The organism is Streptomyces sp. NPDC028635, from assembly GCF_040637635.1.
GTDB lineage: Bacteria > Actinomycetota > Actinomycetes > Streptomycetales > Streptomycetaceae > Streptomyces.
This window is the reverse complement of the sequence record NZ_JBEZWX010000022.1, coordinates 55,201-110,360: the sequence shown is the minus strand read 5'-3', so window position 1 is coordinate 110,360 and position 55,160 is coordinate 55,201. Positions and strand designations below refer to the sequence as shown.

Sequence of the window (55,160 nt, the reverse complement as noted above, 5' to 3'; positions counted from 1 at the left end):
AGCTCGCCTCGGTGAGCAGCCCGGACAGCACCAGGCCCATGGAGAAGCCGGTGGCCGCGCAGGTGGTGTAGATGGACAGGGCGCGGTTGCGCAGCGGCCCCTCGGGGAACGTCGTCGTGATGATCGACAGGCCGGCCGGTGCGGTGAAGGCGGCGCTCAGGCCCTTGATGAAACGGCTGGCGATCAGCAGCGGACCGGAGTCGACCAGACCGCCCAGCAGTGAGGCGAGCGCGAACACGCCGAGCGCGACGAGGAACACCTGGCGCCGGCCCAGCAGGTCGGCGGTGCGTCCGCCGAGCAGGAGCAGACCGCCGTAGCCGAGGATGTATCCGCTGACGATCCATTGCAGGGTCGAGGTGGACAGGTGCAGGTCGGCGCCGATGGACGGCAGGGCGACGCCGACCATCGACACGTCGAGCGCGTCGAGGAACATCGCGGCGCAGAGCACCAGCAGGGTGCCCCACAACCGGGGGGTCCAGCGCACCGTCGGGGACGGGGACGCCGAGGGGATGAGCGGAGAGGTCATGGCCGGGACTCTTCCATGCGCATGCATTCAATGCAAGCGCATTTAATTACGGTGCAATGAAATTGCTTCTCTGCTACGGTGCGGTCCATGGCGGCGAAGAAGGCCGAACAGGCACTCGTGGACCAGTGGCGGGAGATCCTCGCGCTGCACGCCCGCACCCAGTGCGCACTGGACCGGGCGCTCGTCGGGCACGGCCTGTGCGCCAGCGACTTCGAGGTGCTCGACGTCCTCGCGGAGGGCAGGGCCGCGGACGGCTCCTGCGCCTGGCGCGTCCAGGAGATCGCCGACCGCGTCCACCTCAGCCAGAGCGCACTGTCCCGGCTCGTCGCGCGGCTGGAGAAGGACGGTCTGGTGGACCGGGCGCTCTGCCCGGAGGACCGGCGGGGCGTACGTGTCGCCCTCACCGACAAGGGCCGCGCGCTGCACGGCGAGGTACGGCCGGTGCAGCGCGCGGTACTCACGAGGTTGCTGGCGGGCGGCTGACGCTCACCGGCCGACGGCTCGGCAGCCGCCGTCCGGCGGCCGGCTTCGGGCGCGGACCCTGCCGCGCGGGGCGATGGTGCGGAACGGCGGTCCGGGCGACCCGGCGACCGCCGGTCCCGGGATCAGACGATCGCCGACTTCTCCTGCCACAGGAGCGCCGTCGCACGGTCACCCGTCACGGACGGCACCGGGCCACGGTTCCACAACGCCAGGTACAACTGCTCGGCCGGACCGGCCAGTTCGGTCTCCGCCTCGCTGGACTCACCCCGCACGGTGACGGGCGGCTCCGCCGACAGTCGTACCGTCCACACCGCGTCGTCGGTGTCGGTCGCGCGCACGCGCAGGACCCGCGGCTCCTCGGTGCGCACCCTGCTCTTCGGACGGGCGTGGAAGCCGCGCAGCAACTCGTCGATGCCGTCCACCGCGAAGCGGGTGCCGATCGGAGTGGGCGTGCCGCCACGGGCGCACTCGGCGTCGTAGCGGTGGATCGCCGTCTCGTGCGCCTGCCGGCGGGCCCAGAAGGCCAGCGGCGAGGGGCCCGGCGCGGGGAGGAACGTCCAGGCCGGCGCGTCCGCCGGGGCCGCGGCCAGGGTGTCGACGAGGTGGCGGTGGCTGTCCCGGTACCAGTGCAGCAACTCCGCGCCGTCCAGCTCCGGTTCGGCGTCGATGGGCCGCGGCTCGGTGATGCCCTCGGCGACGAAGCGGGCCGCCCAGCGGTGCACGGCTCCCGTGTGCCGCAGCAGGTCCCGCACCTGCCAGTCGGGGCAGGGCGGCACCTTCGCGTCGGGCCCGGCCGCCTCGGCGGCAGCCGCGAGCAGGGCGCCCTCGCGGCGCAGGATGTCGACGAACTCGGCTGTGTCCATGGGAGGAGTGTGCCGGACGGAACGGGCTCGAGGGCAGGCCCGCCCGGACGGCGGCCGGTACGCCGGGTACGGCCGCACGCGCTGCGGGCCGTGGCGGAGGTCCGCATCAGCGCGGCTCGCCGGGATAGGTGCCGAAGTTCCACAGGTTGCCCTCGGGGTCGCGGGCGGCGAAGTCGCGGGAGCCGTAGTCGGTGACGTGCGGCTCGGAGACGATCTCGGCGCCGGCCGCCTTGGCGCGCGCGTACACCGTGTCGGGCTCGGCCGTGACGACGTACGCGCCGAAGGAGCCCGGCTGGAAACGCCACGCGTCCTGCTTCGCGTCCGGGCGCAGCGAGCCCAGCATGACGCCGCCGCCCTCCGGCCAGGCCAGCTCGGCGTGCTGCACCAGGTCCGCGTCCACGTCGCTGTCGTAGACCACGGTCTCCTCGAAGCCGAAGGCATCCACCAGGAAGCGGATGAGGGCGCGCGCGTCCCGGGCGCGCAGCGTCGGCCAGACCTGCGGCGCGGGCGGGCGCGGGCCGGTGCTGGACGGTGCGGTCGTGGTCTGCGGATTCGTGCTCATGGCGGCGGGGTCCCTTCGGTGAAGGTCGGGTGGCGACACCGTCAGGGTCCGCCGGGCGGGCCGTAGCCGGCTTGGATGTTTCGGAACTCCCGCGCGAGCCACACGCTCGGGGCGCAGGACGCCAGGGCGGTGAACTCGCGGTCCAGGTGCGACTGGTCCGCGAAGCCCAGGTCGGCGGCCAGCCCCGCGAGATCGGGCCGGTGCGGGCGGGCGGCGAGCCGGCGCCGGGCCCGGTCGAAGCGGGCGACGCGGGCCGCGGCCTTCGGCGTCAGGCCGATCTCCTGGCGGAAACGCGCGCGCAGATGCCGGTCGCTCCAGCCGACCTCGGCGGCCAGCGCGTCGATCCGTACCCGGCCGCCGTCCGCCAGCAGCCGCCGCCACGCCTGGACGACCTCGGGCGCCACCGCGGCCGCCGCGTCCGTGTGCCGGGCCAGGCGGCGCAGCAGCCAGTGGTCGACGACGGCGAAGCGGGCCGGCCAGTCGGCGGCCGTACGCAGCCGTTCGTGCACGTCGGCCACCTCGGCGCCCAGGACGTCGGCGGCGGGTACGTCCGTACCGGCCAGCTCGCCCGCCGGCAGGCCCAGCAGGAGGCGGGCCCCGAGGGGACTGAGGGCCACCTGGACGCCGGACTGGCGGCCGGGCACGGCGATGTGCGCGGGCGCCAGGTGCAGTCCGCCCAGCAGGGTGGGGTAGTCACCGCCGGGTGTCCGCGGGTCGGGGTGCGCGGTGATGCTGAGCGGCTCGTCGAGGGTGAGGATCAGGGTCAGCCACGGCGACGGCAGCCCGAGGTGCCGGCCGTGCGGGACGCCGCGCTGACGGTAGCCCGAGTACCAGCCGACCAGGCCGCGCAGCGGGGCCGCGGGGGCCGTGTGCAGGGCCTCGTCGACGGCGTCGTCCACGCCGTCGTCCACGGGGTCGTCCCCGGGGCGGGTCGTCTCGGGCGCCATGGGGCCATTGTCCCGCGGTCCGTGGTCCTCGGCCCGTGGTCCCCGGACCACGAGCCCCGATTGGACCACGAGCACCGCTTGGACCACGGGCCCCAGGTCACGGTCAGTGCGACGTCGGGGAGATGGTGAAGACGTTGGAGCAGACGCGGAGTGAGGCGGGGACCAGGAAGGCCTGGTGCGAGCCGGGCGGGTAGACCCGCAGATACGTGCCGGCGGGCCGGCACGGTCCGCCGATCGGACCGTTGGTCGTGTGGATCACGGCGCTGGCCGTCTGCGCCGGGCGCAGCGTCACCGTCGCGAACGACTGCCCGGTGCGCGTCGCGGCCGGACCGATCTGCCGGTGGTCGACGCTCAGGACACTGACCCCGGGGTAGCCGCGCAGCGCGCAGGAGCCGGTGCCGGTGTTGGTGAACCGTATGGGCCAGTACAGCTGACCCGCGCCGTGGTCCTGGCGCCCCAGGGAGAGATACAGGTTGCTCGCGGAGCACGTGGGCACCGCCGCGCTCGCCGGCTGCGCGGCCAGTGCGGCGGCTGCCGCCCCGCCGGCGACGACTGCCGCCGCGATGCCGGCGGCGGCCAGCTTGCGGGGGAGGGGGAGGGAGAGTGGCATGGCACGACACCTCCGTGGGATGTGTGTCGACGGCCTGGTGAAGTGAGTGGGTCGACGGCCCTGAAGGCCGCACATGGTGTCTCTACTCCTTGAGACACGCACGCCCCGGTGAGGGTTGCATCCGACGCTCACGAACTTCGAGTCCCCCGTCGAAGTGCTCTCGCTGCCTGCTGCCTGCTGCCTGCTGCCTGCTGCCTGCTGCCTGCTCCCGCTGCCCGCTGCGCCTGCTCAGTCGGCCGGACGGTTCGCGGTGACCAGCCAGCAGGTGCTGCGCATCCGGACCGTGCCGTCCGCCGTCTCGTGCCGGCGCAGATGGGCGGTCAGGGTGCTCCGGGCGCGGGTCCGGGAGGTCGTGTCGACCTGCTCCAGTAGATGGCGGCCGGGGCCGGTGCCCAGGAGGAAGGCCGCCGCGTCCTCGGCGTCGGCTCCCCACACTCCGCGGGCCTGCACCTGCCGGACCTCGACGTCGGTGAAGCCGGCCGTGGTCAGGAGGGCGCGGATGCGGTCCGGGGCGGCCAGCGAGAACATGCCCGGCAGCCCCGGCGCACCGAAATCCCCGACGGGCAGGAGGTCGCGCAGCGACGCCATCGCCGTCACCCAGTCGTTGAGGGAGGCGTCGGCCGGGCAGACGAACGCGAGCCGCCCGCCGGGGCGCAGTGCACGGCCGATGTTGCCGAAGGCGGCCGCGGGGTCGGCGAAGAACATGACCCCGTAGCGGCTGATCGCCGCGTCGAACGTGCCCGCTTCGAAGGGGTGCACCTGAGCGTCGCCCTGGACGAAGGAGACATTGCCGACGCCCTCCTTCTCCGCCCGGGCGCGCGCCGCGGCCAGCATCGGTCCGGACAGGTCGAGGCCCGTCGCGTGGCCGCGCGGCGCGCGCACGGCGGCGAGCCGCGTGGTCTGGCCGGAGCCGCAGCCCAGGTCGAGGACCCGGTGAGCGCGGCCGATCGCGGCGGCGTCTAGGAGCGGCTCGTCGAAGCCCTCGTTCACGGCGTTCCAGCGGTCCTGGTGGCGGGCCCAGTGGTCGCCTTCCGGGCCGTTCCACGCCTGCGCCTGCTCGGTGTTGACGACGTTCGGCATGGTGCCTCCTGTGATCGCGAACGGAGAATGGGCGTACGCCCAAACACTATGGGCAATCGCCCAAACTGGCAACGCCGGTTACGATCCGAGGGGTTGCCGCCGCCGGGAGGGGGGCGGCGGCGTGAGAGAAGAGGGGTTCATGTCACCGCGTGGAGTGGCGACGCCGGACGTGCGCGAGCGGCTGTTCGCGGCGGCCGAGCGGGTAGTGGAGCGGGAGGGGCCGGGCGCGCTCACCAGCCGGGCCGTCACCACGGAGGCGGGCTGTGCCAAGGGCCTGCTGCACGCGCACTTCGCGGGGCTGGACGAGTTTGTCGCCGAGCTGTGCCTCGACCGGTTCGCGCGTACGGCGGCGCGGGCCGAGGCGTTGTCCGGACGCGTCGGACAGGGCACGGTGGCGGAGAACCTCAGCGCCGTCGCGCTCGCCCTCTTCGACTCCGGCGGCCCCGCCATTTCCGGCCTCGCCATGACCCGCCCCGCCGCCGCGCTGCGCATCCGGCAGGCCCTGGAGGACGGGGCGCCCGGCTTCACGGCGATCGAGCAGGCCATCACCGGCTACCTGGCGGCGGAGCGACGGCTGGGCCGGGTGCCGGCCGCCGTCGACCCGGACACGGCGGCCCTCGCCGTCGTGGGCACGGCCCACCACCTGCTGATGACCAGCTGGCCGGGCGCCCCGGACCCACGGCCACGGATGCAACACCTGGTCACGGCGCTGCTGACCGACTAGCCAAGCGTGCACTGCAAATTCGTGAACCAGGGCTGGGAACCAGCCGCAGCGGCGGCAGCAGCGCCAACGGAAGCAGCACGATCGAGTTCCCTGCGGGCCCCAGCGGCGAACACCGCAAGCGGCTCGCTGATTCGGTTGACCGCCTCTTCAAACATCTTGAGATTGCTGAGATCAACGTGCGGGATCGGCGCGCCACCCGGCTTCAGACGATCGGCACGACCCTCGGGGCTGTTGTCACTGGGCTGTTCCGGCGCCTCGTCGTTCGGCTCGGGGCGGTTCTCGTCTGTCATGGCCGCACCGTAAAGCTCGCCTCTGACAACGTCACTTGGATATGAGGGTTCATCGTCATGCCAGTGCCAGAGCCAGAGCATCCGCTGGTCAGGCGCCGCCCAGGCACCCTGGAGCGTGAGCATCGCACGCATTGGTCGCCCCCCTCGGCATGACGCCAAAGCAGTTCCACGGCTCGACCCGCTGGCCACGTCGGGCGGACGTACGCCGCCCACGTCGGGGCGGGCTGTGCGAACCCGTGCGCCAGCAGGGGAAAGCCCCGGCGCGCCCCTCAGGGCACAGATCACATCTGAGCCACGATGTGTTCATCGCGCATTCAAGTAACTCTCAGTGCCGCCACAATGACAGCAGTCGTACTGTCCTTGGGGGGACCATACACGCTCGAACCATCTTGCTCGCCGCCGTCGCTACGCTGGCCGCTACGCTCACCGCATGCGGTCCGGACGGGCCGTCACAGGGTAAAGCCGAACGCAATCGCTCGACCGCCAGCGCCCAGGTCTCCGCCCCGCCGGACTGCGGACCCAACTCCAACCTGTCCCAGTCGGAATGGATGGAGCAGTGCAGCGGCAGCGCGACCGCCTCCGACACGGCCGACAAGCAGCCGGACACCGAGCTCGCCATCGGCGACACCTTCGCCTACACCGATGGTCTGAAGGTGACGGTCGACAGCATCAAGCTGGTTACCCGCTACGGCGAGTTCGATGAACGGCCCGATGCCGACCACACTCCCTTCCGGGTCACCTTCACCATCACCAACGGCACCAGTAAGCCGTACACCCTGGACGGCCTCGGATACCAGGCGCAGGGCGCCACCACCGGCGGGGACACCGAACCGGCGTTCGTCGAGGCCGGCTCCAAGCAGATGGCCGGCCGTCTGGCTCCCGGGCGCAGCGGCACCTTCACCGCCGAGTACACGATCGCCAAGAACGACGGCAAGGACATCGTGTTCACCGTGACCCGCACTGACGATGCCTGGATCAAGAACGGCAGCTTCCTCGCCGAAGACCCCCATTGGACTGGCACCATTCGGTAGCAGCCGCGACCTGGGCGGCCCGGCACACTGGACGCGTGAGCATCGCACGCACCAGCCGTGACGCCCGCCCTCTCGTAACTACCCCGCAAGGTGCGTACAGCCTTGCCATGACGCCCAAGCAATTCCGCGACTGGGCGCGCCGTCTGCACATCACCCCGGGCCGGCTTCCAGCCCAACTCGGTACGCGGGGAGGCTTTGGCACTGTGGGACCTCGCCGACATCACCGACAAAGCTTGTGCCACACCTGAGCCAAGGCTGTATACGGCCTTGCAAATCGAGAGGAGCCAAGACATGGACGAGACAACGGGAGCCGTTCCCGAGGTTCCACCGATGCCCCCCGTCTCCCCGACGCCGCCCAGAACAGCGCGCAGGCGCAACGTTGCTGCGGCGATCGTGGGAGCTTTGGCGATCGCAGGAGTCTCCTCCGGAACGACTGCATGGCTTCTCTCTGGCTCCGACAAGGACGCTGCGGATTCGAAGCCCGTGGCGGCCACGTCGGCGCCAGCCAGGCCCGCAGACGCCCCAGCTGAGGCGGCCGAAGCGACCACGGGGACCTACAACGACGCCCCGACGCCTGCGGACTTCGCACTGACGCTCAGGACCACGGACCAGCAGTGCTTCGGCAGTGCTGGGTGCAACATCACCGTGGAACCGAAGCTGTCGTACACCAGCCTGACATCGCTCGATCCGGAGAAGACCTACTCCATCACTTACGAGATTCACGGCGACGAAAGCGGCCCCATTATCGAGACGATGGACTTGACCGACCAGGATCAGCTCAGCTATCAGCCGATCTCCCTCTCTACCTCAAGCCGTTCGACGAAGGTGACCGCCGAGATCACCGACGTGACGGTGTCCATTTAGAAGGTGAGATCGGACGCATCTTGTCGGAGTCTCAGCTGCCCGCCTCAACCAGGCTTGGCAGAGGTCAATGCGACGCTCATTCCGTGAGACGGTGGCACCGCTGTCGATGAGGTCTCACCCCCATCCGCCGCCGCTGAAAGCTTCCGAGGCCTGGCCCTTGCGCCGGGCTTTCGCATGTCTGCCCCGATCCGAGAGGAGGGGCGCACATGCGCATCCGCGGCATCATGGCCGCCCTGCTGCTCGCCATCACCGCGCTGCTCACCACCGGCACCGGCGCGGCCTGCACCGAGCCACAGCAGATGCCGACCCCGGTACAGGGCGCTCTGTGCCCGTGTCACGGTGTGCCGCCCAGCTGCTCAGTTCGAGAGTGTGCGCCGCTGGCGAGCGCGCCGTAGGCTCCTGGCGTGATTGAAACGTTCGTGTTTGACGTCGGCGAGACCATCACCAGGGACGACCGCTACTGGACGTCGTGGGCCGACTGGCTGGACGTCCCTCGCCACACGCTGTCTGCCCTCGTTGGCGCGGTGGTCGCCAAGGGACTCGACAACGCCGAGGCGCTGCGCCTGGCCCGGCCGGGCATCGACGTCGCTGCCGAGTACCAGGCCCGGGAGGCTGCCGGCCGAGGCGAGCACCTCGATGAGGGCGACCTCTACGAGGACGTCCGGCCGGCGCTGGCCGCGCTTCGGCGGGCTGGCGTGCGCGTGATCATCGCGGGGAACCAGACACCGCGCGCGGGGGAGCTCCTGCGCAGCCTGGATCTACCAGCCGACCTCATCGTGACATCGGGGGAGTGGGGGGTCGCGAAGCCAGAGCCAGAGTTCTTCCGGCGAGTCATCGAGGTGTCGCAGGCGGCGCCTGAGGCGACGGTGTACGTCGGGGACCACCCAGCGAACGATGTCTTCCCCGCGAAGGCGGCCGGGCTTCGTACGGCGCATCTCCGCCGTGGCCCCTGGGGGCATCTGTGGGCGGATGACCCGGAGGTCAGCGCAGCAGCTGACTGGCGGATCGATGGCCTCTCCCAACTCGTGGACCTCACGAAGGGCTGAAGGCCACGCGATCGGGGGAGGAGCTGACCCCCTACCGCGCAAGTCGTACAAAGAGCGTCTCGAAGTCGGTACGGTTCGGAGTGAGCGAACTGAACTGGAGCCGCAATGCCTGCACTTGCGTACGGTGGAGTAGGGCGCCGGGTCGCCTACTACCGGCGGCTGAAGCGTATGACGCAGGATCAGCTAGCGCAGTCGGCCTGCGTCGCGCTCGGAACGATCCGCAAGATCGAGCGCGGAGAGCGAGGCGTCGGTGACGCCACCCTTGAAGCCATCGCCGCGGCTCTGTCCGTCGATCCGATGCAACTGCGCACCGACCGCAGCCCGGCCCAGACACCCGTTCACGACGCGCTGCCTGCCCTTTCGGCGGCGATCGCCACGTACGACCTGCCAGAAGACGGCCCCATCCGCCCTCTCGCAGACCTGCGCGCTGCTGTCAGCGATGCGGCCGACTGGCGCCTGTCCGCCCAGTACATCCGCATCTCCCACCAGATCCCCGAGCTGCTCGCAGAGGTCACCCGGGCCTACCACGCAGCCGCCCCTGGACGACGAGCCATAGAGGCCGGGCTCCTGGTCAGGGCTTACCGCTCGGCGGACGCGGTGGCCTACAAGTTCGGCGCTCGTGATCTCTCCGCACGGCTCATCGAACTCATGAGGTGGGCCGCCCCCGAGGCGGACGACCCGCTGCTGACCGCCTCGGTGGCCTACGTGCGCACGGAGACCTTCTTCGCAGCCCACGCTCACGCGGCGGGGCTGCGCGCGCTCGAGCAGGCCTTGGACGCCGCCCCGGCGCCGTCCAGTCGGCCGGAGGCCGCGGCCCGCGGCGCGCTCCACATGAGGGCAGCGGTCATCGCCGGCCGGGCCCGGGACGCCTCTGCTGCCGTCACACACCTCGCCGAGGCCCAAGCGCTCGCCGAGCAGGTGCCGGAGGACGTGTACCGCGGGACTGCCTTCGGACCCGACTCCGTTCGCATTCACGAGGTATCCGTCGCCGTGAGCCTTGGTGACGATCACGTCGGGCGTGCCCTGGACGTGGCCAGCGAGTGGAAGCCGCCCGCAGACCTGCCTGCCGAGCGCCGCTCGGGGTTCTACATCGAACTCGCCCGCGCCCAGCTCTGGTCGGGAATGGCCGATGATGCTTTCGAGTCGCTGAAGGTGGCGCGGCGTATCGCGCCTCAGCACACCCGTGAGCACCCGTGGGTGCGTGAAGACGCCTCCACGCTCCGCCGCTTGAAGCGGGCGGACTCCGAAACGCTCTCCAACTTCGCCGAGTGGTGCTCGGCAACCTGATCAGACCCAGCTACCCCTAGGCGGGGTACTTGGGGTACCTGGCAACCCCCACTATCTGTTGCACGCACAGGAGCCAGCAGCAGATGGGGGACGCGATGCCGGACGCACAGCAACTTGCGCCCACCGTCATCGACGGGCGAGTGAGCATCGTCCGGCTGCACGGCGAAGCCTGCTTTGACTGCGGAGCAGTCAACAGACGCCTGCGCGCGGCCGGCCATGTGGTGCTTCGAGGCAGTGGCCGCGTGTGGCAGATAGTCACATGCGGCTGCCGCACCAAGGACGCACCGGCATGACCGGCAACACCAGCAGACCCCGGCGACCGCGCGAACGGCCCCGGGGCGTGGCCAACGCTCAAACCAGCCAGGGAGCGTCGACATGACGAACGGTACCTGCCCGACCCAGAACCGCCCACCCGGACACAAGATGACGATCCGGGTCTACCAGGTGGACCGCAGCGGCACGGTCACCCAGGACCGCGGCGAGGTCAGCGTCATCCCGTACGGAGAGGAGCCGCTGCCGGTCTCCTCCGCCTTCCCGCCGTGCCAGTGCCTGCGGTGTCGGGCCGGACAGGCGGCGACGCGGTGAACGCCATCATCGAGAGCAGCAACGCGACCGCACCCCTGGACATCACCACGATGCGCGAAACCGCGGCGCAGCTGCTGGGCCAGGGCGACGCCCCCGAGTTGCTCCCGCCCGCGCCTGGCAACCTGGAGACGCTCACGGCCCTGCTGCGGGGCCACCTGGAGCTGATGATCCCCGAGGTCGAGAAGAAGGCGGCGCGGCTGCCGAAGAACAGCGTCCCCCGATACTGCGCCCTCGCGTGCGTGGGAGAAGCCCGCCGCAAGCTCAGCGAACAGGCGACCCCCCGCTACGGTGGCGAACCCGGCCACGCCCGGCGCCTGGCCCGCGTGCTGCGCGCCCTCTGCGAGCACTACGAGAACACGACCGGGGCGACCGCATGACCGCCAGCAGCACCTGCCCGGCCTGCCACGAGCACGTAGACGGTGACACCGAGCCGGACGAAGACTACGTGCGGCCCGTGAAGACCATCACCGGCCTCTTGCTTTACGTCGCGGCCGTGACCGCCCCCGTCCTCGCCCTGGTGCTGGCGCAGACCCCCAGCTGACGCGCCCCCACGGCGACCGCAGGGACAGGGTCGCACCCCCAAGACGCCCCTCCCGTCGGCGGTCCGGAAGCCCCGGCGGGAGGGGTCCCAATCGGCCTGCGCCTCCAGGGCCAAGCCGTTGGGACACCCGGACGAAGGAGTCCCCGTGTTGACATCCGCACCGCCTCGGCGGACCGTGCGGCCGGCCTCGCCGAGTGCCGAGTCGTGCCCGGACTGCGCGGGCACCGGCGCCAACCCCAGCACCGGCAAGAGGTGCGACACCTGCAACGGCATGGGCCAGATCTACTGCGCCGCTCCCAGGGTCGCCCGTCTTGTTGCCCCCTCGGACCGTGCTGTGCGAAGGAGAGGAGAAAGCGTCATGCCGCACAAGCTGATCGCCAGCCCGTTCCTTGACGGGCATCTGCTGCTGCGCCCCGGCGCCCGGTCCGGGAGCCGCATCCCGGCCGACCACTACGAGCAGCTCCGGACCGCCGCCACCGCCGGGCAGACCGTGCCCCGTTGGGCGGCCGACACCGCCGCCAGCATGTGGGGTCTCGACGTCGCCGGGCTTCCCATGCAGGACACGGTCCTGGTCCGTGAGCCGTCCTCCTACGGCTACTGCCGGGCTTCCTGGGAGATCAACCTCGGCTGCAACTACGGCTGTCCGCACTGCTACCTCGGTGAGCGACCGGTCGCCGGTCTGAGCTGGGACGACAAGGTCCGACTGCTCGACATCATGCGCGAAGCCGGGGTCCTGTGGCTCCAGATCACGGGCGGCGAGCCGACGATGGACCGCGACTTCGAGGGCGCCTACCGGTACGCCTGGCTCGCCGGGATGATGCTCACGATCTCCACCAACGGCTCCCTCCTGTGGCGCCCCGACCTGCTGCGCCTGTTCCGGGACTGCCCGCCCTACCGGCTCGTGATCAGCCTCTATGGTGCGAGCGAGGAGAGCTACGAGAAGGTCACCCAGCGCCGTGGCTCCTGGAAGGCGTTCCGGCGCGGTATGGCCGCCGCCCGAGGAGCCGGTCTTCCGCTCCGCCTCAACCTCGTCGTCACCGAAGCCAACGCCGACGAAGCTGACGCGATGAGCGCCCTCGCTGAGGAGTGGGGCATCGAACACCACGCGTACACGAACATGACCCCGACGATCAGTGGCGGCGGCGAACCGCTGCTCGCCCAGTCCGCCGCCCACCTGCGCCAGCGCAAGCCCTTCGCCGGGTGCAACGCCGGCCACACCTTCTTCCACGCCGACCCCCATGGCCTGGTCTCGATCTGCAAGGTCGGCCGCGACGACCAGATCGGCCTCATGGCCGAGGGCGTCGACGGACTGCTGCGGCTCGGCGCGATCGCCGACCGCCTCATGCTTCGCACCGGAGGGTGCGAGGGCTGCGCCCTGTCCGGCTCCTGCCGGGTCTGCCGCCCCCTGGCCAAGCACTACCAGGAGGCCAAGGCGCCGCTGCACAGCTACTGCCAGCACGGAGACAAGAAGGAGACGGTCCTGTCATGACCCCTCGCCCCGTACCCGTACAGGTCCTGCCGAGCAAGCCCACCAGCGCCCGCCGGGCGGCTCCGCCGGTGGCCGCCGCATCCATCACCGCCGTCGCCGACCTCGACGACATCGTCGAGAGCGCCGAGTGCTCCTGCGACGCCGGTGACGACAACCCCCACTAGTCATCCGCGATAGACCGGCTGAACCGCTCTGGCCCTGACGGGGCACCGTCAGGGCCAGAGCCATGCCCCTGGAACGACTAAGGTGCCACCATGTTCTTCCGCTGGGACTGGCTACGCCCGGTGCTCACCGCACCGATCGTGCCCACCCTCGGTCCTGTCCACCCCCACGCCCTCACGGTCGACCTCTTCGAGGACATCCGCACCGCGGCCGCTATGGACCGGTACTTCCTGCACTACGACAAGGACCGCCGCTGGAGCAGCGAGAAGGACGAGACCGTGATCGCCGACGGCATCGTCCACCAGCCCGACGTCACCCTGATTCCCACCCTGTCGACGCGCGGCCGCGGCACCACCAAGGTCTTCGCCTACGGCCACCGAGGCGACATCCTCAGCGAGGCCGCCGATCTTGCCGCAAAGATCGCTGCCGAGTACGGCGTGGCTGGCGCCCGAGTGGTGCGGCCGCTCGGCCCAGAGGCCGTGCCCGTGAGTGGAGTCAGGATCCAGCTCCAGGACTTCGCTGCCCGACCCTGCGAAGACCGGGGCGGCCCGGTACGGCCGTTCACCGCCTGGCCGGCCGCGGTGCGGGACACGTTCGAACCGTACGCCCAGGCGATGGCCGCAGACGGCTTGCTTTTCCTGCACTCCCAGATGCAGGCAGGTCTGTGCGGACCGGTCCTCACCGCGGCCCTCGAGGGGCGTGTAGTCGGAGCGATCGGCCCCATGGAAATCCGCCCCGACGCTGTCGGATACCGCCAGCTGATGCCGCAGTATTTCGCTGTCCTGCCTGATGCCCGCGGGAACGGCCTGGGACGCCTGCTGTGGCGTGCTGCGATGCACTGGGGTCAGTCTCACGGCGCTGACTACCAGCTCCTCCAGACCGAGGTGGGCGGCGCCTCCGACCAGCTGTGCCGTGCGGAGAGGCTGGCGTCCCTCGGCTTCGTGACCACACACAAGGTGTGACAGTCGACCGGAGTCCGAGGGACACGGGGCGGGGGGAGGGGCGCTCACGCGACGGCCGCCGGTTTCGGGCGCCCGTACGGCGACACCGGCCCGCCCCCTCCGTACGCCGCCCGCGCCGGGTCTGACCAGCGCGGAGGGGCGCGGCCCGGCGCGGCGTGGGGCGCACGCCGTGTCGTATCGTCGGAGCGACAACCGCGAGCTCGGGGAAGGTGACGGCGTGCCGGGTGAGCGACCGCAGGCCTGCGAGATCGTCGAGACCACCGGCGCGGCCGGCGTCTTCCGCACGCCCGCCGGCCACCCCAACGGCTACACCTCGGACAGCGGTACCTCGGCATTGCCGGGTACCCGTCCCTGAAGACCCCGCAGTCCCGTACCGAAGGAGCAACCGTGACCGACCCGGCGTCCATGGCCGTGCAGCAGGAGATCGCCCGTGAGCTGGAGGTGAGCGCCGACTTCGACGCGCAGCGGGAGATCGAGCGCCGGGTGGCGTTCCTCGCCGACCGGCTGACCTCCACCGGCCTGCGCGCGCTGGTGCTGGGCATCAGCGGCGGCGTCGACTCCTCGACCGCAGGCCGGCTGTGCCAGCTCGCCGTGGAGCGGGCCCGGGCGGCCGGGCACGACGCGACGTTCTTCGCGATGCGGCTGCCCTACGGCGTGCAGGCCGACGAGCACGATGCGCAGCGGGCGCTGGAGTTCATCCGGCCCGACCGCGTGCTGACCGTCGACATCCGGCCCGCGAGCGACGCGGCCCTGCAGGCACTGCTCGCCGGGGACACCGTCTTCCGTGACGACCACCACCAGGACTTCGTGCACGGCAACGTCAAGGCCCGGCAGCGCATGATCGCCCAGTACGCGGTGGCCGGCGCGCACGACGGCCTGGTCGTCGGCACCGACCACGCCGCCGAGGCGGTCTCCGGCTTCTTCACCAAGTACGGCGACGGCGCGGCCGACGTGGTCCCGCTCACCGGCCTCACCAAGCGGCGCGTGCGGGCGCTCGCGGATGCCCTCGGGGCTCCCGCCGAGCTGGTGTGGAAGACGCCGACCGCGGACCTGGAGACGCTGAACCCGGGCCGCCCCGACGAGGAGGCCCTCGGCGTCACCTACGACGACATCGACGACTTCCTCGAGGGCAAGCCCGTGAGTGAGGAAGCCTTCGCGGCCATCGTCCACCGCTACCGGGTCACGGAGCACAAGCGCCGCCTGCCGATCGCCCCGTGAGCCGTCCGGGTCCCGCGGCCCGCTGACCGTCGTACCGGGGCCCGGGCAGGACAGCCGACCGCTTCCTGCCCGGGCCCCGCTCCTTGTATCGAGCGTCAGCCGACCACTCCGTGCCCGGCTCCCGCATCCCTGTCCGGCGTCAGCCGATCACCCACTGCTGGAGTGCCGAGCCGCTGTCGGCCTGCTGTGTCACCGGCGCGGCGTCGGCCGTCGACGCCGTCGTCAGCAGCAGCCCGCTCTTCACCGACGCCACCGTGTACGCGCCGGACGCCAGGCGCCGTACGGTCCAGTGCTGGTTGGCGCCCCCGGTGCACGGCCACTGGATCACCTTGGCGCCCGCGGCGACCGAGCCGCCCTCCACATCGGCGCACAGCCCGGACTCGGCGTTGACCAGCGTGTAGGAGCCGTCCGTCTGCCGGGTGAACGTCCAGCTCTGGTTGGCGCCCCCGTTCGCGGCATAGGTGATGAGCTGCGTGCCGGCGGTGGTGCTGTGCCCGGGGTCGTCGAGCGCCTTGCCGCCCGTGGCGAGGGTGTGCGTACCGTCGAGCGACGGAGCCGTCCCGACCGGCGTCAGCGTCAGGGTCTGCTCGGCCGCGCCGCGCGCCCCGCCGACGGCACCCCCCGCGGTGTCCGTCCAGGAGCGGACCGGAGTGGTCTCGGCGAGTCGGCCCGAGACGCCGGACAGCCCGATCACCAGCCCGCTGTAGCGGTTGACGAGCCGGTAGGTCCCCGTGGGCGCACCGGCGGCCGTGCGTCCCGGGACGACGAACCACTGCTGCCCGACGGTCGGGCCGCCCGAACCGGCCGCGGTGACCGTCGGACGCGTCCCCCAGGCCCGCTGGGCCGTGGCGGAGGAGTCGACGCCCAGCAGCCGGCCCGTGGCCGCGTTGGCGATCCGGTACGACCCGTCGCCGTTCGCTGTGAAGGTCCACGCCTCCAGGTCGGAGCCGGTCGCTGCGGCCAGCGACGTGGTGGCGGAGCTGCCGGACATCTGGGCGAGGACCCGCCCGCCCCCGCCGGAGATCCGGTAGACCGTGCCCGGATCGACCGGCGCGGCCGGCGCCGAGGTGCCGATGGTGACGTCGACGTACTCGCCGTAGGAGCCGTTCGAGCAGCCGAAGGAGCAGTAGGAGCGGAAGGACTTGCCGATGATCTGGCTGCTGGTGCGGTTGGCGGGGTCGAGGAACCAGCGGTACCAGGAGGCGTTGGTGTGGCTGCCGGTGTCGCCGATCAGCCGCCATTTCTGGGAGGCGAGGTCGTCGGTGGCGTAGAACTGCTGCGGCGCGTTGCCGCTCTGGTCGACGGCCTGCGGTTCACCGATGTAGAGGCCGAGGTAGGCGTTGTAGGTGATGTCCATGACGAACAGGGGGGAGGTGGGTGGCATCGTGCCCGCGGCGATCTGCTGGGCGGCGGTGCCGGGGGTGGCCGGGTCGTATTCCTGGCCGGCCGGTGTGTAGCCGGTGGGGTGGGCGGGGTCGACGGGGATCATGTTGCTCTCGCGGCCGCCGGTGCCCGGTTCGCTCCAGGTGCCGTCGTACCACTTGCGCCAGCTGCCGGGCGCCATCTTGCCGGCGATCGGTGCGCGGGCGACGTGTGCGTGGAACGCCTTCCAGCTGCCGCCCTTGTCGACGATGCGGGAGCCGTAGAAGACGTAGAAGTAGCCGGAGGCGGTGTCGGCGTACAGGCGCGGGTCGCCGTCGCCGTAGTGGTACGTCTGCTGGGGGAAGGCGCCGGTGTCGCCGCGTTTCGTGCTGTACGGCGATGTGATCACGTGGTCTTTGATCGTCCAGGTGCGGCCCTGGTCGTGGGAGACGGCGTAGTCGATGGCGTCGTAGTGCAGTCCGTCGGCGAAGGGCTGGGGGGTGAACTCGTTGTGGACCAGGCCGTACCAGTCGCCGGTGTCCGGGTCGACCCACACGCCGGCGAGGTCGCAGTAGTTGCGCTGGGCGTAGCCCGACCCGGTGGGGGCGTAGGTGGCTTCCTTGCCGGTGGGGCTGTTGTTGCAGCGTGCGGTGGTGTCGTTGTTGCGGTCGGCCGGGTCGGCCGGGTTCACCGCGTCGCTGAGGGCGCTGGAGCGGGTGGCGGTGTCGAAGTCCTTGCCGGTGTAGAAGGTCCATTGCCGGCTGTCGCCGGCGCCGTAGAGGGCGTGCGCCTGCTGGTAGTAGAACGTGCCGTCCCTGTCGAGGTACGGCGCGGCGGGGGTGTCGTCGGGGTGGGTCCAGGCGCCCTTCGCGCCGACGGTCACCGTGTAGGCGGGGTCCGACGCCTGGGCGGTGCCGGTGGTCAGGGCGCAGGTCAGGCCGAGGGCCGCGGCGACGGCCGTGCCGATGCCTCTTCGTCGAGGAGTTGACACAGGTGCTCCTTACTCGGTGGGGGAGGGAGTTGAGCGTCGAGAGCGGTGAGGCTGCGGGCGACGGTGGCCGCCATCGCGCGTCGGCCGTCGGCGAGGTACACCCGCGGGTCCGCGTGCGCGTCCCGGACGAGCCGGTCGTGCAGGGCCCGGGTGAGGGCGGCGTCGAGGTCGGGGCCGAGCACCAGCTTCGCCACGCCGGCAGGCACCGGCGGCCGGTGGGAGGCACGCAGCACCAACGGGATGTCCAGGGCCGTGGTGAGCAGCACGGGGTCGGTGACGACGAGCGCATCGACCCCGGTGGCGTACGCGTAGGCCCGGACCGTCTCCGGATCGGCCGGCCCGGCCCACTCGCCCTCCGCCCACAGCCCCTGTTCGTGGGCCCAGCGGACGACTTCACGGGTGGTGGCCACGTTCCGCGCCCAGGGCAGCAGCCCCGCGTCGTACAACACCGAGCTGAACCGGCCGTGCGCGACCTGGGCGAGCAGCGCGGTACTGCGCACCCGGTCCAGGTGGAGCGCCACCGGTACGGTGGCGAGTTCGGCGAGTTCGGCCACCGCCCGGGCCAGTGGCAGCAGCCGGCCCGCGTGGTGCCGTACGGCGTCCGGGCCGAACTGCACGATCACCGGTGAGCGGACGGCCTCGGCGCCCTCCACGACGGCCTGCGCATGGTCGAGGGTGAGCACGGGGAACGCGGCGACGACACGGTGCCGGGCGGCGGCTTCGGTGAGCAGCGCACCGGCGGCTGCCAGGGGCATGGGGTCCTCCGGGGGACGCGGAACCAGGGGGTGGTCAGTCGAAGGTCTCGATGTACTCCTCGGCCGGACCGAGGTCCGGCCTGTCCTCCAGCGCGATGTGCGCACCGAGGTGTTCGAGTTCCAGGACCGTCAGGGTGTTGTCACCGGGCCGCAGCATCGGCCCCGGGACGTAGTAGGTGGTCTGCGGACCGATGTCCCAGTACCGCCCGAGCAGCGTGTCGTTGACCCACAGGAACCCCTTGCCGAAGCCGGGCAGACGCACGAAGGTGTCGGCGGGCTCGCCGACGTCGAGGGTCGCGGTGGCGAATCCCGCCCGGCCGTCGGCCGGCGCCGCAGCCGTGGCGGCCGCGAGGTCCCGTGCCGTCCACCGGTCCAGCGGCAGCCGGTACATGGTCCAGCCGTGCACCAGCCGGCGCTCCACCCGCACCCCGCCCAGGATCCCCTTGCCCTGGCCGAGCAGCGGCCCGTAGTTGACGCGCCCCTGGTTCTCCACGAGCAGCCCGAGCCGGACCCGCTTCCCGGCCCCGTCGACCATGAACGAGGCGGTCTCCGTCTCGAGTACGGCCACGGGTGCGCCGTCGACGAAGACCTGGGCCCGGTCGTGCAGTCCGGTCACCGTCACCTCGTGGCGGCCCTCGGGCAGCAGCGGCTCGGCCTCGTACAGCACCAGACCGGCGGACTGACCGAGCTGCTCGAAGCTCAGGGGTGCCGGGGCGCGCACCGGCTCACCCGTGGCGCGCAACGCGTCCAGCAGCGCGGCGCCGTGCGTCACGGCGAGCGAGCGGGGGCCGAGCACCGGCGGATCGGAGGGCACCGGCGGCAGGTCGGTGCCGCGCACGGCGGACAGCAGTTCCCGCAGCGCGAAGAACTTCTCGGTCAGCGCCCCGTGTTCGGCGATCGGCGCGTCCGAGTCGTAGCTGGTGACGGTCGGCTGCAATCGCTCGCCGTCGTGGTTGGCGCCCGCCCACAGGCCGAAGTTGGTGCCGCCGTGCGCCATGTACAGGCTGACCGAGCCACCCGCGTCGAGGATGCCGCCGACGTCCTCGGCGGCGCTGTGGGCCGAGCGCACATGGTGCTTCTCGCCCCAGTGGTCGAACCAGCCGTTCCAGAACTCCGCGCACAGGAACGGCTCGCCGGGCCGGCGTGCCCGCAGCAGCGCCGCCGCCTCCTCGGGCCGCGAACCGAACGTCGCCGCCGCCAGCTCCCCGGGCACACTGCCCCCGTCCTGCATCAGCGCCGTCGGGCCGTCGGCGGTGTAGAGCAGCTCGGTGATCCCCCGCTCGACCAGGGCGTCGCGAACCCAGCGCACATAGGCCGCGTCGTCGCCGTAACTGCCGTACTCGTTCTCGATCTGCACCGCGACGACGGGCCCGCCGCGGCCGGCCTGCGCCTCCGCGATGCGCGGCACGACATGATCGAACCAGCGGCCCACCGCCTTGAGGAACGACGCCTCGGAGGTCCGCGGCTGCACCCCGGGCGTGCCGGTCAGCCAGGCGGGCAGCCCACCGTTGTCCCACTCGGCGCAGATGTACGGCCCGGGGCGCACGATCGCGTCCAGCCCGCGCTCCTGCGCCAGCCGCAGAAAGCGGCCCAGGTCCCGCCATCCGTCGAAGCGGACGTCACCCGGCGTGCGCTCGTGGAAGTTCCAGGGCACATACGTGTCCACGGTGTTCAGCCCGAGGGCCGCGAGCCGGTCGAGCCGGTCGGCCCACTGCCCGGGGTGGACCCGGAAGTAGTGCAACGAGCCCGCGAGCACACGATGCGGCCGTCCGGCGCGCAGCAGCGTGCCGCCGGCATACGTCAGGCAGGGACGCGAAGGTGTTGTTATCGATATCTCTCCCCGTCCCGAAACCTCTTCACCCGCAACGGACCGCTGCATAACGCCACCCCTATCGTGCCGACGGCCGTCACTATGGCAGAGAATGTTATCGATGCCAACAGTCCGGGCTGCCACCCGCGCGCACCCCGGCCGACCCCGCCATGTGGGCGATATCATCGAGCCCACCGACCTGGGGAAGGGGCACATGGCGATTCGGACTGCCGGCGCGGAACGGCCGCCCGCGATGGCGGACGTGGCCCGGCTCGCGGGGGTCTCCGCGCAGACCGTCTCCCGCGTGCTCTCCGGGCACCCGAACGTCCAGGAGAAGACCCGCACCAAGGTCCTGGCCGCCGTGGAACAGCTCGGTTACCGCCGCAACAACGCCGCCCGTGCCCTGTCCTCCGGCCGCAGCCGCACGATCGGCGTGGTGACCCTCCAGACCACCTTCTACTCCCGCGCCGCGGTCACCTCCGGCATCGAGAACGCGGCCCGCGAGGCCGGCTACGCGGTCAGCACGGCGACGACGGCCTCCCTGGACACCGCCGCCATCGAGGACGCCCTGTCCCGCCTGGCCGACCAGGACGTCGAGGGCGTGATCCTGTCCGTGCCGCTCACCCACACCAGCCCACGGATCGAACAGCTCACCCGCTCCGTCCCCACCATCACCATCGACGGCTCCCGCACCGCCGCCACCGAGGTGGTCGCCGTCGACCAGACCCTGGCCGCCCGCCTCGCCACCCGCCACCTCCTCGACCTCGGCCACGAGACCGTCTGGCACATCGCGGGCCCCGAGGAGTGGCTGGAAGCGGCGGCCCGCCGGGACGGCTGGCGGGCCACCCTGGAGGAAGCGGGCCGGCCGGTACCGCCCCCGCTGGAGGGCGACTGGTCACCCGCGTCCGGTTACCGCAACGGACTGATCCTCGGCCGCATCCCCGACGCCACGGCGGTCTTCGTCGCCAGCGACGAGATGGCGTTCGGCGTGATCCGGGCCCTGCACGAGCTGGGCCGCCGGGTGCCCGAGGACATCTCCGTGGTGGGCGTCGACGACATCGAACTCGCCGAGTACTGCTCGCCCTCCCTGACCACGGTCGCGCAGCCGTTCACCCAGATGGGCGCCCTGGCGGTGGCCCACCTGCTGCGCCACATCGAGGACCCCGACGCACACACGGAACCGGCGCTGGTGGAACCCCGTCTGCTGGTCCGGTCGAGCACGAGCACCCCCTGATCGAACGGGGCCCTGATCGAACGGGGCCCTGATCGGACGGGGCCGTCGCGGGCTTGACGGGGCGCGGGAGCGACGCGAGGATCCACGACGCACCGCACCCGCACCCGCAGGACGGCCCCGGCGGAGTGTTACGGCACCAGACCCACGGTCCGCTCGAAGGCCCGGAACGCCGCTTCCTGCCGCCACTCGACGGCGGCCTTCGGGCTGGAGGCCAGCAGCCGCCCGCACGCGCCGTCCGGAGTACCCCGCCCGGGCTCGGCACCGCGGCAGGCCGCGACCGGCGCATACCCCTCCCGCGCCGGATCGCCCCGCCACACACTCTCCCCGGGCAGGAACGCGTACTCCAGGGACGCCCGGGCGAGATCCTTCAGCTCGGGATAGGACAGCCCGTACGTCTCCGCGGCGTACTGGTACTCGTGCGTGATGTCGATCCGGCTCACCCCGGGATCGTCCGTCGCCAGCACCACCGGCACGCCGAAGGCCCGGTACGTGGCGAAGGGGTGATCGTTCCCGCGCACCCCGAGGATCTGCGCGTTGCTGCTGAACGGCACCTCCACGGCGATCTCCCGGTCCGCCATGGTCCGTGCCGTGTGCTGCCAGTCGTCCTCGTGGACGAGGTCCACGCCGTGTCCGATCCGCTCGGCTCCGGCGACGTTCACCGCCTCGGCGATGTGGAACCTCAGGTCGGCCGGCTTGACGGGCCCGGGCCACAACTCACCGGCGTGCAGCGTGACATGGGCCTTCGGGTAGACGCCCCGCAGGTACCGCACCATCCGCATCTGCAGGCTGTAGTCGCGCAGTGAGCTGTCCCAGTCCTCCGGCTGCACGAGATTGACCGCGACGAACCGCGGATCCCGCTCCGCCAGCCGCATCCCGAGGGCCAGCTGCGTGAACACCCGCTCCGGCGCGCTGCCCCGGGACACCTGCGAGATCCACCGCACCTGAAGCCCGCACCCCGGCCGGGCCCGCCGTGTGCCGCAGTGCGACGTGGCACGGAACTCGGCGTCGGCGTCGTCGGCCTCCTTGCGGGCCTCGGCCACCAGCGCGTCGAGCTTCCCGCCGGCCGTCAGCCTGCCGTGCAGCCGGGCCGGATCGGCGTCCCACCCGACCTCGTTCGCCAGCTTCTTCGCGCTGTCGGAGGCGGGCGAGACCATGGTCTCCAGATAGAACTGGTTGTCGCGTACGACGGTGTCGGCGACCTCGGACAGCAGCTTGCCGCGATGCCGCCAGGTCACCTCGCCGAACTTGCCGAAGGTGTCGAAGAAGTGGTCGTGGCCGTTGCCGTCCGGCGGGAAGTCCTGCATGGACCACTCCCGCACCAGCGTGTCGTGGAAGGCGCGGTCGGTGCGCGCGTCGGCGGCCGGCCGGGTGCCGGGGCCGCACGGCGGGGGCACCGCGGTCGTCGTCGCCGTGTCGACGCACAGTCCGTCCTCGGCGGCCAGCTCGATCAGATACTCGGTCGTCACCGCACCCGAGAGGTGGTTGTGCAGATCGCCGCCCTTGGGCATGGCCGCGAAGAAGCGGCGCAGCAGGCGTGGGTCGTCGCGCACGGCGTGCAGATAGGCGTCGGTGGTGCGCTCCGAGGGCGTGGTCGGCCGGGGCGCGCTCGCGGCGGAGTGCGCGGGCGGCACGGGCAGCAGACTCAGCACGCCGAGCGCGGCGGCGACCAGCAGGCCGCGGCGGCGGGGGAGTGGGGAGGTGTACGTCACCGCACCATGATCATCGCGCGGGGACGCGTCGCCCCGGCAGCGCACCGGGCGATCACTCGCGGAGGTGACCCAGGTCAACCGTCGCTGACGCGAGGATCAGGCGGTCGTGCGAAACGCGCCGCGGGAGACGTGCCGGACCAGCCTCACCAGCCCGTCCACAGCAGATGGTTGAGCAGCAGGGCGAGCAGCGCCTGGGCGGCGAGCCAGGCCCGTGGCCGGGTCAGGAGCGCCCCCACCGGCAGCAGCCACACCGCGAACGGCAGCCAGATGCGCTCCGTCTCCGCCTTGCTCATACCGGACAGGTCGGCGACGAGAAGGGCGAGCAGGGCCGCGCACACGAGCACCGTCAGGCGCAGCCGCGGCGACGGCTCGGCGCGGGCCGACGTGCGACGCAGCGCCCCGCGCTCGCCGACCGCCACAGCGCCCGCCCGCCGCAGCCCCGCCACGGTCGCCGCGCCGACCACCAGCACGGTGCAGGCCAGGTTCGCCCACACCCAGTAGCCGTACGGGCGCACACCCCCGGCGCCCTGGTAGTAGCGCTGGACCAGCAGCCGGTACGCCTCCCCCCAGTCGAAGCCGGCGAGAGTGAACAGCGCCGGCACCACCGCGAAACCGGCGAGCAGGAAGGGGGCGCCGCGCAGCAGTACATGGACCGGCGGCCGCGCGAGCAGCACCACCGCCGCCCCGACCAGCGCCATCAGTGTGAGGCCGTACGACAGATAGCAGGTCAGCCCGAACAGCAGCCCCGAACCCGACGCCGCCGCCGCGGACCGCCGGGTCACCGCCACCGCGAGCAGCGCCACCGACCAGGCGGCGACGGCGGCGAAGTACGCGTCGGGGGACGTGCCCATCCACACGGCCGCCGGGGCGAGCACCAGGAACGGCGCCGCACGCCGGGCCGGCTCCTCCCCGGCCAGCAGGCGCACCGCCACCAGCACGGCCACGCAGGCGGTGGAACCGAGCGTGATGCACCAGGCCCCGGCCCAGCCGCCGCCGCGCAGGCCGGCCCGGTCCAGCAGCACGAAGGTGAGCGTCGCGGCCGGCGGATGCCCGGCCACATGAGCGGGCCAGTTGCCGGGGGAGTGCAGCAGGATGTGGTGGGTGAAGTCGCGCAGGGCCGCCGGGATGTCGTGGAAACGGTCGACGGCCCGGAGGTACTCGTAGCGGGTGGTGAGCCGGCCGACGACACCCCGGTGCCAGCCGTCGACCAGGGCCAGCGACCAGATCCAGGCCAGCGCCGAGCCCCAGACCGAGGCGAGCAGCGCCCGCCAGGGCAGCTGGGCCGCGGCGACCGGGCCGTACCCCACGACCAGGGCCGCCACCGCCACGGCGGCCGGCGTGCCCGGGCCGGTGTGCGGACCCCAGAACCCCACGAGCGGCGGCCAGTCGACGAACAGCTTGTGCGGGTAATCCCGGATGTGGCGGCCGACGAGCACCGCCGCCGACACCAGCAGGGCGGCGGCGACGACGGCGTACAGGTCGCGCAGGAGGGCTCGGTTCACACGGGCACGCTAGGGCGAACGGCACTCCCTTCGGCGCCCCGGCGGCACGACGTCAGCGTTTCGTCATGGGTCGCAGCCCCGCCACCGCACCGATCGCGGCCTACGGTCGGCACATGCGCGACCAACGGCTTCCCACCTCGCCCGGTTTCTGGCGCAGCCCGCTGCGCGGGCCGTGGTTCACCTCGGTGCTCGGACTGGTGCTGCTCGTCGGCGTCACCGTGCTGTTCGTGACCGGACTCGTGTCCTACGCCGCCTACAACCCGGGGCTGTCCCCGGTGAACGACAAGACGCCCGGCAAGGGCCTGCTCGGCTTCTATCTCTTCGCCTGGCCGACGAACCCGGTCTGGCTGTACCGGCTCACCCAGGGCGTGCACGTCACGCTCGGCATCACGCTGATCCCCGTACTGCTGGCCAAGCTGTGGTCGGTGGTGCCCAAGCTGTTCGCCCTGCCGCCGGCCCGGTCCCTCACGCACGCCTTGGAACGTGTCTCCTTGCTGCTGCTGGTCGGGGGAGCGCTGTTCGAGTTCACCACGGGCGTGCTCAACGTCCAGCTCGACTATCTCTTCCCCGGCTCGTTCTACCCGCTGCACTTCTACGGTGCCTGGGTCTTCTTCGCCGCGTTCGTCGTGCACGCGGCGCTGCGGGTGCCCGCGGCCGTGCGCAACGTACGGCGGCGGGGACACACCCAGCCGGCACAGGCGAGCGGCGCGGACCTCGTCTCCCCGCGGCCGGACGTGCCGAGCGTGTCCCGCCGCGGCGCGCTGTGGCTGGTCGGAGGCGGTTCGCTGCTGCTGTTCGCCACCAGCGCCGGCCGCAGCTTCGACGGGCCGCTGCGGCGCACGGCCCTGCTCGCCCCGCACGGCTGGGCGGATCCGGGGGGCGGACCCGGCGGCTTCCAGATCAACAAGACCGCCGCGTACGCCGGCATCCGGGCCGCGGAGACCGGCGCGGAGGCGTGGCGGCTGGTCGTCACCGGCCGCACCGGAACCGTCCGCCTCACCCGTGACCGGCTGCTGAGCATGCCGCAGCACAGCGCCGCGCTGCCGATCGCGTGCGTGGAGGGCTGGTCGACCTCCGACCAGTGGTGGCGCGGGGTGCGGCTGCGTGACCTCGCCGCGCTCGTCGGTCACGACGACTCCACCGACGTACTCGTCGAGTCGCTCCAGCGGCACGGCGCCTTCCGCCGGGCCGCGCTGAGCGCCGACCAGGTCGCCGACGGCCGCAGTCTGCTCGCCCTGTCCGTCAACGGCGAGCCCCTCACCCTGGACCACGGTTATCCGGCCCGGGTGATCGTCCCCGCGGCGCCCGGTGTGCTGAACACCAAGTGGGTGGCCCGGCTGACCTTCGGAGCCCTGTGATGCGCCACCGGCTCACCCTCGAAAGCCCGCTCCGACTGCTGCTGCTCGCCTGCTCGTTCGCGCTCGCCGGGTACGCCGGGGTGCGGCTGCTGGCCGGCGACTGGCTCGGCGTCGCGCTGTGGTTCGTCGGCGCGGCGCTGCTGCACGACCTGGTGCTGCTGCCGCTGTACGCCGCCGCGGACCGCGCCCTGCTGAGGGCGTGCGGCGCGGTCGGCGGCCGCGCGTGGGCGCCGTACGTACGGGTGCCCGCCGCGCTCTCCGGCCTGCTGCTCCTCGTGTGGTTTCCCCTGATCAGCGGCCAGGTGGCCGACCGCTACGAGCGGGTCGCCGGGCTGTCGGCGGCCGGCTTCGCGGCCCGCTGGCTGCTGATCAGCGCCGCCCTCTTCGGCGGCTCCGCGGTGCTGCTGGTGTGGCGGCTGCGCAGGGCGACGAAGCACCGGCCGCCCGCCGTCCACTGACCGGCGGCACGCCAGCCCGCGCGCCGGGCGCGACGCAGCAGGGCGGGCGTGCCGATGCGGGCCCACGCGAACGGGCTGCCGACCGTACCGCCGGGGCCGGCGAGACGGACCGTGACCCGTTCGTCGACGTCGACCGGCGCGGTCTCGACGAGTGCCAGGCCACCCGGGGCGAGCACCCGGGCCAGCCGGCCGAGCAGGGCCGCGGGATCACCGCCGATGCCGATGTTGCCGTCCAGCAGCAGCGCGGTGCCCCACCGCCCCTCGCCGGGCAGCGACGCGAACACGGACCGGCACAGAACGGAAGCCCCCGCGTGCGACGGCGCCCAGGCGTCACCGACCGGCTGCGAGCAGGCTCCGCCGCACGGCGATGCGCAGGCTCCGCCGCGCGGGGACGCGGAGGTTGAGCCGGGCCGCGAGGTGGAGGCTCCGGTGGACCGTGGCTCGCACGCTCGGCAGGGCGGCTGCCCGCAGGCCGCGCCGGGCGGCGGCGCGCAGGCCCCGCCAGGCGGCAGCGCGCAGGCTGTGCCGGGCGGCGGCGCGGAGGTTGCGCCGGGCGGCGACGGCCAGGCTCCGGTGGGCGGCGGCACGCAGGCTCCGCCGGATCGTGGCTCGCACGCTCGGCAGGGCGGCTGCCCGCAGGCCCCGCCGTGCGGCAGCGCGCAGGCCGCGACGGGCGGCGGCGCGGAGGTTGCGCCGGGGGGCGAGGCGCAGGCTCCGCCGGACGGCGGCGCGCAGGCCCCACCGGTCGGCCTTGCGCAGGACCCGGGCCGGGGCGTGCGGGGTTCGCTCTCCGGCGGCCGGACCGACTCGCCCGGCGGCGGTGCGCAGGGTGTCGTGTGCGGGGAGGCGTCGGCTGCCGTGTGCGGGCAGGCGGGGTCTCCCGTGTGCGCGGACGTGCAGGCCGCACCCGTGTCCGGGCATGCGCGGAGTTCCGCGCGCGCCGCGGACGTGGCGGCGGCCGTGCTTCGTGGCGGGCGCAGCCGTCGCCGGGTGTGGGCGACGGCGGCCTCGCTGACGTCGAGGCCCAGCACCGGCCGTCCCCGTTCCGCGAGCGCGGCGACCAGCCGGCCCGGCCCGCACCCGACGTCGAGGACGGAACCCTCGCAGCGGTCCAGCACCGCCAGGTCCACCGCGTCGGCGTCGGCACACCACCGCTCCACCTCCAGCGGCAGCAGCCACCCGTCGGCCCGCCGCAGGAACAGCGGCCCACGCCCGGCACGCAGCGCACCGGCGTAGGGCTCGTCCCCGGCCCACGCGGGCACCCCGCCCGCAGGCCGGCGCCGGGCTGCCGCCGGTGGCGCGGCCTCATGCGTGGCGCTCACCGGTCCGAGCCCGCGGTGAGCCGGGACAGTCGCGCGGCGAAACCGCCGTCGGGGGCCTCGGCGGCGACCGCCGCCGCGTCGTCGGCCGTGTCCACGTCGCGCAGCCGGGGCAAGTCACGCACGCGCAGCCCCGCCGCGAGCAGCCGCTGCCGCTGCACGGCTCCCGTCGCCTGCGTCGACATGGGCACGCCCCGTACCAAGCGGGGATCGGGCTCGGCCATGCCGAGGGCCCAGAAGCCGCCGTCCTCGGCCGGCCCGAACCACGCGTCGCACTCGTCGAAGTCCACATCGAGCAGGCGCGGCGTCACCTGCGGGGTGTCCATGCCGATGAGCAGCGCCGGGCCGTCGCAGCCGGCGAAGGCGTCCGCGAGCCGCTCGTCCAGGCCGCCGCCGCACTGCCGTACGACGTCGAATCCGGGCGGCAGCCACGGCCCCGGGCGGCCCTCCAGGACGAGGACGCGCCGGGCCGCGGGCGTCGCCGCCACCGCGGTCAGGGTGTCGGCGAGCGCCGCCTCGGCGAGCGCGGCCGCCTGCCGCGGCGTGAACGGTGGTGTGAGCCGCGTCTTGACGCGGCCCGGCCGGGGTTCCTTGGCGATGACGACCAGCGTGGTCACCGGGACACCCCGTCCGCGGCCGGCTCGGCCAGGGCGCGGCTCATGTCCCGTACCGCCTGCCAGGTGCCACGCCAGGTACCGGTCACCTTGGAGGCCCCGGTGCGCGGCACGTACGGCACGTCGTGCTCGGTGATGCGCCAGCCGGCGTCGGCGGCCCGCACGACCATCTGCAGGGGGTAGCCGCTGCGCCGGTCCGTCAGACCGAGGGCGAGCAGCGGCTCGCGGCGGGCGGCCCGCAGCGGGCCGAGGTCGTGCAACCGCAGTCCGGTGCGGCGGCGCACCAGCCGGGCCAGGGCGATGTTCCCGGCGCGGGCGTGCGCGGGCCAAGCGCCGCGGCCCCGAGGCCGGCGCCGGCCGAGGACCAGATCGGCCGCGCCGGAGCGGATCTCGTCGACGAACGGCACCAACAGGGCCGGGTCGAGCGAGCCGTCGCAGTCGCAGAAGCAGACGATCTCGGCGCTCGCCGCGGTCAGCCCCGCGTGGCAGGCGGCCCCGAACCCGCGGCGCGGCTCGTCCACGACCGTCGCGCCGAGGGCGCGGGCCAGCTCCGGGGAGCCGTCGCTGGAGCCGTTGTCCACGACAAGCGCCCGCCAGCCGGGCGGGATGCGGCCCAGCACCCAGGGGAGCGCCTCGGCCTCGTCGAGGCAGGGCAGGATCACGTCGACGCCGCAGCGGGCGGGAGAGGTCGTCACGGCACTCACCCTACGGACGCAAAACCGGCATTCCGGGCCATGGCTCCTTACGAAACACGGACATCGGACGGGCGGAACCCTCCGTGCGCACCACCGGGCCGGGCGCGGTGCGAGGCTGGACCCATGCAGCAGCCGCACCCCTTCGCGCAGCCCGTGGCCGACGGCCCGGCGGCGCCCCGCGCCCGGGTCCTGGTCGTCGACGACGACCCCACCGTCGCCGAGGTCGTCGCCGGCTACCTGACCCGCGCCGGCTGTGCCGTCGACCGCGCGGCGGACGGTCCCGGCGCGCTGGAGCGGGCCGCCCGCAACCGCCCCGACCTGGTCGTCCTCGACCTGATGCTGCCCGGCATGGACGGCCTGGAGGTGTGCCGCCGGATACGGGAACGCGGCCCCGTCCCGGTGATCATGCTCACCGCCCGCGGTGACGAGGACGACCGCGTGCTCGGTCTGGAGGTCGGCGCCGACGACTACGTCACCAAACCCTTCAGCCCCCGCGAACTGGTGCTGCGGGTCCAGTCGGTGCTGCGCCGCACCCGCCCCGGGCCGGCGGCGGCCCCGCTCGCCGCCGCCGGACTCACCGTCGACCCGGCCGCCCGCCGCGCCACCCGTGAAGGAGTCGAACTCGCCCTGACCCTGCGCGAGTTCGACCTGCTCGCCTTCTTCCTGCAGCACCCCGGCCGCGCCTGCAGCCGTGAGGACCTCATGCGCGAGGTGTGGGGGTGGGACTTCGGCGACCTGTCCACCGTCACCGTCCATGTGCGGCGGCTGCGCGCCAAGGTCGAGGACGATCCGGCCCGGCCGCGCCTGATCCAGACCGTGTGGGGGGTCGGCTACCGCTTCGACCCCGCCGGCAGCGACGGGAGCGAGGAGGGCTGACGTGTCCGACACCCTGCTGATCGCTCTCTACGCCTTCTGCGGTGCCGCCGCCACCGGCCTGGTGGGCGCGGGCGTCCTGCGGCTGATCCGCCGGCGCTCCCTCATCGCCTCGCTGACCGTGGTCGCGGCGGTGGCCGTGGGCGCGATGCTGGCCGGCACCCTGGCGGTGGCCCAGGCGATGTTCCTGTCCTCGCACGACCTCAGCGTGGTCACCACCGTGGTCGCGATGGCGGCCGTCGTCTCCCTGGCGACCGCGTTGCTGCTGGGCCGCTGGGTGGTCGCCCGCAGCCGGGAACTCGCCCTGGCCGCCCGCTCCTTCGGCGACGCCGGCTCCTTCGCCGCGCCCGACGGCCCGACGACGGCCGAACTGGACGAGCTGAGCCGGGAACTCGCGGCCACCAGCGCCCGGCTCGCCGAGTCCCGCGAGCGCGAGCGCGCCCTGGAATCCTCCCGCCGCGAACTCGTCGCGTGGATCTCGCACGATCTGCGCACCCCGCTGGCCGGCCTGCGGGCCATGGCGGAGGCGCTGGAGGACGGGGTGGCCGCCGACCCCGACCGCTATCTGCGGCAGATCCGCACCGAGGTGGAACGCCTCAACGACATGGTCGGCGACCTCTTCGAACTGTCCCGCATCCATGCCGGCACCCTCGCCCTGACCCGCTCCCGGATCTCCCTGTACGACCTGGTCGGCGACGCCCTCGCCGGGGCCGGCCCGCTGGCCCGCGAGCACGGTGTGCGCCTGGTCGGCGATCGCGTGGAGCCGGTCCCGGTGGAGGTCGACGGCAAGGAGATGAGCCGTGTCCTGGGCAACCTGCTCATCAACGCGATCCGCCGCACCCCGGCCGACGGCACGGTCGCGGTGGCCGCCGAACGCGCCCCGCACGGCGTGGTGCTGTCGGTGACCGACGGCTGCGGAGGCATCCCCGAGGAGGACCTGCCCAGGGTGTTCGACACCGGCTGGCGAGGCTCCGACGCGCGCACCCCGCCGGCCGGCGCGGGCCTGGGCCTGGCGATCGTCCGCGGCATCGTCGAGGCCCACCAGGGCCGGGCCGCCGTCCGCAACGTCGTGGGCGGCTGCCGCTTCGAGGTCGTCCTGCCGACCGCCGAGGCCTGACACCTCACACCGTCACCCCGAGCCCCCGGGCCCGCGGACCCCCGGCCCCCCCGGGCGTCCGGGCCCCGGGGCGTCCGAGCTCCCGGATCTCCGGGCGTCGGGGCCTCGGGCCCCCAGACCCTCCGGGCCTCTGGGTGTCCGGGCGTCCGGGCCTCCGGATCTCCGGGCCCCCGGATCTCCGGGCGTCCGGGCCTCGGACCTCCGGGCTCCCGGGGCCTCCCGGCCGCCGGGCGTCCGGATCTCCGGGCCTCGGGCCCTCCGTCCGGGCCTCGGAGCCCCGGACCCTCCGGGCCGCCGGGCGTCCGGATCTCCGGGCCTCGGGCCCCCCGTCCGGGCCTCGGGCCCCCGTCCGGGCCTCGGGCCCCCGGACCCTCCGGGCCTCTGGGTGTCCGGGCGTCCGGACCTCCAGGCCTCCGGGCTCCCAGGCCTCCGGGTGTCCAGTCTCCGGACCCTCTGGATCTCCGGGCCTCGGGCCCCGGATCTCCGGGCCTCCCGGCCCCCGGAGTCCCGGCCGCCCGGAGTCCCGGACCCCCGGCCCGGCGGGCGCGTCCCCGGCGACCGGGTCACGCCTCGGTGGCGAACTCCCGCATACCCGCCTCGAAGCCCACCCGGGGCCGCCAGCCCAGCTCGGCGATCAGCCGGGCGGAGTCCGCCGTGATGTGCCGGACGTCCCCCAGCCGGTACTCGCCCGTCACCACGGGCTGCGGCCCGCCGTGCGCCGCGGCGAGCGCACGCGCCAGCTCGCCCACGGTGCGCGGTTCGCCGCTGCCCGTGTTGTACGCCGTCAGCGTGCCCCCGGCCGAACAGGCCTCCAGCGCCGCCACATTGGCCGCGGCCACGTCCCGTACGTGCACGAAGTCCCGGCGCTGGCACCCGTCCTCGAACACGCGGGGTGCCTCGCCCCGGGCGAGAGAGGAGCGGAAGAACGAAGCCACCCCGGCGTACGGGGTGTCGCGCGGCATCCGCGGACCGTAGACGTTGTGGTAGCGCAGCGACACCGCCCCACCGCCCGTGGACCGCGCCCAGGCGGCCGCCAGGTGTTCCTGGGCGAGCTTCGTCGACGCGTAGACGTTGCGCGGATCGGCCGGGGCGTCCTCGCCGACCAGGCCGGGCTCCAGGCCCCCGCCGCACGCCGGGCACCTCGGCTCGAACCGTCCCGCCGCGAGGTCGGCGACGGCTCGCGGCCCGGGCCGGACCGCGCCGTGCGCCGCACAGGTGTACCGCCCCTCCCCGTAGACCACCATCGACCCGGCCAGCACCAGGTGGCGCACCCCGGCCCGGGCCATCTCCGCGAGCAGGACGGCGGTACCCAGGTCGTTGTGCGAGACGTAGTCCGGGGCGTCCGCGAACACGGTCCCCAGACCGACCTTCGCGGCCTGGTGACAGACGGCGTCGACGCCGGCCAGCGCCCGCCCCACCGCCGTGGCGTCCCGTACGTCCGCGGCGGGGTCCGTGCGGACGTCGAACGCGACCGGCTGGTGGCCGCGCTCGGTCAGTGCCTCGACGACATGGGACCCGATGAACCCGGCGCTGCCGGTGACCAGTACACGCATGGGCGCAGGCTAGGCCCGCGGCGGGTACGCCGGCGGTTCCCCGTCCGGCACGTCACGGCTTCGTAAGGGATGGATCAGCCGTCGCCGCAGCGGACCTCCCCGACAGGATCAGCCGTCGCCGCAGCGGACCTCCCCGACAGGGATCAGCCGTCGGAGTAGCGGACGTCCCCGATGGTCCAGGCGGTCACGTCCCCGATGGCGACGCGGTACATGCCGCCGCTCTCGGGGATGCCGGTGGTGCCCTGGATGATCCGGGCCAGATGGAAGTGCAGGTGCGTCGGGGGCTTCGGATCGTCGGAGGCGGCCGCCTCCTGGTGCCCCGCGGTGAAGATGCCGGCGAACCGGCCGAGCTGCTCGGAGTCCCGCAGTACTTCGGCGACCCGCTGGCGCCAGACCTTCTCCGGTGCGAGCCGCCCGGTGATCACGGCTCCGTCCACGACCACGGTCAGCGACATCTGGTTGCTGTGTCCGGCCTCCACGTGCGCGGCGATCTCGACCAGCAGCTTGTCAGGGTGCGACATGGAGCGACTCTATCCAATGTCCGCTCCGGCCCGGATCCGGGGCACGGTCGTCCCGCCGGTCCGGCACGGCCCGGCCGGCGTCAGCGGCGGCGCGGCGGCCCGGGGTCCGGGCCCGGCGGCTGCGGCGCCGGGCCCCGCAGACGGGTGCCGGAGCCCGGGGGACCCGCTTCGCTGTCCCACAGGTGGTGGACGTACAGCCAGTGGCCGAACATCGAGCCGCCGTAGACGACGAAGCCCACCCCGATCAGCCAGGACTCCACGACGAGGACGATGCCGACCGTGCCGTAGCTGATCGCGTTGTCGAGGATCAGCGGGGTGAAGACGAGGAAGGAGAAGCCTCGCAGACCGACCAGGCCCACCATCGTGGCGACCGCGCCCGGCAGCAGATGCAGCCAGCGCACCTGACCGCCGAGCAGGAAGTACTGGCCCCACCAGAAGAAGACGATGCCCGTCGCCGACGACAGGGCGATCCGCTCCGGCCCGCTGAGGGCCGCGTGGGTCTGCACCTCCTGGTACAGGTACACGGTCAGGGCCGCCAGCCACGCCGCCTGACGCCAGATCTTGTGCCAGGGCCCCGGCGGCAGGTTCCAGATCCGCTCGTAGCCGTTCTGCACGCTGCCCGCGAAGGACACACCGAACACGGCCAGCGCGATACCGCCCCACACACTGGTGGCGTTGACCACGTTGCTCGGCGGGGTGCTGATGTCCGTGAGGATCTTCGCGGAGCGGCCCGACAGCCCCATCCCGTCGGCGAGCCACGCGGAGAAGCCCCCACGCTGCAGGGGATCCGCGGCGGCCACCACGATCAGCAGCGGAGCCAGCGTCACGAGGGCCAGGGTGGCGAACCCCATGGCCCGGTGCATCAGCTCCAGCTCCCTGCCGCGCCGCAGGAGGTGGTGGTCCTTGAACCAGCCCACTCCCTGCTGAAGCACGCGCAGACTTCTGTTCACGGGGTGCTCTTCCGTCGGCTCGCGACGCACACACAGCGTTCATCTCAGCCTACTTGCCCTGCCCGCCCGGGCCAGTCGCCGCCGGAAGGCCGATCGGATGATCCCCGAAGCCCGCACGTGAATCCCCAAAGCCGGCGTGTGCATCCCCGAAGCCCGCGCGTGAATCCCGGAGCCCGCTCGTGCGGGTCGTGGGTCACCCCTCCGTCGCCGCTCCCGCCGGCGCCCGGCCGGCCGGGCGCGGCCCGAGGACGGCTTCCAGATGTGCCCGCACGTACGGCACCGCCACCGTCGGCAGTTCCCCGTCCACGAAGGCGGGCTGGACGTTGACCTCGAAGACGACCCCGCCCTGTTCCACGGCCAGGTCCACCCCGGCGAACGGCAGTCCCGTCGACGCGGTCGCCGCGACGGCCAGCTCCGCCGGCCGCGGCGGCAGGTCCGCCGGCGCGATCGGCACCGGTGTCGCGCCCTGGCAGGTGTTGCACGGTGTGTCGAGCGCCGGCTGGAGATGCTCACGGGCGTGCACGACACGGCCGTGCAGCACGAAGACCCGGAACTGGTGGCGCCGCCCGTCGGCCGTGAAGTTTCCGGCGTCCCGTGACAGCAGCCAGTCCGTGCCCCGCTCGGCGTAGAAGTCCGCCGCCCGTGCCAGCCGCGCGACGTCGGTGACGTGAAAGGTGTCGTTGCCGCCCGTGCCGACCACCGGACGGGCCCACGCGTCCCGTCCCAGCTTGTCGAAGGCGGCCACGGCCTCCGGCCGGGACGGCCGGGAGAGCACCACGGTCTCCATGTGGGCCACCCCGTCCCGCGCGAAATGCGCGATCGTGCGGTCCTTCTCCGTCGCCGCCCGCCACGCCTGAGGCGTGCCCACCAGCGGCGCCACCCCCGAGCGCGCCAACACCCGCTGGAAGGGCGCCAGTTCCCGCCGCCGCTGGGGCGGGATCTCGTACAGCACGACCACGTCGGGCAGCACGTCCACGCCCTCGTCCGGCACCCTCAGCCGTAACCGCCCGTCCTCCGGCACGGCGCGTCCGGCGCCGCCGACCGTGAAGTACCGGGAGTCCAGGCGCACCGGGGGAGCGCCGGTGAGCAGCTCGACGGCCCGGGCGAGGTACTCCCGGCACCCCTCCGGCGAGGTGGGATCGGCGATCAGGGCGACACAGGGTCGGGACACAGCGGCCTCCAGCGGCATACGACGCGCCCAGGACCGCCGTGCCGTGACGGCGGCGCGGCCCGGGGCGGGCTACGGGATGGTGTGCCGTTCACATGAGCGGTCGCCGGTGCCCCTCGCGTCCCGTCCGTCCCCGTGCGGAGGGCGGGCGTGGACGGCGAGCGGGGCGGGAGCCGGTGACCGGGGGCGTCACACTGTAGGCGCCGGGGCGCGGCCACGGGCAGGGCGCACACCCGGCGGCAGCGCTGCCGCTCCTGCACCGGCCGCGCCGCCACCCGCCCGGCACCGGCCTTGACAGCCGCTCCGCCTCCGCCCCCGCCCTGTCCACGCGCCCGGACCTGTGTGCGGAGGGCGTCGGGGAGGGGCCGGATGCCGCCGTAGGGGTGGGGTCGTAACCCGTGTGAGCGCCCTGAATGGTGCCCCGGCCGGTCTTGGCTGACGGTGGATCACGCCAGGCCGGGTCTGAAGCTGACAAGGCGTCGGCTGCCCGGCCGCGACGGAAGGACTGTCGAATGCGTTCTGCCCGCATCCTGCTCGCCACCGCGACGGCCACCGCGGCTCTCGCCATCGCCGCACCCGCCTACGCAGAGGGGTCCGGTGGCTGGGACCACGACGACTCCTCCTACAGCAAGGAGCACGACAATTCGTACGGCAAGGAGCACGACAAGGACAGCAGCCACGGCAAGCCGCACGGCGGAATGCACACGGGTGGCGGAGCACTGACCCTGCTCTCCAACGACGACTGGGGCAGCAGCCCCCGCGACCCCAAGCAGGACCCGGAGACGTACAAGAAGGACAACGGCGGCTCCGACTGGGGCGGCAAGACCCCCGGCAACGACAGCTGGGGCGGCAGCCAGGACAGCGGCTCCTGGAGCGGCGGTGACCACGAGAAGCCGCACGGCGGCATGCACACCGGCGGCGGCGCGCTCGCCACGCAGGGCGTCACGGCCGGCGGACTCGCCGCGGTAGCGGTGGCCGGCACCGGACTGTACGTGCTGCGCCGCAAGAAGGTCGCCGGAAGCGTGGCCTGACCATGCCCGACGACATAGCCGACATAGCCCCACGGGCCGCCGCACGCGCATCCAGCCGGCGGCGGCCCCGCCGCTCCATCCCCCGGTCCTCGCCGCTGCCGTGCCCGAATGAGGTGGTGTTCCGATGGCAGCAACCTCCCCGTCCTCCCCCGAGACAGATCCGCAGCCGCCCAGGCGCGGACCGCGCACGCTCGCGACCCTCTTCTGGGCCGCGGTCGCCCTCGTCGCCGTCGTCGGCCTCGCCGGCCACCACGACGCCCCGGGCCCCGGCGCCGGGCCCCGGCCGCACGCCGCGCCGGCCGTCGCCGCCACGTCACCGTCCGCCCCGGCCGGCACCGAACGCCGGCTGCCGCGCTCGCGGCCGACCCGGCTGCTGATCCCCGCGATCGCCGTCGACGCGCCCTTCACCGACCTCGCCCTCGACACGAGCGGCCGGCTCCAGCCGCCCCCGGCCGACGACACCAACCTCGTCGGGTGGTACGCCAAGGGGCCCTCGCCGGGTGAACCGGGTACGTCGGTCATCGCCGGGCACGTCGACACCAAGACGTCCGCGGCGGTCTTCGCCCGTCTGTATGAACTGCAGAAGGGTGATCTGGTCTACGTCGACCGGGCCGACGGACGTCGCGCCGCCTTCGTCGTCGACAGCGCGGAGACCTTCGACAAGGACGACTTCCCGAGCGACCGCGTCTACGCCGACACCCCGCAGGCCGAGGTGCGCCTGATCACCTGCGCCGGCAGCTACGACCGGTCCGCCAAGGACTACACCCAGAACCTCGTCGTCTTCGGCCACCTGGCCTGATCCGGCGTGGCTCACGACCACCCAGTAACCTGTGGCCATGACTGATGCGCCGACCCTCTCCGCCCGCGAGGCGTTCGATCTGCTCCTCGAGGGCAACCAGCGATTCGTCTCCGGTGCCCCCCGGCACCCCAACCAGGACGCCGCCCGCCGCGCCGAGATCGCCCCGTCCCAGAAGCCGTTCGCCGTCCTCTTCGGCTGCTCGGACTCCCGGCTGGCCGCCGAGATCATCTTCGACCGTGGACTCGGAGACCTGTTCGTGGTCCGCACGGCGGGCCACGTGGTGGGCTCCGAGGTGCTGGGCTCCGTCGAGTTCGGCGTGAGCGTCCTCGACGCCCCGCTGGTCGTCGTCCTCGGCCACGACTCCTGCGGTGCCGTCAGCGCGGCCTGCGCCGCGCTCGAGAACGGCGAGACCCCGGGCGGCTTCGTCCGGGACATCGTCGAGCGCGTCACCCCCAGCGTGTTCGCCGCCCGCGCGGCCGGGGACACCAGCGTGGAGGCGGCGCTGGACGAGCACATAAGGCGCACGGTGGACCTGCTGCTGGAGCGGTCCCGCGACCTCGCCGAGCGCGTCGAGGCGGGCAAGGCCGCCGTGGTCGGCCTGTGCTACCGGCTGGTCGACGGCAGCGCCCGGATCGTCGCCTCGCGCGGCATCGACGTCACGGAGCCCGTCGGCTCCTGAACAGGGGTACGCCCCGGCCGGTCCCGCGCGAGCGGGGCCGGCCGTTCGCATGAGGGGGCGATCGCCGCGCGCGTCGGTCGGGGGCCGGACGACGCTCAGCGGTGCCGGCGGCCGCGCCCGGGGCGGGCGTTGCCGCGGGTGCCGATCCTGCTGCGGATGCGGCGGGTGAGGGCGGTCGCCGCCGCCGTGAGGATCACGAAGTTGTAGAGGATCTGCAGCATCGTCACCACCCGGGCGCCCTGCCCCGTCGGGGTGATGTCCCCGTATCCCACGGTCGCCAGGGTGACCAGCGTGAAGTACAGGGCGTCGACACGGGTGACGAGGCCGCTGAACTCGCCCGGGTAGTGGGCCAGGACGAAGTAGGCCGCCGAGAAGACCAGGACCGACAGGCACATCAGCAGCGGGATGACGACACCCGGGTGGGCGCCGGGCCGCTCCAGCAGCACGGCGTGGATCTGGCGGAGCAGCAGCAGGGCGAGCACGCTCAGGGCGGCCACCAGCAGCACCACGGCGAGGGCGGTGCGGTCCGGTCCGAGGCGGTGCAGGGGCAGCAGGAAGTAGGCCAGCAGCATGGCGATCACGCAGGCCCCCGCGGCGAGCCACAGGCGAAGCGAGGGCGGCTCGTGCGCGGGCGGCTCGCCGCTCATCGGCCGGCGCCCTCGGCCCGCCCGGCCGTGCGGCGCTCGAGGAAACGGCTGGTGACGAAGGCGACCACGGCGCAGATGACGATGAGCGGCATCTGGTCGTGGGCGTCCTTGCCCAGGAGCAGCACGGTCAGCACGGAGCTGGTCAGCGGCAGCCCGGTGACGGCGGTCGTGGCGGCGACGACGCCGAGCGCCAGGGCGGGGGTCACTCCCAAGGAGGGCAGCCCGGAGCAGGCCATGGCCGTCGCGGCGCCGAGCAGCACGGCGGGGAAGATCGGACCGCCTCGCATACTGCCCAGAGCCAGGCCGTAGGCCAGCCCCTTGCACAGCACCAGGGCCACCAGAGCGCCGACGGACCAGGCGTGCGGCTGGGCCGCCAGCTGCCCGAGGGTGATCTGGCCCGAGAGCGCCGCCTCGGCGGGGGACCGGCCGGTGACGAGCGCGTACGCGGACAGGGCCGCTCCGACGGCCACGGCACAGGCCACCGTCCGCCAGGCCGTGGCCCGCCCCGCGGTCCACCGCCGGGTGTGCTCGCCCAGCCCGCGTGCACCGGCCACGATCACGGTCACGAGAACCGCAATCGGCAGACCCCACAGGAAGTCCCCGGCGTCCGGGCGGACGTCCGGCGGGACGGTGGGCAACGACAGCGCACCGATGGACAGGCCCGTCCACTGGCCGAAGCCGGTGAAGACCAGGGCGCCGGCCGCGCTCGCCGCCAGACACGGCAGCAGCAGGACCGTCAGTTGCGGTGTGGCCAGCCCGGCGGCCTCCACGACCATCACCGCGGCCGCCAGCGGTCCGCCGAGGATCGTCGAGATGGCCGCCGTGGAACCCGTGGTGGCCACCACCGTCGTCACCCGCTCGTCTGCGTCCCGGCGTACGGCGCGCAGGGCCAGCAGGGCCAGCGCGGAACCCACCGCCATGAGCGGCGCCTCGGGCCCGAGGACCACGCCGAGCGGCAGGGTGAGCAGCGCGGCCAGCGCCACACCGGGCAGGTCGCGGGGGTGCGTAGGCGTGTGGTTCAGGCCGCCCACGGGCAGATGGCCGCCACGCCCGGGCATGCGGGTCACGATCGGCGCCAGGATCAGCCCGGCGAGCGCGAGGGCGGGCAGCGGCCACCACCAGGGCGGGCGGTCGTGGCCCAGGGCGCGGGGGAGCGCCTCCCACACCTCGTGCTGCAGCCAGTGCTGGAGGCTGACGAAGAAGAAGGCGGCCAGCGAGATCGGCACGCCGAGCAGCACCGACAGCAGCAGAAGCCGCAGAAAGGGGCGGCTGAGCACGGCGGGGCGCGGCGGCGCGCCGCCGTCCGGGGGCGGAGGTCCGGCGCCCTCGTGGGGGCGGCGGTCGTGGGAATTCCATCGGGTGGGCACGCGGGTGCCTCCGTCGGGTGGGCCGGGCTGCGACGCGTCGGACGGGCTTCAGTAGACGATCGCCGCGCGCCGCGCGCACCCGGGGGGCGCGACGGATGAGCCGCCCGCGTCCGAAACTCACCCTCCCGGCCTGACCAGGTGTTTTAAAGTGGCAGCACCAGTCATGGCCACCGAAGGTGACCACAACCAAAGCCATCAGTGAGGTAATCGCGACCATGGCGACCGAAACGTTTGAGTTCCAAGTCGAGGCCCGTCAGCTGCTCCAGCTGATGATCCACTCGGTCTACTCGAACAAGGACGTCTTCCTGCGGGAGCTCGTCTCCAACGCCTCCGACGCCCTGGACAAGCTGCGCCTCGCCAAACTGCGGGACGACACGCTCGACGCGGACGTGTCCGACCCGCACATCGAGATCGAGGCGGACAAGGACGCCCGTACGCTCACCGTGCGGGACAACGGCATCGGCATGTCCTACGACGAGGTCGGACGGCTCATCGGCACGATCGCCAACTCCGGCACCGCCCAGTTCCTCAAGGAGCTGAAGGAGGCCGAGGAGGAGGGCGGCGCGGAGGGCCTCATCGGCCAGTTCGGCGTCGGCTTCTACTCGGGCTTCATGGTGGCCGACGAGATGACCCTGCTCACCCGGCGGGCCGGCGAGAGCCACGGCACCCGCTGGTCGTCCCGCGGTGAGGGCACGTACACCCTGGAGCGCGTCGACGACGCCCCGCAGGGCACCGCCGTCACGCTGCACCTGAAGCCCGCAGACCCCGAGAACCAGCTGCACGACTACACGTCCGAGTGGAAGATCCGGGAGATCGTCAAGCGCTACTCGGACTTCATCACCTGGCCCGTCAAGCTCGTCCAGCCGAAGGGCGACGGCGAGGACACGCCCGAGCCGGAGACGCTGAACTCGATGAAGGCGCTGTGGGCGCGTTCGCGCGAGGAGGTCTCCGACGACGAGTACCACGAGCTGTACAAGCACATCAGCCACGACTGGCGCGACCCGCTGGAGACGATCCGGCTCCAGGCCGAGGGCACCTTCGAGTACCAGGCCCTGCTGTTCGTCCCCGCGCACGCCCCGCACGACCTGTTCACCCAGAACCACCGGCGCGGCCTGCAGCTCTACGTCAAGCGCGTGTTCATCATGGACGACTGCGAGGAGCTGCTGCCGCCCTACCTGCGCTTCGTCAAGGGTGTCGTCGACGCGCAGGACCTCTCCCTCAACGTCTCCCGCGAGATCCTCCAGCAGGACCGCCACATCCGCGCGATGCGCAACCGGCTGACGAAGAAGGTCCTCGCCACCGTCAAGGAGATGCGCGAGAAGAACGCCGAGCGCTACGCCGACTTCTGGCGGGAATTCGGTGCCGTGCTGAAGGAGGGCCTGGTCACCGACGCCGAGAACCGTGACGCGATCCTCGCCGTCGCCTCGTTCGCCTCCACCCGCAGCACCGAGGAGCCGACCACGCTCGCGGCGTACGCGGAGCGGATGAAGGACGGCCAGGAGGACATCTGGTACCTCACCGGCGAGAGTCGCCAGGCCGTGGAGAACTCCCCTCACATGGAGGCCTTCCGCGCCAAGGGCATCGAGGTGCTGCTGCTCACCGACCCGGTCGACGAGGTGTGGGCCGACGCCGTGGGCGCCTTCGAGGGCAAGCGGCTGCGCTCGGTCGCCAAGGGCGAGATCGACCTCGACGGCGAGGACGAGCAGCAGACCGACGCCGAGAAGGAGAAGAGGGCCGAGACCTACGCGGGTCTGCTCGGCTGGATGAAGGAGCAGCTGGCCGAGGACATCAAGGACGTCCGTCTGTCCTCCCGGCTCACCGTCTCCCCGGCCTGCGTGGTCTCCGACGCCGACGACCTGACACCGGCGCTGGAGAACATGTACCGGGCGATGGGCCAGGAGGTGCCCCGCACCAAGCGGATCCTGGAACTCAACGCCGGACACCCGCTGGTCGAGAGCCTGAACCGGGCCTTCCAGGAGGCGCCGGAGGACCGCACCGCGCTCACCGAGACCACCGAGCTGCTGCACACCCTGGCCGTCCTGGCCGAGGGCGGCCAGCCGAAGGACCCGGCCCGCTTCGTGAAGCTGGTCGCGGAGCGGCTGGAGCGGTCGCTGTAGCGAACGGGGCCCGCGCTTCCCGGTTCCGGGGCGTTCCCCTTCCGGCCTGCCCGGTGTAATCATGTAATCAACGCCGGGCGAACGGAAGGGGCGCCCCGTGGCCGAGACTCTCTTCGAGCCCGACCGTTCCGGCAAGGAGCAGGCCGCGCTCGACGCGTACTCACGGATCGTCACCTCGGTGGCCGCCGAGCTGACGCCGAAGGTGGCGGCGGTGACCGTCGCGCACCGGTGGAGCCGTGGCCGGTTCGTGCGGGGCACCGGCTCCGCCGTGGTCTTCACCGACGACGGGTTCCTGCTGACCAACGCCCACGTCGTGGGCCGCTCCGACGCCGGTACGGCCTCCTTCGCCGACGGCACGACCGTGCCCTTCCACGTCATCGGCGCCGACCCGCTGTCCGACCTCGCCGTGGTCCGGGCCGACGGGCCGACACCGGCGCCGGTGCGGCTGGGCGAGGCCGACACGCTGCGGGTCGGGCAGCTCGTCGTCGCCGTGGGCAACCCGCTCGGGCTGGCCGGCAGCGTCACCGCGGGTGTGGTCAGCGGCCTCGGCAGGTCCCTGCCGACCAGCGCGGGTGCCGCCACCCGGGTCGTCGACGACGTCGTCCAGACCGACGCCACCCTCCATCCCGGCAGCTCCGGCGGCGCGCTGGCCACGGCGGACGGGGCGGTCGTCGGCATCAACACCGCGATCGCCGACGTCGGCCTCGGCCTCGCCGTCCCGGTCAACGGCACCAGCCGGCAGATCATCGCCGCCCTGCTGTCGGCGGGTCGCGTGCGCCGCGCCTACCTGGGCATCGCCGGCACGCCCGCCCCCTTGCCGCCGCCGGTGCGCGAGCGGACCGGGCGGCGCACCGGACTGCGCATCGCCGAGGTCGTCCCCGCCTCCCCGGCCGCCCGCGCCGGACTGCGCATGGGCGACCTGCTGCTCACCGCCGACGGGGACCCGGTGGACAGCGCCCAGGCCCTGCAACGCCGCATGCTGGAGGACGCCATCGGCCGCCCCCTGGCCCTGACGGCGCTGCGCGGCGACGCCCTGGTCGACGTGATCGCCACGCCCGTGGAACTGGTCGCGGAGGACTAGGAGGGCGCGGTGCGACCCCGGGTGAGGAGCCGCGTGGTTCAGGTGCCGCGTCCGCCACCCGACTGCGCGCTTCAGGTGCCGCGTCCGCCACCCGTCTGCCCGGTTCATGTGCCGCCGTCCGCCACCCGCCCCACCAGCACCCCGTCGTCGCCGAGTCCGATCCGCACGCCCTCGCTGATCCGGTCCAGTACCGCCCGCAGCCACTCCCGGTCCGCCTCCGGCGCCTCCTCCAGCCGCATCCGGCGTGACCGCAGCGGCACCATGCGCAGCCCGGCCAGGGCTCCGGTGCCGTGCTCGACGGTGGCCAGGAACGCCAGACGCAGGTCGTCGCGGTAGCGCTCGTAGCCGGTGATCCCCTCGTAGTCGTCCACGAAGTCGCCGCAGCCGTGCAGGATCAGCCGCCCCCGGTACACCTCGACGGGCCGGGGATGGTGCGAGGAGTGCCCGTGGACCACGTCCACGCCGCCGTCGACGAGGGCGTGCGCGAAGCGGATCTGAGCCGCCGGCACGCGGTAGCCCCAGTTGGACCCCCAGTGCACCGACACCACGGCGAGATCGCCGGGGCGCTTCACCCGCCGCACCCGGTCCACGACGGCGCCGGCCGCGGCGGGGGTCAGGGCGGGCAGGTAGGCGATACCGGAGCGCCCCGGGCCCGCCGCCCAGTCGTCCGGGACACCGCTGCACCTCGTCCCGACCGCGAACACCAGGACCCGCCCGCCGCCGGCCGGCACCACCGCGGGTGCCTGCGCCGCGTCCGCGTCCGGCCCGGCGCCCGCGGTGCGCAGGCCCGCCCCGGCCAGCGCGGCGAGGGTCTCGGCCAGGCCCGGGCGGCCGAAGTCCAGCACATGGTTGTTGGCCAGCACGCACACGTCGGGGCGGATCATCAGCAGGGCCGGCAGGTTGGCCGGGTGCATCCGGTAGTGCACCCCCTTGCCCGGCGCGAAGGTGTCGCTGCGGGTCACCGACGTCTCCAGGTTCACGATCCGCACGTCCGGGGCCTCGGCGTCCAGTGCGGCCAGGGCCTCGCCCCACAGCCAGGACGGCGGGACCGGGGCCGGCACGGGGCCGCTCGCCGACTCCGCCAGCCGGACATAGGCGCGCGCGTCGCCGACGTACTCCTCGCGCAGTGCCGGATCGCCGGGGTGCGCGAGGATCTGGTCGACGCCGCGCCCGAGCATCACATCGCCGCACAGGAACAGCGTCAGGGTGCCGCCGCCCATGCCTCCACCGTACGGCGGGCAGTCGTAGCGGCCGGGAATCTCCCGCCGCGGGGTTGTCCCGAGTTCACCTGGCCAGAAATGAACAACAAGTGAACTCAACATGAGAACAAGGGAAACGACTCATAGCTGCCCCTCGCCCTGACGCGGGCCGGCCTGTGCGAGGGACGCTTTTCCGCCGCCGCCACGGCGGTGACATGGTCGTGCGGTTCATCCGACTGGCTTGAAGTCGACGCTCCGGCCTGCGATTTGAGGTCTTGCTACAAGCGTTTTCGGCCAAAGTGATCTGTGACGCCCCGTGTTCGTTCCGACGCACATAGTGTGTGGGCGCCGCGTCGCTACACCCAGGGCACAGGGCCCTGCCGGGACTTGCGCGCGGCGGAGGATCACCCCTTGACCACAGCATCCGTGCTGATGGCCGACGTCTTCCAGGTCCAGCCCTACACCTCGCACTGCCGGGTCATCCACGACGAGGGCGCGCACGCCGTCATCGGTGTGTCCCCCGGCAACAGCTACTTCTCAGCCGGGCGGCTGCACGACCTCGCCCGCTGGGGGCTGAACCGGTTCGAACGCGTCGACTTCGTCTACACCGACCTCTACGTCGCCGAGATGTACGAGGCGTCCGGCTACACCCCCGACGACGCCCGCCGCAAGGCCGTCAAGAACCTGCGGGGCGTGCGCGCCAAGGTGCGGGACGCGGTCATGACGGCCGACCCGGACGGCACACGGCTGCGCTGGCAGCCGATGTCGGCCTTCCAGGCCAACGACGCCTACCGCGACCTGCACCAGCACCTCACCCGCCGGCTCGGCACCGACGACGACTTCCGCGCCGTGTGCACCTCGCTCGTCAGCCGCTTCCTCACCGCCCGGGGAGAACCGGCGAGCGAGCGGCAGCGCGCCGTGTGCCTGGAGTACGTCTGCGCGGAGGCCCCGCTCTTCCTCGACACCCCCGCCATCCTCGGCGTGCCGTCCTCCCTCAACTGCTACCACCAGCTGCTGCCCATGGCGGAGCTGCTGTACGCGCGGGGCGCCGGACTGCGCGCCTCCCGCAACCAGGGCCACGCCATCGTGACCCCGGCCGACGCCGACCCGGCCGGATCCGCCCCCGCCCCCGCCCCCGCCCCCGCCGCTGTCCAAGGAGCCGCCGCATGACCACCAGCACCGTCCAGATCCCGCCCCTGCTCGACTTCCCCTTCTCCTGGGACGGCTCCCGGGTGCCCGACGAGGTGGCCGCGCTGCGGGAGGCGGCTCCGGTGACCCGGGTGCGGACCATCGCCGGCGACGAGGCATGGCTGGTGTCGTCGTACCGGCTGTGCCGGCAGGTCCTCACCGACGGGCGGTTCTCCCTGAAGGACACCTCTGCCCCGGGCATGCCCCGCCAGTACGCCCTGACGATCCCGCCCGAGGTCGTGAACAACATGGGCAACATCACCGGCGCCGGTCTGCGCCGCGCGGTGATGAGGGCGCTCAACCCGAAGGCCGAGGGCCTGGAGGAGTGGATCCGGGGCGAGGCGCACCGCCTCGTCGACCTGCTCGTCGCCGAGGGGCCGACCGCTGATCTGCGCGGCGCGTTCGCCGACCCGTACTCCGCCGGGATGCACTGCCACATCCTCGGCATCCCCACCAGCGAGGCGCCCGCGTTCCTGCGCAGCCTCGACATCGCCTTCATGAACTCCCCGTGCCCGATCACCGGCGCGAAGATCAACTGGGACCGGGACATCGCCCGGATGACCGGCCTGCTCGACGACCCCGCGACCGGCGGGCTGATGGGCGAGCTGGCCGCCCTGCGCGACGACCCCGACTACGCTCACCTCACCGACGAGATGCTCGCCACCGTCGGTGTCACCCTCTTCGGCGCCGGCGTGATCTCCACGTCCGGCTTCCTCACCATGGCCCTCGTCCATCTGCTCACCCACCCCGAGCTGTGGGCCATGGTGCGGGAGAAGCCCGAGGTGATGGGAGCGGCCGTGGAGGAACTCCTGCGGGTCAACCTGTCCATCGGCGACGCGCTGCCCCGGATCGCTCTGGAGGACGTCACCCTGGGCGACGTGCGGGTGCGCGCGGGCGAACTCGTGCTGGTGCTGGTCGAGGGCGCCAACTTCGACGAGGAGCGCTTCCCCGACCCGCACCGCTTCGACATCGAGCGTCCCAACTCCGCCGACCATCTCTCCTTCGGCGGCGGCTCGCACTACTGCCCGGCGACCGGACTCGGCCGCCGTCACGCCGAGGTCGCCCTGGAGGTGCTCACCGAACGCCTGCCGCAGCTCGAGCTCGCCGTGCCGGTGGAGCAACTGGTGTGGCGCACCGGATTCATGAAGCGCATCCCGGAGCGGCTGCCGGTCACCTGGTGACGGCGCCCGGTATCCGTCCGGCCGGCAGCAGCCGCCGGTCGCACTGAGCAGACCTGCCGGGCGCCGTCCGCCCCGCAGGTCGCTCCCCGCCGAGCGGGCCGCCGCCGGATCAGGCGTGCCGGTGCGGCCTGCGCATCATGTCGTGCAGCGTCGTCCTCTCCTCCGTCTCGACGACGCGCGGCTCCCGGCGGCGGTGGACCGCACCGCTCCTCATCATCGCCAGCCCCAGACAGGCGATCAGCGCCAGCGCCAGGCCCGAGCAGAACAGGGCCAGCCCGTTCAGCGTGGCGATGTGGTGGCCGAGAACGGACACCGAGTAGTGGGGTCCGCCGCCCAGGTTGCCGGCGATCGCGAGGACGATGAAGGCCACCGTGGCCGCGAGGAGGAGGAATCCGAGCAACAGCATGCGAGTCATCTCCCCGAAGAGCCCGGAAGAGGGGTGCCGCCCTCACGGGTACCCCCTGCCGCCGCCGCGTACCGCACCTACCCTTGAGGTGTGGCTCGATCCAATGACGAGGTCTCCGCGCTCTTCCAGGAATACGCGGACCTCATCTCGATCACCGGGGGAGACGCGTTCCGGGCACGTGTCTACGAGAAGGCCGCCCGCGCGATCGGCGGCCACCACGCCGACGTGGCCCGCCTCGACGCCAAGGGGCTCCAGGACATCCCGGGCGTCGGCAGGTCGATCGCCGAGAAGATCACCGAGTACCTCCGCACCGGGTCCGTCTCCGCCGTCGAGGAACTGCGCGCCCGTATCCCGGCCGGTGTCCGGCGGCTCACCGCCATCCCCACCCTCGGCCCGAAGAAGGCCCTGGTGCTGTACGAGGAACTCGGCGTCTCCTCCGTCGAGGAGCTGACCGACGCCATCCACGGCGAACGGCTGCGCGACCTGAAGGGCTTCGGCCCCAAGACCGAGCAGAACATCCTGCACGGCATCGAACTGCTGCGGTCCGCGGGCGACCGCGTCCTGCTCGACGTCGCCCTCGGCCTCGCCGACGACGTGGTCGCCGCCCTGTCCGAGGTGACCGGCTGCGCCCGCTGCGCCTACGCCGGCTCCCTGCGCCGGGTGAAGGAGACCATCGGCGACCTCGACGTCCTCGCCGCGGCCGACGACTCCGGACCGCTGATGAAGGCGTTCACCGAGCTGCCGTACGTCAGCGAGGTCATCGCGCACGGCACCACCAAGACCTCGGTGCGCACCACGAGGGGACTCGCCGTCGACCTGCGGGTCGTACCGCCCGACTCCTGGGGCGCGGCCCTGCAGTACTTCACCGGTTCCAAGGCGCACAACATCCGCACCCGCGAACGCGCGGTGCACCACAAGCTGAAGCTGTCCGAGTACGGCCTGTTCGACACCGAGAGCGGCGAGAAGATCGTCTCCGAGACCGAGGAGGAGGTCTACGCCCGGCTCGGCCTGCCCTGGATCCCGCCCACCCTGCGCGAGGACCGCGGGGAGATCGAGGCCGGGCTGCGCGGCGAACTGCCCGACCTGGTCACCGAGGACGCCCTGCGCGGCGACCTGCACACCCACACCGACCTCACCGACGGACTCGCCCCGCTGGAGGAGATGGTCGCCGCGGCCGCCGACCGCGGCTACGCCTACTACGCGATCACCGACCACGGCCCGGACATGGCCATGCAGCGCATGACCGACGAGCGGATGCTCGCCCAGCGCGAACGCGTCCGCGCCCTCGACGGCACCTACGGCAAGGGCCGGGGCATGCGTCTGCTGCACGGTGCCGAACTCAACATCGGCCCCGACGGGGACGTGGACTGGCCCGCGGAGTTCCTCGCCGGTTTCGACCTGTGCGTGGCCTCCGTGCACTCCCACTTCACCCAGGACCGCGCCACCATGACCCGGCGGCTCGTGCGCGCCTGCGAGAACCCGTACGTCGACATCATCGGCCACCCCACCACCCGCCTCATCGGCAGGCGGCCCGGCATCGACGCCGACCTCGACGCGGTCTTCGCCGCCTGCGCCCGCACCGGCACCGCCCTCGAGATCAACGCCCACCCCGATCGGCTCGACCTGCGCGACGAGGACATCCTGCGGGCCAAGCGGCACGGCGTCAGATTCGCCGTGAACAGCGACGCCCACTCCACCCTGCACCTGGCCAACATGCGCTACGGCATCGGCACCGCCCAGCGCGGCTGGCTCACCGGGGACGACGTGATCAACACCTGGCCCCTCACCCGGCTGCGCCGTTTCCTGCGGCAGGGCCGCCCGGCCCGCTAGCGCGGCGTGTGCGGCAGCCGGCCGCCGGGTACCCGGCCCGCGGCAGTACGGCGGCCGGCGTCGGAAGGAGACGCGAGGCGCATGGAGTTTCGTGACCGCACCGAGGCCGGTCGGGAACTGGCCGAGCAGCTGCGCATCCGGCACGACAAGGGCGCCCTTCCGCGCCCCCTGGTTCTCGCGCTGCCCCGCGGCGGTGTGCCCGTGGGCCGTGAGGTCGCCCGCGCCCTGGGCGCCCCCCTCGACGTGCTCGTCGCCCGCAAGATCGGCGTGCCCTTCCAGGAGGAGCTGGGCGTCGGCGCGCTCGCCGGGGACGACCCGCCGCTGTTCGACGAGTGGGCACTGAACCGGCTCGGCCTCACCCACGAGGCGCTGGCGGGCACGGTGGAGCGCGAGCGCGCCGAACTGCACCGCCGCGAGCACCTCTACCGCGCCGGCCGCCCGCCGCTGGACCTCGCCGGACGCACCGTGATCCTCGTCGACGACGGCCTCGCCACCGGGGCGACCGCGCGCGCCGCCGTCCGCTGGGTCCGCCGGCAGGGGCCCGAACGCGTCGTCGTGGCGGTGCCCGTGGCCGCCCCCGAGTCCGCCGACCTGCTCTCCCGCGAGGCCGACGAGGTGGTGTGCCTGTACCGGCCGGCCGACTTCCGCGCCGTCGGCCTGTGGTACGACGACTTCGAGCAGCTCAGCGACGCCGATGTGCTCGACGCGCTGCGGGAGGGATGAGCATGGCGATGCCACCCGCGCCCCGCGCGGTGCTCGTCGGCGTCGACGACACCTCCGACGCCTGGCTCGCCGCCGACTGGGCCGCCACCGAGGCCGGCCTGCGCGGCACCGCACTGCGCGTCCTGCACGCCGTCGGCCCGGGCAGCCCGGCCGGGGAGGGCGCCGACGCGCGCGTCCTGGACGCGGCCGCCTCCGTCCTCGACGACGCCGTGGCCCGCATCGCCGCCGGCCACCCCGGACTGCCCCTGGACACCGCGCTCGCCCACCAACAGCCCGCCGAGGCCCTCATCGACGCGGCACAGGACGCCGAGCTGATCGTCGTCGGCACCCGCGGCCGCGGCGGCTTCTCGGGACTGCTGCTGGGCTCGGTGAGCCTGCGCACCGCCGCGCACGCGGACCGCCCGGTCGTCGTCGCCCGCGGGCACACCGAGAAGGCCGCGTACGGCGGCGTCGTCGTCGGCGTGCGCGACGAACGGGACGCGGACGCCGTACGGTTCGCGCTCGCCGAGGCACGGCTGCGCGGGGTGGGGGTGCGGGTACTGCACGCCTGGACCCCGCTCGCACGGGCCGGGCTGGTGGTGCCCCAGGTGAGCCAGGTGGACGACGAACAGCACGTCCACACCCGCGTGCTCGAGCACGCGGCCCGGCCGATCGCCGAGTTTCCGCAGGTCCGCGCCGACACCGACCTCGTCATCGGCGCCCCGGCGGCCGCCCTGGTGGACGCCTCCGCCCGGGCCGGTCTGGTCGTCGTCTCCCGGCACCCGCCCGCCGGCCGCTTCGCGCTGCGCCTGGGCAGCGTGGTGCACGCCGTGCTGCACCACGCCGAGTGCCCGGTCGCCGTCGTCCCCACCACGCGGGCGGCGCAGGAGGCGTGACGTGCCCGCGATGGACGAGGACGAGGCCCGCCGGCGGTTCACCGGTGCCCGCGTGGCCCGGCTCGCCACCGTCGGCGCCGACGGCCACCCGCACCTGGTGCCGGTCGTGTTCGCCGCCGACGGCGACCGGATCGTCACGGCCGTCGACCGCAAACCGAAGACCACCCGGCGGCTCAAGAGGCTGCGCAACATCGCCGCGCACCCGGCGGTGAGCCTGCTCGCCGACGCCTACGACGAGGACTGGGACCACCTGTGGTGGGTGCGGGCCGACGGCGACGCCCACGCCGTGCCGCCCGGCACCGCCGGGTCCGCGGCACGCGAGGAGCACGCCGGGGCGATCACCCTGCTGCGGCGCAAGTACCCGCAGTACGCCGCCCGTCCGCCGGACGGCCCGGTCGTCGTCGTCACCGTCACCCGCTGGACCGGGTGGCTCGCCACGCCCTGACACGGCGTCGGGCGACCGGACGGCCCCGGCGAGGCCTCACGCCTCGATGGTGAGCGAGCAGGACCAGCCGTAGGGCCCCTGCCCGAGATGCAGCTCGTGCCAGGCCACGCCCCGCGGGAGCGCGCCGGTGATCTCCACGTCCGCCATGTCGGCCACCGCCAGGCGCACGTCCAGCTCGTCGTCCTGCGCGTCCGCCTCCACGTCCACCGGCACCGTGCCGCACATCTCCAGCCGGTAGACGACCTCCTCCAGCAGCGCCGCCAGCAGATCGTCGTCGCCCGTCCCGGCCACCCGCAGCCGCTCCACCGCGGTCGGCCGCACCCGGGACACATCGGCGAAGCACTCCACGACCCCGAGAACCGCCTCCGCCAGACAGTCCTCCCGGCTCGCCCCCCACGCGTCGATCCGGACATCGGCGCTGTGCGGCACCGCGCGGTGACCGCTCCCGCCCGGTCCGCGCGCCAGCGCGTCGTCACCCGTGTCACCGTTGACCATGTTCCCCGTGTGCCCCGCTCGCCCGCCGGGCACACGGACCGGCCGGTACCCGCCCGGGGTTCCGCGGCCCGGATGCCCGTCGGCCGTGCGTCAGACGACGGGCGCGAGGGGGCCGTCGGGCCTCTCGCCGCGGCGCCGGACGACCTCCCGCGCGATCTCGGCCACCTCCTCCTGCGGCAGCCACCGGAAGCCGTCCCGCGTGACCAGAGCGACCAGCGGGAACAGCCGCCGGGCCGGATCCGGGCCGCCGGTCGCCGAGTCGTCGTCGGCGGCGTCGTACAGCGCCTGCACCGCCGCCGTGACGATCTCCTCCTGCGGCAGCCCCTCGCGGTACAGCTTCTTCAGCGCGCTCCGCGCGTACACCGACCCGGAGCCGGTCGCGGTGAAGCCCTGCTCCTCGGTGCGGCCGCCGGTGACGTCGTAGCCGAAGATCCGGCCCTCGCCCCGGTCCAGGTCGTAGCCCGCGAAGAGAGGCACCACGGCCAGGCCCTGCATGGCCATGGGGAGATTGCCCCGCACCAGCGTGGTCAGCCGGTTGGCCTTGCCGTCGAGGGAGAGCGCGGTGCCCTCGATCTTCTCGTAGTGCTCCAGCTCCAGCTGGAACAGCCGGACCAGCTCCACCGCGATCCCGACCGTACCGGCGATGGCGACGGCGGAGTGCTCGTCGGCCGGGAACACCTTCTCGTACTCGCGGTGGGCGATGACGTTGCCCATCGTCACCCGCCGGTCGCCCGCGACGAGCACCCCGTCGGCGTAGGTCGCCGCGACGATCGTGGTGCCGTGCGGCGCCTCGAACCCCGGTGCCGGGGACGGCAGTCGGCGGCCGGCCGGCAGCAGGTCGGGCGCCTGCGCGGCGAGGAAGTCCACGAAGGACGACGTCTCGGCGGCCATGAAGGAGGGCGGCAGTCCGCCGTCGGTGCTCGGGTGGGCGCTCATGGCGTTCCTTCCTGTCGCGAGCGGGCCGGCCGTGGGGCGTCCCCCTGTGCGACGCACCCTACCCGCGGCGCGGTGCGCGCATGCGGCACCGCCGCTCAGGGGCGCAGGGCGAGACAGTGGTAGCCGTCCAGGTCCTCGGAGTCGACGCGGGACCAGTCGGCGGTGAGGAGTTCGGTGTCGGCCCGGGGGAGTTCCCAGGCGTGCGGCTCGCCGTGGGACGGATCGTGCAGCGACGTGCCGACCCAGAAGACGCCGCCCGGGGCAAGGAGGGCGCGGACGCGGGCGAGGAAGGCCGGCTTGTCGGGGATCCAGCGGAAGACCAGACGGCAGGTGATCAGCGCGTAGGCGGGGTGGGGCAGCAGCCCGTCCAGGTCGCCGCCGGTGAAGTCCGCCTCGCGCACGTCCAGTTCGGGGTGGCGCAGGCGGGCCCCCGCGACCGCCGTCGGCGCGCAGTCGACGGCGGTGACCCGGTAGCCCAGCCGGTGCACCCGCGCCGCCAGCTCGCCCAGGCCGCAGCCGATGTCCAGCGCGGGCCGTCCCGCGCCCGGCCCGACCTGCCGCCGCAGCACCTCGGCCTCCCGGTCGTCGATGGTGCGGTAGCGGCGGCCCGAGCGCCACACGGGCTCCCAGTACTGCGCGGCCGTCGGCACACTCCCGTCGGTCATGTGCAGGTCCCCCTCGCTAGCCGAGTGCCCGGTCCAGGTTGAACGCCGCGCTGATCAGGGCGAGATGCGTGAACGCCTGCGGGAAGTTGCCCTGCTGCCCGCCCGTGTGACCGATCTCCTCCGCGTACAGGCCGAGATGGTTGGCGTACGTCAGCATCTTCTCGAAGGCGAGGCGCGCCTCGTCCAGCCGGCCGGCGTGCACCAGGGCCTCCACGTACCAGAAGGAGCAGATCGAGAAGGTGCCCTCGTCGCCGCGCACCCCGTCGGGACTGGTCAGCGGGTCGTAACGGTAGACCAGGGAGTCGGAGACCAGCTCCCGGGTGAGGGCGTCCAGCGTGGACAGCCACTTCGGGTCGGTCGGGGCGATGAACTTGCTCAGCGGCATCATCAGCACCGCCGCGTCCAGCACGTCGCCGTCCTCGTACTGGACGAACGCCCCGCGCTCCGCCGACCAGCCGCGGTCCATGATCCGGCGGTAGATCGTGTCGCGGCACGTCCGCCAGCGGACGAGGTCGGCGGGCAGTCCGCGCCGGTTGGCCATGCGGATGGCCCGCTCGATCGCCACCCAGCACATCAGCCGTGAGTAGAGGAAGTTCTTGCGGCCGCCCCGCGTCTCCCAGATGCCCTCGTCGGGCTGGTCCCAGTGCGCGCACACCCACTCGACCAGCGCGCACACGTCGTCCCACTGGTCGCTGGAGATCGGCTTCGCCCACTTGTCGTAGAGGTAGATCGAGTCGACGAGCGCGCCGTAGATGTCGAGCTGGAGCTGGTCGGCGGCCGCGTTGCCGACGCGGACCGGCGCCGAGCCGAAGTGCCCCGCCAGATGCGGCACTTCCCGTTCCGGCAGATCGGTGCGGCCGTCGATGCCGTACATGATCTGCAGCGGCCCGGCTCCATGACAGTCGCCGGGGCTGATGTGCCGGGTGACGAAGTCCATGAACGCCCCGGCCTCCTCGCTGAAGCCGAGGCGCAGCAGCGCGTACACGCAGAACGCGGCGTCGCGCACCCACACGTACCGGTAGTCCCAGTTGCGTTCCCCGCCGAGCTGCTCGGGCAGGCTGGTGGTCGGCGCGGCGACGATCGCACCGGTCGGTGCGTAGGTGAGGAGCTTCAGGGTGAGGGCCGAGCGGTGCACCATCTCCCGCCAGCGGCCGCGATAACGCGAGGCGGACAGCCAGCGGCGCCAGTAGGTCACGGTGGCGGCGAACTGCTCCTCGGCCTCCCGGCTCGCACACCGGCGGGGCGTCACCTCATCGCCGACCTCGTCCAGCGCGAACACCGCCGACTCGCCCTCGGTGAGCTTGAACTCCGCCCGTACGTCCTGCCCGTCGGGCTCCAGCGGGACGGTCGACGTCAGGGCCAGCGAGATCCGGCCGGTGGAGAAGACCGCGGTGTCACCGGCCAGGCGCAGCGTGTGGGCGCGGGAGGCGTAGTCGAAGCGCGGGGCGACCAGGGCCCGGAACGGCACGGTGCCGCGCACGCAGAGCACCCGCCGGATCAGCCGGTGGCGCGAGCCGTCCGCCGGGTCGCCGCCGAGCGGCATGAAGTCCTGCACCTCGCCCACGCCGTCCTCGGTGAAGAAGCGGGTGATCAGGACGTTGGTGTCGGGGAAGTAGAACTGCTTGGTCCGGGCCGCCCCGCTCGCCGCCAGCTCGAAGCAGCCGCCGCGCTCGGCGTCCAGGATCGCGGCGAAGACACTCGGCGCGTCGAACGAGGGACAGCAGTACCAGTCGATGGTGCCGTTCGTCCCCACCAGCGCGACCGTCCGCAGATCACCGATCAGCCCGTGGTCGGCGACCGGCAGGCAGCCGTCGCTCCGGCTCGCACCCATGTCCGCTGCCTGGGCCATCACAGCCTCCCTGGACCTGTGCCCGCGGGACGGCTTCCAGCTTAGAGGCGGGGCCCCGGGGCGGCGCCCCGAACGGAACGCGGTCCCCTGTTCAGACCGTCACCACGTCGATCCCGGCCTCCTCCAGCCGCCGCACCTCCTGCGGATCCGCCGCCGAGTCCGTGACCAGTGTGTTCACCGTCTCCGCCGCGCAGATGCGGGCGAAGGCACGGCGGCCCAGCTTGCTGGAGTCGGCGGCGACGATCACCCGCTCGGCGCGCTCGCACAGCAGCCGGTTGATCGCCGCCTCCGCCTCGTCGTGCGCGGCGGCCCCGTGCACCACGTCGAAGGAGACGACACCGAGCACCGCGACATCGAGGGTGATCTGTCCGAGCACGCCGTCCGCGAG

At 73.1% G+C, this 55,160-nt stretch carries 58 protein-coding genes (2 of these 58 only partly in view); 30 read left to right on the top strand and 28 right to left on the bottom strand.

Features of this window, described 5'->3' with window-relative positions:
* Nucleotides 1–526: the 5' portion of an MFS transporter gene (locus AB0E88_RS23110; RefSeq protein WP_361633320.1), read on the bottom strand. The gene continues 965 nt to the left of window position 1, outside the view; only the first 526 of its 1,491 coding nucleotides appear in the window; it begins with the start codon at nt 524–526; its stop codon lies off the left edge, out of view.
* 87 nt (nt 527–613) lie between these two features.
* On the opposite strand from AB0E88_RS23110, the gene AB0E88_RS23105 reads away from it, so the two are divergent.
* A complete protein-coding gene (locus AB0E88_RS23105) occupies nt 614–1,009 on the top strand; it encodes a MarR family transcriptional regulator (RefSeq protein WP_361633317.1) in 396 nt (131 codons plus the stop codon).
* Nucleotides 1,010–1,131: 122 nt separating this feature from the next.
* Here AB0E88_RS23105 and AB0E88_RS23100 read toward each other — a convergent pair whose 3' ends face one another.
* The 5 genes from AB0E88_RS23100 to AB0E88_RS23080 all read right to left on the bottom strand — a co-directional run bounded on the left by AB0E88_RS23100 (nt 1,132) and on the right by AB0E88_RS23080 (nt 5,071).
* The gene (locus AB0E88_RS23100) at nt 1,132–1,872 is read right to left on the bottom strand and encodes a maleylpyruvate isomerase family mycothiol-dependent enzyme (RefSeq protein ID WP_361633314.1); all 741 of its coding nucleotides are present in this window, start codon (nt 1,870–1,872) and stop codon (nt 1,132–1,134) included.
* Between the two features lie 106 nt (nt 1,873–1,978).
* Nucleotides 1,979–2,434 carry a VOC family protein gene (locus AB0E88_RS23095; protein WP_361633312.1) on the bottom strand — a complete coding sequence of 152 codons (456 nt, stop codon included), beginning with the start codon at nt 2,432–2,434 and terminating at the stop codon, nt 1,979–1,981.
* Nucleotides 2,435–2,475: 41 nt separating this feature from the next.
* Entirely contained in the window at nt 2,476–3,381 is a 906-nt protein-coding gene (locus AB0E88_RS23090; RefSeq protein ID WP_361633310.1) for a helix-turn-helix domain-containing protein, read from the bottom strand.
* 103 nt (nt 3,382–3,484) lie between these two features.
* Nucleotides 3,485–3,991, bottom strand: coding sequence for a DUF4232 domain-containing protein (locus AB0E88_RS23085; protein ID WP_361633307.1), 507 nt, complete (start codon nt 3,989–3,991; stop codon nt 3,485–3,487).
* A gap of 228 nt (nt 3,992–4,219) precedes the next feature.
* The gene (locus AB0E88_RS23080; protein WP_361633305.1) at nt 4,220–5,071 is read right to left on the bottom strand and encodes a methyltransferase domain-containing protein; all 852 of its coding nucleotides are present in this window, start codon (nt 5,069–5,071) and stop codon (nt 4,220–4,222) included.
* Between the two features lie 139 nt (nt 5,072–5,210).
* Here AB0E88_RS23080 and AB0E88_RS23075 point away from each other — a divergent pair, with 139 nt between their 5' ends.
* A complete protein-coding gene (locus tag AB0E88_RS23075) occupies nt 5,211–5,795 on the top strand; it encodes a TetR/AcrR family transcriptional regulator (protein WP_361633302.1) in 585 nt (194 codons plus the stop codon).
* Here the strand turns inward: AB0E88_RS23075 and AB0E88_RS23070 are convergent.
* The gene (locus AB0E88_RS23070; RefSeq protein WP_361633299.1) at nt 5,792–6,085 is read right to left on the bottom strand and encodes a hypothetical protein; all 294 of its coding nucleotides are present in this window, start codon (nt 6,083–6,085) and stop codon (nt 5,792–5,794) included. The genes AB0E88_RS23075 and AB0E88_RS23070 overlap by 4 nt on opposite strands.
* 389 nt (nt 6,086–6,474) lie before the next feature.
* On the opposite strand from AB0E88_RS23070, the gene AB0E88_RS23065 reads away from it, so the two are divergent.
* The 13 genes from AB0E88_RS23065 (at nt 6,475) to nadE (ending at nt 15,270) form a co-directional block, all read left to right on the top strand.
* Nucleotides 6,475–7,116 (top strand): hypothetical protein, encoded by a 642-nt coding sequence (locus AB0E88_RS23065; protein ID WP_361633297.1) that lies wholly within the window; start codon nt 6,475–6,477, stop codon nt 7,114–7,116.
* Between the two features lie 291 nt (nt 7,117–7,407).
* A complete protein-coding gene (locus tag AB0E88_RS23060; protein WP_361633294.1) occupies nt 7,408–7,980 on the top strand; it encodes a hypothetical protein in 573 nt (190 codons plus the stop codon).
* A 206-nt stretch (nt 7,981–8,186) separates the two neighbouring features.
* On the top strand, nt 8,187–8,375 hold the full coding sequence (locus AB0E88_RS23055) for a hypothetical protein (RefSeq protein WP_361633292.1): 189 nt from the start codon (nt 8,187–8,189) through the stop codon (nt 8,373–8,375).
* 9 nt (nt 8,376–8,384) lie between these two features.
* On the top strand, nt 8,385–9,026 hold the full coding sequence (locus AB0E88_RS23050) for an HAD family hydrolase (protein WP_361633290.1): 642 nt from the start codon (nt 8,385–8,387) through the stop codon (nt 9,024–9,026).
* Between the two features lie 105 nt (nt 9,027–9,131).
* Entirely contained in the window at nt 9,132–10,313 is a 1,182-nt protein-coding gene (locus AB0E88_RS23045; protein WP_361633287.1) for a helix-turn-helix transcriptional regulator, read from the top strand.
* 375 nt (nt 10,314–10,688) lie between these two features.
* Nucleotides 10,689–10,898, top strand: coding sequence for a hypothetical protein (locus AB0E88_RS23040; protein WP_361633284.1), 210 nt, complete (start codon nt 10,689–10,691; stop codon nt 10,896–10,898).
* A complete protein-coding gene (locus AB0E88_RS23035; RefSeq protein WP_361633281.1) occupies nt 10,895–11,275 on the top strand; it encodes a DUF6415 family natural product biosynthesis protein in 381 nt (126 codons plus the stop codon). The genes AB0E88_RS23040 and AB0E88_RS23035 overlap by 4 nt, the downstream gene beginning before the upstream one ends.
* Nucleotides 11,272–11,439: a hypothetical protein gene (locus AB0E88_RS23030; RefSeq protein ID WP_361633278.1), complete on the top strand. Its 168-nt coding sequence runs from the start codon at nt 11,272–11,274 to the stop codon at nt 11,437–11,439. The genes AB0E88_RS23035 and AB0E88_RS23030 overlap by 4 nt, the downstream gene beginning before the upstream one ends.
* 358 nt (nt 11,440–11,797) lie before the next feature.
* On the top strand, nt 11,798–12,928 hold the full coding sequence (locus AB0E88_RS23025) for a radical SAM protein (RefSeq protein WP_361633275.1): 1,131 nt from the start codon (nt 11,798–11,800) through the stop codon (nt 12,926–12,928).
* Complete coding sequence (locus AB0E88_RS23020) at nt 12,925–13,092, top strand: hypothetical protein (RefSeq protein ID WP_361633272.1); 168 nt, start codon at nt 12,925–12,927, stop codon at nt 13,090–13,092. The genes AB0E88_RS23025 and AB0E88_RS23020 overlap by 4 nt, the downstream gene beginning before the upstream one ends.
* A gap of 90 nt (nt 13,093–13,182) precedes the next feature.
* On the top strand, nt 13,183–14,052 hold the full coding sequence (locus AB0E88_RS23015; RefSeq protein WP_361633269.1) for a GNAT family N-acetyltransferase: 870 nt from the start codon (nt 13,183–13,185) through the stop codon (nt 14,050–14,052).
* A gap of 217 nt (nt 14,053–14,269) precedes the next feature.
* The gene (locus AB0E88_RS23010) at nt 14,270–14,407 is read left to right on the top strand and encodes a hypothetical protein (protein ID WP_361633267.1); all 138 of its coding nucleotides are present in this window, start codon (nt 14,270–14,272) and stop codon (nt 14,405–14,407) included.
* 32 nt (nt 14,408–14,439) lie between these two features.
* On the top strand, nt 14,440–15,270 hold the full coding sequence (gene nadE / locus AB0E88_RS23005; RefSeq protein ID WP_361633264.1) for an ammonia-dependent NAD(+) synthetase: 831 nt from the start codon (nt 14,440–14,442) through the stop codon (nt 15,268–15,270).
* 139 nt (nt 15,271–15,409) lie between these two features.
* On the opposite strand, the gene AB0E88_RS23000 is transcribed toward nadE, so the two are convergent.
* Genes AB0E88_RS23000 through AB0E88_RS22990 form a run of 3 tightly spaced genes read right to left on the bottom strand, consistent with a single transcriptional unit; the run spans nt 15,410 to nt 20,257 of the window.
* Entirely contained in the window at nt 15,410–17,623 is a 2,214-nt protein-coding gene (locus AB0E88_RS23000) for an RICIN domain-containing protein (RefSeq protein WP_361633261.1), read from the bottom strand.
* Nucleotides 17,566–18,378, bottom strand: coding sequence for a class II fructose-bisphosphate aldolase (locus AB0E88_RS22995; protein WP_361633258.1), 813 nt, complete (start codon nt 18,376–18,378; stop codon nt 17,566–17,568). The genes AB0E88_RS23000 and AB0E88_RS22995 overlap by 58 nt, the downstream gene beginning before the upstream one ends.
* Nucleotides 18,379–18,412: 34 nt before the next feature.
* Entirely contained in the window at nt 18,413–20,257 is a 1,845-nt protein-coding gene (locus AB0E88_RS22990; protein ID WP_361633255.1) for a glycoside hydrolase family 35 protein, read from the bottom strand.
* A gap of 145 nt (nt 20,258–20,402) precedes the next feature.
* Here AB0E88_RS22990 and AB0E88_RS22985 point away from each other — a divergent pair, with 145 nt between their 5' ends.
* A complete protein-coding gene (locus AB0E88_RS22985) occupies nt 20,403–21,422 on the top strand; it encodes a LacI family DNA-binding transcriptional regulator (protein WP_361633252.1) in 1,020 nt (339 codons plus the stop codon).
* A gap of 128 nt (nt 21,423–21,550) precedes the next feature.
* Here the strand turns inward: AB0E88_RS22985 and AB0E88_RS22980 are convergent, their stop codons facing one another.
* Both AB0E88_RS22980 and AB0E88_RS22975 read right to left on the bottom strand, forming a co-directional pair.
* Complete coding sequence (locus AB0E88_RS22980) at nt 21,551–23,131, bottom strand: adenosine deaminase (protein WP_361633249.1); 1,581 nt, start codon at nt 23,129–23,131, stop codon at nt 21,551–21,553.
* 143 nt (nt 23,132–23,274) lie between these two features.
* Nucleotides 23,275–24,633, bottom strand: coding sequence for a hypothetical protein (locus tag AB0E88_RS22975; protein ID WP_361633246.1), 1,359 nt, complete (start codon nt 24,631–24,633; stop codon nt 23,275–23,277).
* A gap of 113 nt (nt 24,634–24,746) precedes the next feature.
* Between AB0E88_RS22975 and AB0E88_RS22970 the strand changes: the two genes are divergently transcribed.
* Nucleotides 24,747–25,991: a molybdopterin-dependent oxidoreductase gene (locus AB0E88_RS22970; RefSeq protein WP_361633243.1), complete on the top strand. Its 1,245-nt coding sequence runs from the start codon at nt 24,747–24,749 to the stop codon at nt 25,989–25,991.
* A gap of 313 nt (nt 25,992–26,304) precedes the next feature.
* Here AB0E88_RS22970 and AB0E88_RS22965 read toward each other — a convergent pair whose 3' ends face one another.
* From AB0E88_RS22965 to AB0E88_RS22955, 3 genes are read right to left on the bottom strand one after another with little or no spacing between them, the layout of a single operon-like run.
* Nucleotides 26,305–27,771 carry a methyltransferase domain-containing protein gene (locus AB0E88_RS22965; protein ID WP_361633240.1) on the bottom strand — a complete coding sequence of 489 codons (1,467 nt, stop codon included), beginning with the start codon at nt 27,769–27,771 and terminating at the stop codon, nt 26,305–26,307.
* Nucleotides 27,768–28,385 carry a DUF2064 domain-containing protein gene (locus AB0E88_RS22960; RefSeq protein ID WP_361633238.1) on the bottom strand — a complete coding sequence of 206 codons (618 nt, stop codon included), beginning with the start codon at nt 28,383–28,385 and terminating at the stop codon, nt 27,768–27,770. Before AB0E88_RS22960 ends, AB0E88_RS22965 begins: the two co-directional genes overlap by 4 nt.
* A complete protein-coding gene (locus AB0E88_RS22955) occupies nt 28,382–29,086 on the bottom strand; it encodes a glycosyltransferase family 2 protein (RefSeq protein WP_361633235.1) in 705 nt (234 codons plus the stop codon). The genes AB0E88_RS22960 and AB0E88_RS22955 overlap by 4 nt, the downstream gene beginning before the upstream one ends.
* A 114-nt stretch (nt 29,087–29,200) precedes the next feature.
* Between AB0E88_RS22955 and AB0E88_RS22950 the strand changes: the two genes are divergently transcribed.
* Both AB0E88_RS22950 and AB0E88_RS22945 read left to right on the top strand, forming a co-directional pair.
* Nucleotides 29,201–29,953: a response regulator transcription factor gene (locus AB0E88_RS22950; protein ID WP_361633232.1), complete on the top strand. Its 753-nt coding sequence runs from the start codon at nt 29,201–29,203 to the stop codon at nt 29,951–29,953.
* Between the two features lies 1 nt (nt 29,954).
* Nucleotides 29,955–31,067: a HAMP domain-containing sensor histidine kinase gene (locus AB0E88_RS22945; RefSeq protein ID WP_361633229.1), complete on the top strand. Its 1,113-nt coding sequence runs from the start codon at nt 29,955–29,957 to the stop codon at nt 31,065–31,067.
* A 563-nt stretch (nt 31,068–31,630) separates the two neighbouring features.
* Here AB0E88_RS22945 and AB0E88_RS22940 read toward each other — a convergent pair.
* The 4 genes from AB0E88_RS22940 to AB0E88_RS22925 form a co-directional block, all read right to left on the bottom strand.
* Nucleotides 31,631–32,620 carry an NAD-dependent epimerase/dehydratase family protein gene (locus AB0E88_RS22940; protein ID WP_361633226.1) on the bottom strand — a complete coding sequence of 330 codons (990 nt, stop codon included), beginning with the start codon at nt 32,618–32,620 and terminating at the stop codon, nt 31,631–31,633.
* A gap of 143 nt (nt 32,621–32,763) precedes the next feature.
* Nucleotides 32,764–33,141 (bottom strand): hypothetical protein, encoded by a 378-nt coding sequence (locus AB0E88_RS22935; RefSeq protein ID WP_361633223.1) that lies wholly within the window; start codon nt 33,139–33,141, stop codon nt 32,764–32,766.
* Nucleotides 33,142–33,221: 80 nt separating this feature from the next.
* A complete protein-coding gene (locus AB0E88_RS22930; protein ID WP_361633220.1) occupies nt 33,222–34,091 on the bottom strand; it encodes a ribonuclease BN in 870 nt (289 codons plus the stop codon).
* A gap of 193 nt (nt 34,092–34,284) precedes the next feature.
* Nucleotides 34,285–35,262, bottom strand: a complete 978-nt coding sequence (locus AB0E88_RS22925; protein ID WP_361633218.1) for an alpha-L-glutamate ligase — start codon at nt 35,260–35,262, stop codon at nt 34,285–34,287.
* A gap of 509 nt (nt 35,263–35,771) precedes the next feature.
* Here AB0E88_RS22925 and AB0E88_RS22920 point away from each other — a divergent pair.
* The 3 genes from AB0E88_RS22920 to AB0E88_RS22910 all read left to right on the top strand — a co-directional run bounded on the left by AB0E88_RS22920 (nt 35,772) and on the right by AB0E88_RS22910 (nt 37,768).
* Nucleotides 35,772–36,290 carry a hypothetical protein gene (locus AB0E88_RS22920; protein WP_361633216.1) on the top strand — a complete coding sequence of 173 codons (519 nt, stop codon included), beginning with the start codon at nt 35,772–35,774 and terminating at the stop codon, nt 36,288–36,290.
* Nucleotides 36,291–36,414: 124 nt separating this feature from the next.
* Nucleotides 36,415–37,089: a class F sortase gene (locus AB0E88_RS22915; RefSeq protein ID WP_361633213.1), complete on the top strand. Its 675-nt coding sequence runs from the start codon at nt 36,415–36,417 to the stop codon at nt 37,087–37,089.
* Nucleotides 37,090–37,126: 37 nt separating this feature from the next.
* Nucleotides 37,127–37,768, top strand: coding sequence for a carbonic anhydrase (locus AB0E88_RS22910; protein WP_361633210.1), 642 nt, complete (start codon nt 37,127–37,129; stop codon nt 37,766–37,768).
* A gap of 95 nt (nt 37,769–37,863) precedes the next feature.
* On the opposite strand, the gene AB0E88_RS22905 is transcribed toward AB0E88_RS22910, so the two are convergent.
* Nucleotides 37,864–38,415: a potassium channel family protein gene (locus AB0E88_RS22905; protein WP_361633207.1), complete on the bottom strand. Its 552-nt coding sequence runs from the start codon at nt 38,413–38,415 to the stop codon at nt 37,864–37,866.
* A complete protein-coding gene (locus tag AB0E88_RS22900) occupies nt 38,412–39,692 on the bottom strand; it encodes a chloride channel protein (protein WP_361633363.1) in 1,281 nt (426 codons plus the stop codon). Before AB0E88_RS22900 ends, AB0E88_RS22905 begins: the two co-directional genes overlap by 4 nt.
* Before the next feature lie 305 nt (nt 39,693–39,997).
* Here AB0E88_RS22900 and htpG point away from each other — a divergent pair, with 305 nt between their 5' ends.
* Together htpG and AB0E88_RS22890 are read left to right on the top strand one after the other, a co-directional pair.
* The gene (gene htpG, locus AB0E88_RS22895; RefSeq protein ID WP_361633204.1) at nt 39,998–41,899 is read left to right on the top strand and encodes a molecular chaperone HtpG; all 1,902 of its coding nucleotides are present in this window, start codon (nt 39,998–40,000) and stop codon (nt 41,897–41,899) included.
* A gap of 97 nt (nt 41,900–41,996) precedes the next feature.
* The gene (locus tag AB0E88_RS22890) at nt 41,997–42,980 is read left to right on the top strand and encodes a trypsin-like peptidase domain-containing protein (protein WP_361633201.1); all 984 of its coding nucleotides are present in this window, start codon (nt 41,997–41,999) and stop codon (nt 42,978–42,980) included.
* A gap of 104 nt (nt 42,981–43,084) precedes the next feature.
* Here the strand turns inward: AB0E88_RS22890 and AB0E88_RS22885 are convergent, their stop codons facing one another.
* Entirely contained in the window at nt 43,085–44,200 is a 1,116-nt protein-coding gene (locus AB0E88_RS22885) for a CapA family protein (RefSeq protein ID WP_361633198.1), read from the bottom strand.
* Nucleotides 44,201–44,590: 390 nt separating this feature from the next.
* Here AB0E88_RS22885 and AB0E88_RS22880 point away from each other — a divergent pair, with 390 nt between their 5' ends.
* Nucleotides 44,591–45,349, top strand: coding sequence for a tRNA-dependent cyclodipeptide synthase (locus tag AB0E88_RS22880; RefSeq protein WP_361633195.1), 759 nt, complete (start codon nt 44,591–44,593; stop codon nt 45,347–45,349).
* Complete coding sequence (locus tag AB0E88_RS22875; RefSeq protein WP_361633192.1) at nt 45,346–46,548, top strand: cytochrome P450; 1,203 nt, start codon at nt 45,346–45,348, stop codon at nt 46,546–46,548. Before AB0E88_RS22880 ends, AB0E88_RS22875 begins: the two co-directional genes overlap by 4 nt.
* A 109-nt stretch (nt 46,549–46,657) precedes the next feature.
* On the opposite strand, the gene AB0E88_RS22870 is transcribed toward AB0E88_RS22875, so the two are convergent.
* Complete coding sequence (locus AB0E88_RS22870) at nt 46,658–46,954, bottom strand: hypothetical protein (protein WP_361633190.1); 297 nt, start codon at nt 46,952–46,954, stop codon at nt 46,658–46,660.
* A 90-nt stretch (nt 46,955–47,044) separates the two neighbouring features.
* Here AB0E88_RS22870 and polX point away from each other — a divergent pair, with 90 nt between their 5' ends.
* From polX to AB0E88_RS22850, 4 genes are all read left to right on the top strand, one after another.
* Nucleotides 47,045–48,784 (top strand): DNA polymerase/3'-5' exonuclease PolX, encoded by a 1,740-nt coding sequence (gene polX, locus AB0E88_RS22865; RefSeq protein WP_361633187.1) that lies wholly within the window; start codon nt 47,045–47,047, stop codon nt 48,782–48,784.
* An 81-nt stretch (nt 48,785–48,865) separates the two neighbouring features.
* Nucleotides 48,866–49,507, top strand: a complete 642-nt coding sequence (locus AB0E88_RS22860) for a phosphoribosyltransferase (protein WP_361633185.1) — start codon at nt 48,866–48,868, stop codon at nt 49,505–49,507.
* 2 nt (nt 49,508–49,509) lie between these two features.
* Entirely contained in the window at nt 49,510–50,382 is an 873-nt protein-coding gene (locus AB0E88_RS22855) for a universal stress protein (protein WP_361633183.1), read from the top strand.
* 1 nt (nt 50,383) lies between these two features.
* Nucleotides 50,384–50,827 carry a TIGR03668 family PPOX class F420-dependent oxidoreductase gene (locus tag AB0E88_RS22850; protein ID WP_361633181.1) on the top strand — a complete coding sequence of 148 codons (444 nt, stop codon included), beginning with the start codon at nt 50,384–50,386 and terminating at the stop codon, nt 50,825–50,827.
* 36 nt (nt 50,828–50,863) lie between these two features.
* Here AB0E88_RS22850 and AB0E88_RS22845 read toward each other — a convergent pair whose 3' ends face one another.
* The 5 genes from AB0E88_RS22845 to AB0E88_RS22825 all read right to left on the bottom strand — a co-directional run.
* Complete coding sequence (locus AB0E88_RS22845) at nt 50,864–51,322, bottom strand: archease (RefSeq protein ID WP_361633179.1); 459 nt, start codon at nt 51,320–51,322, stop codon at nt 50,864–50,866.
* Between the two features lie 90 nt (nt 51,323–51,412).
* Nucleotides 51,413–52,258 carry a proteasome subunit beta gene (gene prcB / locus AB0E88_RS22840; RefSeq protein WP_361633177.1) on the bottom strand — a complete coding sequence of 282 codons (846 nt, stop codon included), beginning with the start codon at nt 52,256–52,258 and terminating at the stop codon, nt 51,413–51,415.
* Between the two features lie 95 nt (nt 52,259–52,353).
* Nucleotides 52,354–52,923: a class I SAM-dependent methyltransferase gene (locus tag AB0E88_RS22835; RefSeq protein ID WP_361633175.1), complete on the bottom strand. Its 570-nt coding sequence runs from the start codon at nt 52,921–52,923 to the stop codon at nt 52,354–52,356.
* 16 nt (nt 52,924–52,939) lie between these two features.
* Complete coding sequence (locus AB0E88_RS22830) at nt 52,940–54,772, bottom strand: glycoside hydrolase family 15 protein (RefSeq protein ID WP_361633173.1); 1,833 nt, start codon at nt 54,770–54,772, stop codon at nt 52,940–52,942.
* Between the two features lie 91 nt (nt 54,773–54,863).
* A protein-coding gene (locus tag AB0E88_RS22825) for a DeoR/GlpR family DNA-binding transcription regulator (protein ID WP_361633171.1) crosses the window boundary here: on the bottom strand, nt 54,864–55,160 show its final stretch. Its footprint extends 483 nt past the window's final position; only the last 297 of its 780 coding nucleotides appear in the window; its start codon lies beyond the right edge, outside the window; it ends in the stop codon at nt 54,864–54,866.

Coding starts and splice junctions, on each gene's coding strand:
- AB0E88_RS23070 (WP_361633299.1), bottom strand. CDS start 6,085: ATGACAGACGAGAACCGCCCCGAGCCGAACGACGAGGCGCCGGAACAG.
- AB0E88_RS23025 (WP_361633275.1), top strand. CDS start 11,798: ATGCCGCACAAGCTGATCGCCAGCCCGTTCCTTGACGGGCATCTGCTG.
- AB0E88_RS22910 (WP_361633210.1), top strand. CDS start 37,127: ATGACTGATGCGCCGACCCTCTCCGCCCGCGAGGCGTTCGATCTGCTC.
- AB0E88_RS22875 (WP_361633192.1), top strand. CDS start 45,346: ATGACCACCAGCACCGTCCAGATCCCGCCCCTGCTCGACTTCCCCTTC.
- AB0E88_RS23060 (WP_361633294.1), top strand. CDS start 7,408: ATGGACGAGACAACGGGAGCCGTTCCCGAGGTTCCACCGATGCCCCCC.
- AB0E88_RS22835 (WP_361633175.1), bottom strand. CDS start 52,923: ATGACCGACGGGAGTGTGCCGACGGCCGCGCAGTACTGGGAGCCCGTG.
- AB0E88_RS22935 (WP_361633223.1), bottom strand. CDS start 33,141: ATGTCGCACCCTGACAAGCTGCTGGTCGAGATCGCCGCGCACGTGGAG.
- AB0E88_RS22995 (WP_361633258.1), bottom strand. CDS start 18,378: ATGCCCCTGGCAGCCGCCGGTGCGCTGCTCACCGAAGCCGCCGCCCGG.
- AB0E88_RS22915 (WP_361633213.1), top strand. CDS start 36,415: ATGGCAGCAACCTCCCCGTCCTCCCCCGAGACAGATCCGCAGCCGCCC.
- AB0E88_RS23100 (WP_361633314.1), bottom strand. CDS start 1,872: ATGGACACAGCCGAGTTCGTCGACATCCTGCGCCGCGAGGGCGCCCTG.
- prcB (WP_361633177.1), bottom strand. CDS start 52,258: ATGAGCGCCCACCCGAGCACCGACGGCGGACTGCCGCCCTCCTTCATG.
- AB0E88_RS23090 (WP_361633310.1), bottom strand. CDS start 3,381: ATGGCGCCCGAGACGACCCGCCCCGGGGACGACCCCGTGGACGACGGC.
- AB0E88_RS22950 (WP_361633232.1), top strand. CDS start 29,201: ATGCAGCAGCCGCACCCCTTCGCGCAGCCCGTGGCCGACGGCCCGGCG.
- AB0E88_RS23055 (WP_361633292.1), top strand. CDS start 8,187: ATGCGCATCCGCGGCATCATGGCCGCCCTGCTGCTCGCCATCACCGCG.
- AB0E88_RS23105 (WP_361633317.1), top strand. CDS start 614: ATGGCGGCGAAGAAGGCCGAACAGGCACTCGTGGACCAGTGGCGGGAG.
- AB0E88_RS22940 (WP_361633226.1), bottom strand. CDS start 32,620: ATGCGTGTACTGGTCACCGGCAGCGCCGGGTTCATCGGGTCCCATGTC.
- AB0E88_RS22870 (WP_361633190.1), bottom strand. CDS start 46,954: ATGCTGTTGCTCGGATTCCTCCTCCTCGCGGCCACGGTGGCCTTCATC.
- AB0E88_RS23075 (WP_361633302.1), top strand. CDS start 5,211: ATGTCACCGCGTGGAGTGGCGACGCCGGACGTGCGCGAGCGGCTGTTC.
- AB0E88_RS22985 (WP_361633252.1), top strand. CDS start 20,403: ATGGCGATTCGGACTGCCGGCGCGGAACGGCCGCCCGCGATGGCGGAC.
- htpG (WP_361633204.1), top strand. CDS start 39,998: ATGGCGACCGAAACGTTTGAGTTCCAAGTCGAGGCCCGTCAGCTGCTC.
- AB0E88_RS23095 (WP_361633312.1), bottom strand. CDS start 2,434: ATGAGCACGAATCCGCAGACCACGACCGCACCGTCCAGCACCGGCCCG.
- AB0E88_RS23020 (WP_361633272.1), top strand. CDS start 12,925: ATGACCCCTCGCCCCGTACCCGTACAGGTCCTGCCGAGCAAGCCCACC.
- AB0E88_RS22990 (WP_361633255.1), bottom strand. CDS start 20,257: ATGCAGCGGTCCGTTGCGGGTGAAGAGGTTTCGGGACGGGGAGAGATA.
- AB0E88_RS22905 (WP_361633207.1), bottom strand. CDS start 38,415: ATGAGCGGCGAGCCGCCCGCGCACGAGCCGCCCTCGCTTCGCCTGTGG.
- AB0E88_RS23080 (WP_361633305.1), bottom strand. CDS start 5,071: ATGCCGAACGTCGTCAACACCGAGCAGGCGCAGGCGTGGAACGGCCCG.
- AB0E88_RS22970 (WP_361633243.1), top strand. CDS start 24,747: ATGCGCGACCAACGGCTTCCCACCTCGCCCGGTTTCTGGCGCAGCCCG.
- AB0E88_RS22855 (WP_361633183.1), top strand. CDS start 49,510: ATGGCGATGCCACCCGCGCCCCGCGCGGTGCTCGTCGGCGTCGACGAC.
- AB0E88_RS23030 (WP_361633278.1), top strand. CDS start 11,272: ATGACCGCCAGCAGCACCTGCCCGGCCTGCCACGAGCACGTAGACGGT.
- AB0E88_RS23085 (WP_361633307.1), bottom strand. CDS start 3,991: ATGCCACTCTCCCTCCCCCTCCCCCGCAAGCTGGCCGCCGCCGGCATC.
- AB0E88_RS23040 (WP_361633284.1), top strand. CDS start 10,689: ATGACGAACGGTACCTGCCCGACCCAGAACCGCCCACCCGGACACAAG.
- AB0E88_RS22860 (WP_361633185.1), top strand. CDS start 48,866: ATGGAGTTTCGTGACCGCACCGAGGCCGGTCGGGAACTGGCCGAGCAG.
- AB0E88_RS22845 (WP_361633179.1), bottom strand. CDS start 51,322: ATGGTCAACGGTGACACGGGTGACGACGCGCTGGCGCGCGGACCGGGC.
- AB0E88_RS22830 (WP_361633173.1), bottom strand. CDS start 54,772: ATGGCCCAGGCAGCGGACATGGGTGCGAGCCGGAGCGACGGCTGCCTG.
- AB0E88_RS22920 (WP_361633216.1), top strand. CDS start 35,772: ATGCGTTCTGCCCGCATCCTGCTCGCCACCGCGACGGCCACCGCGGCT.
- AB0E88_RS23015 (WP_361633269.1), top strand. CDS start 13,183: ATGTTCTTCCGCTGGGACTGGCTACGCCCGGTGCTCACCGCACCGATC.
- AB0E88_RS23045 (WP_361633287.1), top strand. CDS start 9,132: ATGCCTGCACTTGCGTACGGTGGAGTAGGGCGCCGGGTCGCCTACTAC.
- AB0E88_RS22885 (WP_361633198.1), bottom strand. CDS start 44,200: ATGGGCGGCGGCACCCTGACGCTGTTCCTGTGCGGCGATGTGATGCTC.